This is a genomic window from Pseudomonadales bacterium, from assembly GCA_024234215.1.
Classification (GTDB): Bacteria; Pseudomonadota; Gammaproteobacteria; order Pseudomonadales; family UBA5862; genus JACKOQ01.
The window spans coordinates 342,182-385,571 of record JACKOQ010000003.1 but is presented as its reverse complement, the minus strand read 5'-3'; the positions used below and the strand labels follow the sequence as shown (position 1 = coordinate 385,571).

Annotated in this window: 36 protein-coding genes (1 of these 36 only partly in view); 14 read left to right on the top strand and 22 right to left on the bottom strand. The window is 63.5% G+C overall.

The window, feature by feature from the left end; translation table 11 throughout:
• Positions 1 to 266: 266 nt before the first annotated feature.
• From H7A13_08490 to H7A13_08480, 3 genes are all read right to left on the bottom strand, one after another.
• Positions 267 to 1,832 (bottom strand): regulator, encoded by a 1,566-nt coding sequence (locus H7A13_08490; protein MCP5333382.1) that lies wholly within the window; start codon positions 1,830 to 1,832, stop codon positions 267 to 269.
• Between the two features lie 64 nt (positions 1,833 to 1,896).
• Positions 1,897 to 3,684 (bottom strand): allophanate hydrolase, encoded by a 1,788-nt coding sequence (atzF, locus tag H7A13_08485; protein ID MCP5333381.1) that lies wholly within the window; start codon positions 3,682 to 3,684, stop codon positions 1,897 to 1,899.
• Between the two features lie 12 nt (positions 3,685 to 3,696).
• Positions 3,697 to 4,479 carry a DUF5020 domain-containing protein gene (locus H7A13_08480; protein ID MCP5333380.1) on the bottom strand — a complete coding sequence of 261 codons (783 nt, stop codon included), beginning with the start codon at positions 4,477 to 4,479 and terminating at the stop codon, positions 3,697 to 3,699.
• A 271-nt stretch (positions 4,480 to 4,750) separates the two neighbouring features.
• On the opposite strand from H7A13_08480, the gene H7A13_08475 reads away from it, so the two are divergent.
• Positions 4,751 to 5,428, top strand: coding sequence for a GntR family transcriptional regulator (locus H7A13_08475; GenBank protein ID MCP5333379.1), 678 nt, complete (start codon positions 4,751 to 4,753; stop codon positions 5,426 to 5,428).
• 10 nt (positions 5,429 to 5,438) lie between these two features.
• Here H7A13_08475 and H7A13_08470 read toward each other — a convergent pair whose 3' ends face one another.
• The 13 genes from H7A13_08470 to H7A13_08410 form a co-directional block, all read right to left on the bottom strand.
• Positions 5,439 to 6,908 (bottom strand): RimK family protein, encoded by a 1,470-nt coding sequence (locus H7A13_08470; protein MCP5333378.1) that lies wholly within the window; start codon positions 6,906 to 6,908, stop codon positions 5,439 to 5,441.
• A 21-nt stretch (positions 6,909 to 6,929) separates the two neighbouring features.
• Positions 6,930 to 8,063, bottom strand: coding sequence for a GNAT family N-acetyltransferase/peptidase C39 family protein (locus H7A13_08465; protein MCP5333377.1), 1,134 nt, complete (start codon positions 8,061 to 8,063; stop codon positions 6,930 to 6,932).
• 132 nt (positions 8,064 to 8,195) lie between these two features.
• Positions 8,196 to 8,534, bottom strand: a complete 339-nt coding sequence (gene mazF, locus H7A13_08460; GenBank protein ID MCP5333376.1) for an endoribonuclease MazF — start codon at positions 8,532 to 8,534, stop codon at positions 8,196 to 8,198.
• Positions 8,534 to 8,776 carry an AbrB/MazE/SpoVT family DNA-binding domain-containing protein gene (locus H7A13_08455; GenBank protein ID MCP5333375.1) on the bottom strand — a complete coding sequence of 81 codons (243 nt, stop codon included), beginning with the start codon at positions 8,774 to 8,776 and terminating at the stop codon, positions 8,534 to 8,536. The genes mazF and H7A13_08455 overlap by 1 nt, the downstream gene beginning before the upstream one ends.
• A 308-nt stretch (positions 8,777 to 9,084) precedes the next feature.
• On the bottom strand, positions 9,085 to 9,714 hold the full coding sequence (locus H7A13_08450; protein MCP5333374.1) for a hypothetical protein: 630 nt from the start codon (positions 9,712 to 9,714) through the stop codon (positions 9,085 to 9,087).
• A gap of 268 nt (positions 9,715 to 9,982) precedes the next feature.
• Positions 9,983 to 10,756: a DUF3108 domain-containing protein gene (locus H7A13_08445; protein ID MCP5333373.1), complete on the bottom strand. Its 774-nt coding sequence runs from the start codon at positions 10,754 to 10,756 to the stop codon at positions 9,983 to 9,985.
• A gap of 14 nt (positions 10,757 to 10,770) precedes the next feature.
• Positions 10,771 to 11,283, bottom strand: coding sequence for a L,D-transpeptidase family protein (locus tag H7A13_08440; GenBank protein MCP5333372.1), 513 nt, complete (start codon positions 11,281 to 11,283; stop codon positions 10,771 to 10,773).
• Positions 11,284 to 11,350: 67 nt separating this feature from the next.
• Positions 11,351 to 12,688, bottom strand: a complete 1,338-nt coding sequence (gene rimO, locus H7A13_08435; protein MCP5333371.1) for a 30S ribosomal protein S12 methylthiotransferase RimO — start codon at positions 12,686 to 12,688, stop codon at positions 11,351 to 11,353.
• Positions 12,689 to 12,789: 101 nt separating this feature from the next.
• Complete coding sequence (gene lon / locus H7A13_08430) at positions 12,790 to 15,210, bottom strand: endopeptidase La (protein ID MCP5333370.1); 2,421 nt, start codon at positions 15,208 to 15,210, stop codon at positions 12,790 to 12,792.
• A gap of 147 nt (positions 15,211 to 15,357) precedes the next feature.
• The gene (locus H7A13_08425; GenBank protein ID MCP5333369.1) at positions 15,358 to 16,641 is read right to left on the bottom strand and encodes a hypothetical protein; all 1,284 of its coding nucleotides are present in this window, start codon (positions 16,639 to 16,641) and stop codon (positions 15,358 to 15,360) included.
• Positions 16,638 to 17,972 carry an outer membrane lipoprotein-sorting protein gene (locus H7A13_08420; protein MCP5333368.1) on the bottom strand — a complete coding sequence of 445 codons (1,335 nt, stop codon included), beginning with the start codon at positions 17,970 to 17,972 and terminating at the stop codon, positions 16,638 to 16,640. The genes H7A13_08425 and H7A13_08420 overlap by 4 nt, the downstream gene beginning before the upstream one ends.
• Positions 17,969 to 19,783: an MMPL family transporter gene (locus H7A13_08415; protein ID MCP5333367.1), complete on the bottom strand. Its 1,815-nt coding sequence runs from the start codon at positions 19,781 to 19,783 to the stop codon at positions 17,969 to 17,971. The genes H7A13_08420 and H7A13_08415 overlap by 4 nt, the downstream gene beginning before the upstream one ends.
• Before the next feature lie 69 nt (positions 19,784 to 19,852).
• Positions 19,853 to 20,629 carry a DUF829 domain-containing protein gene (locus H7A13_08410; GenBank protein MCP5333366.1) on the bottom strand — a complete coding sequence of 259 codons (777 nt, stop codon included), beginning with the start codon at positions 20,627 to 20,629 and terminating at the stop codon, positions 19,853 to 19,855.
• Between the two features lie 307 nt (positions 20,630 to 20,936).
• On the opposite strand from H7A13_08410, the gene H7A13_08405 reads away from it, so the two are divergent.
• From H7A13_08405 to H7A13_08395, 3 genes are read left to right on the top strand one after another with little or no spacing between them, the layout of a single operon-like run.
• Complete coding sequence (locus H7A13_08405; GenBank protein MCP5333365.1) at positions 20,937 to 21,722, top strand: NUDIX hydrolase; 786 nt, start codon at positions 20,937 to 20,939, stop codon at positions 21,720 to 21,722.
• A 34-nt stretch (positions 21,723 to 21,756) separates the two neighbouring features.
• Complete coding sequence (locus tag H7A13_08400; GenBank protein ID MCP5333364.1) at positions 21,757 to 22,383, top strand: glutathione S-transferase family protein; 627 nt, start codon at positions 21,757 to 21,759, stop codon at positions 22,381 to 22,383.
• Positions 22,383 to 23,090, top strand: a complete 708-nt coding sequence (locus tag H7A13_08395; protein MCP5333363.1) for an alpha/beta hydrolase — start codon at positions 22,383 to 22,385, stop codon at positions 23,088 to 23,090. The genes H7A13_08400 and H7A13_08395 overlap by 1 nt, the downstream gene beginning before the upstream one ends.
• Positions 23,091 to 23,225: 135 nt before the next feature.
• Here the strand turns inward: H7A13_08395 and H7A13_08390 are convergent, their stop codons facing one another.
• Both H7A13_08390 and H7A13_08385 read right to left on the bottom strand, forming a co-directional pair.
• A complete protein-coding gene (locus tag H7A13_08390; protein ID MCP5333362.1) occupies positions 23,226 to 24,335 on the bottom strand; it encodes an S-(hydroxymethyl)glutathione dehydrogenase/class III alcohol dehydrogenase in 1,110 nt (369 codons plus the stop codon).
• 28 nt (positions 24,336 to 24,363) lie between these two features.
• Complete coding sequence (locus H7A13_08385; GenBank protein ID MCP5333361.1) at positions 24,364 to 24,741, bottom strand: hypothetical protein; 378 nt, start codon at positions 24,739 to 24,741, stop codon at positions 24,364 to 24,366.
• Positions 24,742 to 24,873: 132 nt separating this feature from the next.
• On the opposite strand from H7A13_08385, the gene vanZ reads away from it, so the two are divergent.
• The 6 genes from vanZ to H7A13_08355 all read left to right on the top strand — a co-directional run bounded on the left by vanZ (position 24,874) and on the right by H7A13_08355 (position 34,111).
• Positions 24,874 to 25,239, top strand: coding sequence for a VanZ family protein (vanZ, locus tag H7A13_08380; protein MCP5333360.1), 366 nt, complete (start codon positions 24,874 to 24,876; stop codon positions 25,237 to 25,239).
• A 330-nt stretch (positions 25,240 to 25,569) separates the two neighbouring features.
• Positions 25,570 to 26,688 carry a hypothetical protein gene (locus tag H7A13_08375; GenBank protein ID MCP5333359.1) on the top strand — a complete coding sequence of 373 codons (1,119 nt, stop codon included), beginning with the start codon at positions 25,570 to 25,572 and terminating at the stop codon, positions 26,686 to 26,688.
• A 30-nt stretch (positions 26,689 to 26,718) separates the two neighbouring features.
• Positions 26,719 to 29,052 (top strand): RND family transporter, encoded by a 2,334-nt coding sequence (locus H7A13_08370; protein MCP5333358.1) that lies wholly within the window; start codon positions 26,719 to 26,721, stop codon positions 29,050 to 29,052.
• 113 nt (positions 29,053 to 29,165) lie between these two features.
• Positions 29,166 to 31,235: a DUF3488 domain-containing transglutaminase family protein gene (locus H7A13_08365; protein MCP5333357.1), complete on the top strand. Its 2,070-nt coding sequence runs from the start codon at positions 29,166 to 29,168 to the stop codon at positions 31,233 to 31,235.
• 187 nt (positions 31,236 to 31,422) lie between these two features.
• On the top strand, positions 31,423 to 32,736 hold the full coding sequence (locus H7A13_08360) for an ammonium transporter (protein ID MCP5333356.1): 1,314 nt from the start codon (positions 31,423 to 31,425) through the stop codon (positions 32,734 to 32,736).
• A gap of 112 nt (positions 32,737 to 32,848) precedes the next feature.
• Positions 32,849 to 34,111, top strand: a complete 1,263-nt coding sequence (locus H7A13_08355) for an APC family permease (GenBank protein ID MCP5333355.1) — start codon at positions 32,849 to 32,851, stop codon at positions 34,109 to 34,111.
• 57 nt (positions 34,112 to 34,168) lie between these two features.
• On the opposite strand, the gene H7A13_08350 is transcribed toward H7A13_08355, so the two are convergent.
• Positions 34,169 to 34,483 carry a pyrimidine/purine nucleoside phosphorylase gene (locus H7A13_08350; protein ID MCP5333354.1) on the bottom strand — a complete coding sequence of 105 codons (315 nt, stop codon included), beginning with the start codon at positions 34,481 to 34,483 and terminating at the stop codon, positions 34,169 to 34,171.
• A 211-nt stretch (positions 34,484 to 34,694) separates the two neighbouring features.
• On the opposite strand from H7A13_08350, the gene H7A13_08345 reads away from it, so the two are divergent.
• Positions 34,695 to 36,386 (top strand): acyl--CoA ligase, encoded by a 1,692-nt coding sequence (locus tag H7A13_08345; protein MCP5333353.1) that lies wholly within the window; start codon positions 34,695 to 34,697, stop codon positions 36,384 to 36,386.
• A 57-nt stretch (positions 36,387 to 36,443) separates the two neighbouring features.
• Positions 36,444 to 37,277 carry an MBL fold metallo-hydrolase gene (locus H7A13_08340; GenBank protein MCP5333352.1) on the top strand — a complete coding sequence of 278 codons (834 nt, stop codon included), beginning with the start codon at positions 36,444 to 36,446 and terminating at the stop codon, positions 37,275 to 37,277.
• Here the strand turns inward: H7A13_08340 and H7A13_08335 are convergent, their stop codons facing one another.
• Positions 37,278 to 37,574 carry a hypothetical protein gene (locus tag H7A13_08335; protein MCP5333351.1) on the bottom strand — a complete coding sequence of 99 codons (297 nt, stop codon included), beginning with the start codon at positions 37,572 to 37,574 and terminating at the stop codon, positions 37,278 to 37,280. It lies immediately after the preceding gene.
• A 229-nt stretch (positions 37,575 to 37,803) separates the two neighbouring features.
• On the opposite strand from H7A13_08335, the gene H7A13_08330 reads away from it, so the two are divergent.
• A complete protein-coding gene (locus H7A13_08330) occupies positions 37,804 to 39,858 on the top strand; it encodes a methyl-accepting chemotaxis protein (protein ID MCP5333350.1) in 2,055 nt (684 codons plus the stop codon).
• A gap of 75 nt (positions 39,859 to 39,933) precedes the next feature.
• On the opposite strand, the gene H7A13_08325 is transcribed toward H7A13_08330, so the two are convergent.
• Positions 39,934 to 40,371, bottom strand: coding sequence for a globin (locus H7A13_08325; protein MCP5333349.1), 438 nt, complete (start codon positions 40,369 to 40,371; stop codon positions 39,934 to 39,936).
• A gap of 116 nt (positions 40,372 to 40,487) precedes the next feature.
• Positions 40,488 to 41,954 (bottom strand): pyruvate kinase, encoded by a 1,467-nt coding sequence (gene pyk, locus H7A13_08320; GenBank protein MCP5333348.1) that lies wholly within the window; start codon positions 41,952 to 41,954, stop codon positions 40,488 to 40,490.
• A gap of 169 nt (positions 41,955 to 42,123) precedes the next feature.
• Here pyk and H7A13_08315 point away from each other — a divergent pair, with 169 nt between their 5' ends.
• Positions 42,124 to 43,390, top strand: partial view of a M48 family metallopeptidase gene (locus tag H7A13_08315; GenBank protein MCP5333347.1) — the 5' portion only. 197 nt of this gene lie beyond the right edge of the window; 1,267 of the gene's 1,464 nt are visible here — the first part of the coding sequence; it begins with the start codon at positions 42,124 to 42,126; its stop codon lies beyond the right edge, outside the window.

Below are 43,390 nucleotides of genomic sequence, written 5' to 3'. Positions count from 1 at the left end.
GGTCATTGGGGCTGCCGTTGCCACGTCCGGCCTCGACGCCGTTGGTCAGCAGAGCGGTGCCAAGCAGGGTGGTAAAGAGGGCTTTCCTGTACATGAGAATCTCCTTGTGAACTTGAATGGTGGTGAGAGGACGAACTTCCGATCTTCTGCTTTCGACATGACGGAACCGTTTTGGACACACCTCCTCCCTGTTGTGGTCAGTCGGACTCGATGGCGTTGGCCTTTTCAGGGTCGGGAATCAGGCAGACGACGCTGTGCCGCTGGGCTCAATCGGCCAGATCGGCTATGGCCGGTTGCAGCGCCGGCTGGGTGGCCTTCTCGCTCTGCGCGCAGCCATAGAGCAGCGCCGCCATCAGCAGGTAACCGACAGCCACAGCCGGATGGTGGCCGATGCCGATTGCCTCGCCATGCATGAAGCCGAAGAAGGTGAGCAGGCTGCCGACCAGGGCGAAGCTGGCGGCCTTGATGAAGTGGCGGTCGATGATGCAGGCACCGATCGCGGCCAGAATCAGGCTGCCGAGGATGGCGCCGCCGCCCAGCACGCTCAATCCCTCATAGAGCACGCCGCCCTGACCCAGCTTGTCGAGTCCGACGCTGGCGGCGCTGGTGCCGGCCGCGGCCAGTGCGCTGTCGATCTGCAACTTGCCCCAGGCGGCCACCTGCGGCACCAGCGCCAGGATCACCACTGGCGCATGGTTCTTCGGGGTCTCCTGGAACGCCTGGGCACCGATCAACATGCCGATGTAGAGCAGGATCGGGGCGATCGCCACCACCGGAATCAGCGCCATCAACACCGCGATGATGCCGAACCAGGAGAGTATCAGCACCATGATGCCGGTGGCGGCCGAGTAGCCGATGCGGCCACCGATCGCCTTCCAGCCCGGATGGCCGATGTAGACCGCATTGATGAAAGGATTGCCGAGCAGGCAGCCGATCAGACTCACCACGCCATCGGCGGTCAGCACGCGGGTGGTGGGAAAGTGGTCGCCGCCGGCGGCTGCGCTCTCGACATTGTCCATCGCCTCGACCAGGTCATAGATGCCGAACGGAATGGCGGTGACCAGGATGATGCCGATGAACTCGAAGCCGCTGAAGACATGGCCGATCACCGGCAGCGGCAGCGAAAAGCCGAAATTGCTGAATGACGCGCCGAGCTTGGCGAGGCTCATGCCACCATAGTTCAGGCCGAACGCGGTCGAGCCCCAGGCGATCAGACTGCCGACGGCGATGGCGACCAGTCCGGCAGGAGCACCCTTGAAGTAGCGCACGCCGCCAAACCAGTTGAGGACGATGATGGCGAAGCAGATCAGACCGATGGCCGGGGTCATGAACATCTCCAGCGCCGGGCGCATCGAGATGAAGGCGATCGAGACGCCGGCCAGTGCGCCCAGCAGCGCCGCGCGCGGGGTGATCCTGCGGATCCATGGTGCCACGAAGCCACCGGCCATCAGCACGAAGCTCTGCACGAAGACCCAGGTGAGGCCAGCTTCCCAGCCGCGGATCGGATCGCCAGTCGCGGTGGCGATCGGCAGCATGATGACGAACACCACCACGAACATGTGCGGCACGCTGATGCCCGACGGCAGCGCACAGACATCATCGCGGCCGCTCTGTCTGGCCAGCCGCCAGGCCAGCCAGGCGTAGTAGAGGGTGGAGAGGAACAGCATCAGTCCGGTCGCGGGCAGGATGCGGCCGAACACCAGATCGCTCGGCATCTTCAGCACCAGCGTCAGCAGACCGGTCAACACCAGCAGGTTGAGCAGGATGTTGGTCCCGAAACCGAAGAAGGCATTCCAGTCACCTGAAGTCCACAGCTTGGGTTGGGTTTGCATGGCCACAGCTCCTCGGGTTGGTCGATGGTTGGGTCGGTGATCGGTTCGTTTGGGTTGCTGAAATTCATCCGTCGGGTTTGCGGGCCGACAGGCTGGCCAGATGGTTGCGCCAACCGCCCAGGGCGGTGATGTCGCGGCCATGCTCGACGGCGCCGGCCTGACCGATGAAACCATGGACGCTGCGGCCGTCGGCCAGCTCGATCAGCCCCAGCGCCAGCGGGGCGGGCACCTGCGCCAGCAGCTTGCCGATCTGGCTGCCCGGCAGGCTCCAGAGCTCCAGCGGCAGTGCCGCCCCATCGCTGTCACTGCGCAGCAGGCAGGGGCGGGGCGGACCGCTGCCTTCGAGCAGCCGCATTCGATAGCAGGGCGCGGTGCTGCTCTCGGCCAGCAGATGTCCGCCCAGCTCCAGCAGTTGCCAGTTCAGCGGCAGGCCGCTCATGTGGGCGCCGCAGACCGCGATGATCTGTTCGCTGCGGTCGGCATGGCAGGCCTGTGCCGGTGTGAACGTGCGCGCTTCGATGGCCGCCAGCAACTGCTCGGCGATCCGGCACAGCCGGGCTTCGCTCCAGGCGGGCGCGATCAGGCTGACGCCACAGGGCACGCCGCTGGGCAGGAGTCCGACCGGAATGGCGATGGCACAGAGGCCGAGCAGGTTGACGAAGTTGGTGTAGAGGCCGAGGTGGCTGTTGCAGCGCAGCGGCTCGGCCTCGATCTCGGCGATGCGGTAGGGCCTCGGCAGGGTTGGCAGCAGCAGCGCCTCGACCTGCTGCCACAACAGGTCGGCCTCGCGCCGCAACTGGGCCAGACGGTGCTGCGCCCGGAACAGGTCGGCGGCGCTGTAGTCAGCCGCCTGATCGAGAATGGCAGCGATGGGCGGTTGCATTGCATTACGGTCCAGTTTACCCACCGCGACATGGCGCTCCGCCACCCAGGGGCCGTCGTAGAGCAGCCGGCCGGCTTCGAGCAGTGGCTCGATTTTCGTCTCGACCCGTTGCAGTCCGCTTTGCGTCACGGCCTGCACCGCCCGGCTATAGAGCGCCTGGCTGGCCGGATCGCCGCCGAAGTCGAGCAGATCCGGCTCCGCCACGCCGATTCGCGCTGCATCCTGCCGCAGGGCGCAGGGATAGGCCTGAGGCTGACTGGAGTAGGGGTCTGCGGCGTCGAATCCTTCGATCAACTGCAACAGTTCCCAACTGTCGGCAATGGTGTGGGCGAAGAGCGAGATGCAGTCCAGCGAACGGCAGGAGGGGCGCAGCCCACGGCTACTGACCCGACCCGGCGTCGGTTTTAGGCCGACCAGATGGTTGAGCGCGGCCGGCACCCGTCCCGAACCGGCGGTGTCGGTTCCCAGTGCGAAGCTGGCCAGCCCGCGGGCCACGGCGACGGCCGAGCCCGAACTGGAGCCGCCGGCAATGTAGTCGGGGTTGAATGGATTGGGGCAGAGGCCATAGGGCGAACGGGTGCCGACCAGCCCCATCGCGAATTGGTCCATGTTGCTCTTGCCCAGCAGCAGCGCGCCGGCATCGAGCAGTCGCTGCACCACCGGCGCCGACTGCGCTGGCCAGTCGACAGTGGCGCGACAACCATTGCTGGTCGGCAGGCCGGCCACGTCGATGTTGTCCTTGACCGCGAACGGAATACCGAACAGCGGCTTGTCGGCCGGACCTGCCGCATCCAGTTCGCGTGCGCGCGCCAGCAGGGCGTCGTCATCGAGGCAGTGGATCCACACCCCCTGGACTCTGCTGCGCGCCAACGGATCGAGCAGCGACTCGACCAGTTGGCTGACCCGCAGTCCCTTGGCATAGCGGCTGCGCAGTGCGTTCAGATTCATGGTGGTGGCCACAGTGGTCATCGTCATCCTGGCCTAGAAGACCCACTTCAGCATGGCCTGGGCAACGCTTTCGGTGACACCGTCGATGCCGAACTTGTTGTCCCAGTACTGGTATTCGACACCAGCGTAGATCTTGCTCGGTGAGCCGGCCAGCGCACCCAGATCGAGCAGCAGCCGGGGTGCCGTCAGCAGGTTGTCTTCCAGCGGATCCTCGCCAAAGGCGTAGTCGAGAAAGCCCTCGAATACCCAGTTGAGGCTGCCGGTGTGGAACGGATAGAGCCAGGCCAGAGTGATCTGATGGCCGGTGTCGACGCCCGGCGCCTGACTGTTGCGGATGTAAAAGTTGGTCTGAAAGAAGGCGAAACCGGGCAGGTCGAGGTCGATCGCCAGGCCATAGAGGTAGGTCTTGTCGACCGGCTCCTCGGGCAGTTCCAGCGTCGTGGTGATCAGGTAATCCCTGATGATGCCGCTGGAGAGGTCGGCACCGAACATCTTGCCGAAACTCAGACGCGGCGAGAACTCGGCATAATAGCCGGTACCGGTCTGATTGCCGTTGCGATCGGGATTGGTGACATCGACGAAGAAGAAGTTGTCACCATAGGCCCAGCCATTGGCATGTTCGACGGTGATGATCGAGCGCTGCTGGTCGCCCAGTTCATAGTTGTCGCCACGCAGGTACTGGAAGTTGGTGGTGCTGAAGCCGCCACCGTCGGCCAGGCAGGCCGTGGTGAGGGTGCAGCAGAGTCCGGCCAGCAGGCCGCGGAGTTGCCGTGACGGGTGGCGTTCGATTGCGGTGTTGGGCAGCGGCTGGTTCATGTATCTCTCCGGCGTGTTGCAAACAACAATGAATTTATTGTTGTATACATTTGATGCGCAAAGCGTGCCAGTTTGTTGCAAGTGTCTAGAGTTAGATAAATATTGATTAAAATCAAAACGATAGGAGTCAGTTTCTGTTGTTCTGCCGATGATTCCAAAAAGAATCTGCCCCAAGGCTGGACATGTTCCGGTGTGATGAACTACAAAAGTGCAGAACACCAGCCAGACATTTCCAGGCCGGAGCGCCAGATTCACAACTTACGGTAGTGTGATGTCCAGCAAGCGCAGAAACCCGCAGAATGCCGACGCCATCCATCGTCGATTGAAAGAGATGATCCTCAACTTCGAGTTCTACCCCGGCACCCGGCTGACCGAGGGCGAGCTGAGCGAGCGCTTTGGCGTCAGCCGCACGCCGATCCGTGAAGCGGTGCAGCGGCTGGAGATGGAGCGGTTGATGACGGTGCGGCCGAAGCAGGGCTGTTTTGTCCGGGAACTCGACATCGACGAGATCAACGACTACTACCAGGTGCGCATGGCGCTGGAGCGGCTGATGCTGCAACTGGTGATCGAGCGGATGCCGCGCCAGGCGCTGCTCGATCTGGCTGCCGAGTGGGCGCCGAGCCAGATCCCGACCGATGTGATCGACGTGGAGACGATGGCGCTGCGCGATGAGTCCTTCCATCTGGCGCTGGCCACCGGCTGCGGCAACCGGGTGCTGGTGCAGAAGCTGCGCGAGATCAACGAGCACATCCACATCATCCGCCGGCTCGATTTCACCGATGTCGGGCGCATCGAGGCCACCTACCGGGAGCACCACGCCCTCTGCCAGTGCCTGCTCGACGGCCGGCTCGACGAGGCACTCGCGCTGTTGCAGAGCCACATCGAGCGCAGTCAGGAGTTTTCGCAGGGGCTGACGCTGCGGCGGCTTGCCGAGATGCGCACGGGTTGAACGGCGTGCCCTAGGGCCGGCCGTTGCGCCGCAACTCCAGCCGGCGCAGGAACTCCTGCATCAACTGCTGATAGAGCGCCATGCCCAGAATCTGATCCTCGACGCCGGCATCGAGGTTGGGGTTGTCGTTGATCTCGATCAGATAGAGGCGATTGCCGCTCTGCTTGATGTCGACGCCATAGAGGCCATTGCCGATCAGATTGGCTGCCTTCAGCGCGAGCTGGATCACCGCTTCGGGCACCTCCGCGACCGGCACCGCGCGGTGGTTGCCGACCTTGAAACGGCCCTCGCCCTCATGCTTGACGATCTGCCAGTGGTGTTTCGACATGAAGTACTGGCAGGCGAACAGCGGCTTGCGGTTGAGCACGCCGATGCGCCAGTCAAACTCGGTGTAGACGAACGCCTGGGCCAGAATCAGGTCACTGCTGGCGAAGAGCTGCGCGGCCACCTGATGCAGCTCGGTCCGGTTCTGCACCTTGTGCACGCCGCGCGAGAAGGAGCCATCGGGAATCTTCAGCACCATCGGGTAGTCGAGCTGCTGCTCGACCCGGTCGATCTCGTCGCGGTTGATGATCACGGTGGTGGGCGCGGCCAGTTCATGGGCATCGATCAGCTCGGCCAGATAGACCTTGTTGGTGCAGCGCACGATCGAGTCGGAGTCATCGATCACCACCATGCCTTCACGCTCCGCCTTGCGGGCGAACTGGTAGGTGTGGTGATCGATGTGGGTGGTCTCGCGGATGAAGAGCGCGTCATATTCGGCCAGCCGGTCATAGTCGCGGTGGGTGACCAGTTCGACATTGATGCCGAGCCGCCGTCCGGCACGAATCATCCGCGCCAGCGCGCGCGGGTTGGAGGGGGCCAGCTTCTCGGCCGGGTCGTGCAGAATCGCCATGTCGTAGCGGAAGTGGCGCCGGGCGCGCGGTCGCCGCCAGCCGCGGTTGAGCAGCGCCTCGAGTGCGGCGAGAAAGAGCCGCTGCTGCGCGTCATCGAGCTCATGCAGCGCACCGGCCTCGATGGCGCGCACCTCCGACTTTTCGCCCAGATGCAGATTGACCCGCAGGATCGGTGCCGGAAAGGCCTCATAGAGCGCGCGCGCCAGCCAGGTGAAGCCGGGGCGCTCGCTCTTGCCGAAGTAGATGTTGAACGACAGCTCCTCGGCCGCGGCACTCTCCATCGCCGGACGCAGCATCTCCTGGTTCAGCTCCAGGGTGACCAGCTCGTAGAGGTTCTTGCGGTCGAGGTCGGCCAGCGTGCGCACCGAGGGCAGCAGCCGGTGCCGGCGCGCCTCGCCCAGCAGCGAGCAGTAGTAGCCCAGCGTCAGGTAGTGGTAGCCGCGGCAGAGGTTGATCACCCGCAGCGCGCGCGTCTCCTGCAGGGCGCTGCTGGCAAGGTAGTCGCGCGCCCGCACCAGCTCCACGGCGGGAAAGGTGGCGGGCCAATCCTCCAACTCTTCAACCAGAATGATCGCGCGGGACATCGTCACCTCGAAAATGGGTCGTCACGGTGTGGCTGATGGTTTGCCTTCGATCGCGCCGCCATGCGGTCGCGGATAGACCACCAGCGCCGCCATCTGCGCCGCCTTGCCGTAGCGGTTCATGCGGGCGAAGTCGCGGCGCAGGATCGGCATGTTGATGCAGTCCATGATGACCCTGTCGGAATTTTCATCCAGATAGGGATCATGGACATAGATGCAGCGCTCATCGAAGCCGGTCACCACCACCCAGTGCGGAAACTTCTCGCCATAGATGCGGTAGGAGCTGATCAGCACCACCGGCACCCCGCCGCGTCGCCGCGCCGCTTCCAGCTCCTCGATGGTGACGACACCGTAGTGGATCGGGATCGGCAACTGGCTCAGCTCGGCGATGAAGGCCTCCTGCACCAGGCGGATCACCGCCTTTTTCTCCGGATCGCGCACCGAATCGACGAACAGCGCGGCATCATCCTTGACATGGATCTCGACATCGAAACCGCGGTGGTGGGCCGCCAGTGCCAAGCCATAGGGCGAGCAGCCGCCATGCCCCGAGGTCATGAAGATGGTGGTCGACTCGCGCCACAGATTGAGTTCGAGCCGGCGGTCGAGCGGCAGTTCGGGCTGCAGTGTCTTCATCGCCATCATCAGCGCCGACGGACCGCAGGTGAAATCGAGCGTCTGCCGGTAGTAGGGCACGGCGGCCAATTCCACGTTGAGCTCGGGCGCCAGCCGCTTTTCGAAGCGCAACGCCCGCGCATGGTCGTCGTAATAATCCTCGTAGATGCCGAACTGGTGGTAGCCAAGCCGCCGATAGAGTGCAATGGCCGGCGGGTTGTCGGCCCGCACCTCGAGCCGCAGCGTGAGGCACTCATGCGCCAGCGCGCACGCTTCGGCCGCCTCGATCAGTTGCCGGCCAGCGCCCTGGCCGCGCAGAGCGGGATCGACCGCCACCGAGTAGAGGCGGGCCAGCGAGGTGCCCTGATTGAACAGCAGCATCACGTAACCCTGCACCGCGCCGTCTGCCTCCAGCAGCAGCGTGGCGGCCTTGGCCTGGGTCAGCAGATAGCGGAAGTTGCGCCGCGACAGCCGGTCGGTCTGAAAACAGCGGTTCTCGATCGCCAGCAGGGCGGTCAGGTCGCTGAGGCGGGCGGGGCGGATCATGGGCAGGCTGCCGGTGGAGTCGCAGGCCCGTCATGATAGGGCAGATCGTGCAGCCTCGGTCAGGCTGATGGGAATTGGTGGCGGTTTTTCACCGCGTGGGCCACCCGATTGCCGGCAAACCCGGCCGACGGCTCAGACCGGTGCAAGCAATGCCAGCAATTTGGCACGCACTTCGGCCAGTTCGGCGGCCGTGGCCATGCCTTTTGGCACCGCCTTGCGCGCGCTCCAATCCAGGCTTTTGACCTGATCAGCCAGTGCCGCGCTCGCCACCTGACCGGCGATCATCACCTCGAAGGGATAACCCTTGATCTGCGTGGTCAGCGGACAGCAGAGCATCAGTCCGCTCTTGTGGTTGTAAGCCACTGGACTGAGCACCAGTGCGGGGCGGTGACCGGCCTGCTCATGTCCGGCCTGCGGGTTGAATTGCAGCCAGACGATGTCGCCGGCGTCGGGCACGTAGGGTGCCGCCATCAGCCGCTTTCCCGGCCGATGGCTGGCCCGAAGTCGGCTTCACCATGCAGGTTGTGCGGCGTGATGCCGGCGAGCAGCTCGGTCAATGCGTACCGTTTGGGCCGGATCGGTTCGATGACGATGCGGCCATCCTCCTCGCGCACATCGACGGCATCGTCGATGTGCAGATGGGCAGCCTCCATGATCGCAGCTGGGATGCGCACCGACGCGCTGTTGCCCCATTTCTTGATCAGCAGTTGCATGGTCCACTCTTCTTTGTATCGTCAATGTAGATACTCTAGCCCAAGCGGCCGCCGGGCTGCAACAGTGTCGACAGATTGGATGGGGAGTGGGGCCGTGGTTTTCCGATGTCAGCCAAGCGGGACAGCAGAGGGGAGGCGTGTGGCAGGTATCCTGTTCTCTATCCGACCGGTGATCACTGCCTCGATCTCTCTTGATCTGCGCGGTCGGTGGGCGGCAGAGCATCAGCCCGCTGGGGGCTGCGCAGTGGGTACCTGGCACTGGAGATTGCCAGGGAGCGCAAGTGCGCGCTCCCTGGCAAAACGCTGTGTCAGCCGTTCTTGGCGCTGCGGCGCTTGTTCAGCGCGATGAGGCCGGCCACTCCTGAACCCAACAGCCAGGCTGCTGCCGGAACCGGCACCGCGGAGACATTCAACTCGACTGTGTAATCCATGTCATATGCACCAGCGGCCGATGCACCCTGCCCGTATATCGAGAGCGCGTAGACGCCGGGACCGAGCAGTGAAGAGAGCTGATTTGCGGAGGTGGAGCCCAGCGGAAGGTATGGGGTGAAGGCGACGGAGACCGGAGGCTGACCTGCGGCCTGCAAAGAAAAGCTGGCGCCGAATCCGTTTGGCGCCTCGGCGACCGAGGTGGTGATGAAGATGCTGTTCAGTCTGGCATTTGGACCGACCGTGAAGAGCACGCTGTCCTGGGTGTCACCATTGGGGTCATTGTTGCAGTCGCCGACTTGGCAATTCCCTGCCAGTGACCCTAAAACCGTGCTCACGCCGTCCGGCAGCACGCCGAGCGAGGCGGCAAAAGGTGAAAAACTGACACCGCCCGGAAAGTCGGGAGGCTCGTTAAAGACGTTGATTGCTATGGTGGCGTTTGCGCCCAGAGAGAGGGTTGCCAGGAGCGTTCCCGCTGCCAGTGATTTTTTCGTAAAGGATTTTTTCATTGCGATTTTCCTTCCTTCTTCATTCAACAGATAAGAATCGTGAGGCAGATGCAGCCAAGGTTTTGCTGCACCAGATTTTTAAAGGCACAAAAAGGGCCAACAAATAAAATATAATAAAAACAAAATATTAAGCCTGTTCGGCATGCTGTTTTTCTCGGCGGTACAACCAAAGTGTAAAGAAAATGGACACTGACTCAGTCATGTCTGCGCAAGCTCCGGCATGGATGGAGGGGCCTGAATGTGGCGATTCGTCAGATCATGCCAACGCTCAAGGTGCCGGCTGAAAGGCCGTCACCGGACGATCGCCCAGTTCGGCGCTGTCGAGTTCCAGGCGATAGAGTTCGCCGTTCTTCTCACGGTATTGCAGCTTCACCAGCAGGTAGTCCCAGTCGATGGCCATCCACACCTTGGTGTCGCGTTCGGCCTTCTCATCGACCTTGCGGATCACCACGGTCTTGAGCGGCCCCACGGCGGTGTCGAGCAGCGCCTCTTCGAGCTTGACGTAGGTGTAATGGCGCATCTTGTTGTTGCGCACCACCGGGTAGGTGACCGAGTCGAAGCGTGAGCCCTGGCAGATCAGGTCGAGCCGCAACTGCTCCTGCTGGCTCAGGGCATCCTGGGTCAGCGGTTCGAGCGGGAGCTGCCAGTCGTCGTTGGGGCGCTGACTGACCACGATGTGCTTCTTCCAGTCAAAGCGCAGGTCGAGGTTCTGCTTGTCGCCCTCGCTGCCGCGGCGATAGCGGTATTCAAGCGGTTGGAGCCGGTTTTCGGCACTGAGGCGAAAGCGACTCTGCTCCAGCACGGTAAAGCCGAGCACCCGCCCCTTGTTGACCACCTCGTAGCCATCAGCGCCGGGCGCCATGCGGTGTTCGCTGCTGATCGGCAGGCCATAGAGCTGGGTGCTGTAGGTGGCGCGGATCGACGTGTCGAGGGCGGTCCGTGCCGCCTCGCAGCTCGACCAGCCGGCGCGGGGCAGCAGCAGGAGCGTGCCCAGCATCCACAGCAGGGCGCGCGACAGTGGTGAAGGGTTGGAGTGAGGCATCTTGCGTGATCGGTTCAGGGTTCGATCAGAATCGGCGTGTCATCCTCGACCGCATGCCAGATCTCCTCCATCGCCTCGTTGGAGACGGCGATGCAGCCCTCGGTCCAGTCGCGGTTCTGATAGTTTTTGGCCGGTTTGGAGGGGAAGTTGGGCATGCCGTGGATCATGATCATGCCGCCCGGCTTGACCTTGCGGTTCTTGGCGGCCGTGCGGTCCTTCTCGTTCGGGTAGGAGACGTGAATCGCCTTGTAGTACTGGCTGTCGGGGTTGCGCCAGTCGAGCCAGTAGAAGCCCTCCGGCGTGCGGTCATCGCCTTCGCGCTGCTTGTGTCCCTTGGGGTTCTTGCCCAGCGCGACGCGGTATTCGCGGTAGATCACCCCTTCGCGCATCAGATAGAGCTTGCGCTGCGACTTGTTGACCAGCACCAGATCAGCGCTCGGCAGCAGCTCGGCCGTCGCCAGCAGCGGCCACAGCAGCAGTGACATCAGGATGGCGGTGGTGCTGCAGACAGAGCGGATCGGCTCCATTTCTTCTCCATAAAATGGATGGTTTATAGCAGGTTAGCTTCATATTTAAACGCATGATGTCAAAAAATCAATGGCCCGGTTCCGCTGGCGGCAGTGTCAGGCCGAACAGGTCATGTTCATCACTGTGTTCGATCCTGGCCTCCACCCATTCACCGACCGTGAGTTGCCGTTTGCCATGCAGATAGACCAGGCCATCGATTTGCGGTGCATCGGCCTTGCTGCGACCGATGGCCCCTTGCGGTGTCACCTCGTCGACCAGCACCTGCTGGATGCTGCCGACCTTGCGCCGCAGGCGTTCGGCGCTGATTTTGGCCTGGTGGGTCATGAAACGGTGGTAACGCGCCTGCTTCACCTCTTCGGGCACCGCATCGGGCAACTGGTTGGCCGCAGCGCCCTCGACCGGTGAGTAGGTGAAGCAGCCGACCCGATCGAGCTGTGCTGCGTCGAGAAAGTCGAGCAGCGCCTCGAACTCCTCTTCGGTCTCGCCCGGAAAGCCGACGATGAAGGTGCTGCGCAGCGTCAGCTCCGGGCAGATTTGCCGCCAGTGGGCGATGCGATCGAGGGTCTTCTCGCTGGCGGCCGGCCGTTTCATCAGCTTGAGAATGCGTGGCACGCCATGCTGCAATGGAATGTCGAGGTAGGGCAGGATCCGCCCTTCGGCCATCAGCGGGATGATCTCGTCGACATGAGGGTAAGGATAGACATAGTGCAGCCGCACCCAGACGCCCAGCTCGCCCAGTGCCTGGCAGAGGTCGAGCAGCCGGGTGCGCAGGGGGCGCCCCTGCCAGAAGCCGGTGCGGTATTTCAGATCGACGCCATAGGCGCTGGTGTCCTGCGAGACCACCAGCAGTTCGCGCACGCCGGCCCTGACCAGTTGTTCGGCCTCATCCATGACACTGCCGATCGGCCGGCTGACCAGGTCACCCCGCAGCGCCGGGATGATGCAGAAGCTGCAACGGTGGTTGCACCCTTCGGAAATCTTCAGATAGGCATAGTGGCGCGGCGTCAGCTTGATGCCCTGCGGCGGCACCAGTTGGGTGAAGGGGTCATGAGGGGTGCGCGAGGGCAGATGCTGATGCACCGCGCTCAGCACCGCCTCATAGGCGTGGGGGCCGGTGACGGCCAGTACCTGCGGGTGCTGCGCGCGAATCTGCTCGGCCTCCTTGCCCAGGCAGCCGGTGACGATCACCCGGCCATTGGCGCTGATGGCCTCGCCGATCGCCTCCAGCGACTCCTGTTTGGCGGCATCGATGAAGCCGCAGGTGTTGACCACCACCAGTTCGGCTTCGCTGTAGTGGCTGACGATCTGATAACCATCGAGCCGCAACTGAGTGAGGATCCGTTCTGAATCCACCAGTGCCTTGGGACAGCCCAGGCTGACGAAGCCGACTTTGGAGGAGGACATCAAGGGGTACCCGCAGCGTGAAAGCGGGCCATTCTACCTTGATCACCGCGCGGCGGCAGCCAGCACGCCGCACGGGTGATCGAGCCGCCGGCCGCGACTGCTCAGCTTCTGGAGCGCCCTGCCGGGGCAAAGACGATGGGGGGTATCTCGCTGAACTGGCGCACGAAGTGGACCTTCATCCCGTCACGCAGGTAATCCGGCAGTTCGTCAAAGTCGCGCCGGTTGGCCTCGGGCAGAATCAGCTCGGCGATGCGGGCCCGCTTGGCTGCCACCACCTTTTCGCGGATGCCGCCGACTGGCAGCACCTGTCCGGTGAGGGTCAGTTCACCGGTCATCGCCAGCGGCCGGTCGATGTTCCGCCCCGAGGCGAGCGAGACCAGCGCGGTGGCCAGGGTGATGCCGGCACTCGGGCCATCCTTGGGGGTGGCGCCTTCGGGCACATGCAGGTGGATGTGGCTGCTGCTGAAGAACTCCGGATCGATGCCGAACTTCACCGCCTGGGCGTCGATGTGGCTGTAGGCGATGTTGGCCGACTCCTGCATCACCTCGCCGAGCTTGCCGGTCAGCTTGAAGCCGCGCCCCTTGGCATGGACCCGGCAGGCCTCGATCGGCAGGGTGGCGCCACCCAGGGCGGTCCAGGCCAGCCCGGTCACCACACCCACCTGCCGGATCGGCTGGTCGGGACGGAACAGCGCACCGCCCAGATGGCGCTCGACATCCTTGACGCCGATGTTGAAGCGCTGGCCGGGTGATTCGAGCAGCTCCACCACCACCTTGCGGATGATGCGCGCCAGTTGCTGTTCGAGGTGACGCACGCCGGCCTCGCGGGCGTAATCCTCGATCACGCGCCGCAGCGCGGCATCGCTGATCCGGCACTGGCCTGCTTTCAATCCGGCCTTGGCGAGCTGCTTGGGCCAGAGGTGGTGACGGGCGATCGACAGCTTTTCGGCGGTGATGTAGCCGGCAAGGCGAATGGTCTCCATGCGGTCGAGCAGCGCTGGCGGGATGGTGTCGAGTTGGTTGGCGGTGCAGATGAACAGCACCTTGGAGAGATCGAGCCGCAGGTCGAGATAGTGGTCGAGAAACTGGCTGTTCTGCTCCGGATCGAGCACTTCGAGCAGCGCCGAGGCGGGATCGCCCTGGTAGGAGGCACCGATCTTGTCGATCTCATCGAGCAGGATCACCGGATTGCTGACCTCGACCTCCTTCAGCGCCTGCACCAGCTTGCCCGGCATGGCACCGATGTAGGTGCGGCGATGGCCCTTGATCTCGGCTTCGTCGCGCATGCCGCCCAGGCTGAAGCGGTAGAACTTGCGGCCCAGTGCGCTGGCGATCGACTGGCCGATCGAGGTCTTGCCGACGCCCGGCGGACCGACCAGCAGCAGGATCGAGCCTGCGATCTCGCCCTTGTAGGCGCCGATGGCGAGGAACTCGATGATCCGTTTCTTGACGTCGTCGAGCCCGTCATGGTGGCTGTCGAGCACCCGTCGCGCCTGCTTCAGATCGAGCTGATCCTGGGTGAAGCGGCCCCAGGGTACCGACGTGGCCCAGTCGAGGTAGTTGCGGGTCACGCCATATTCGGGTGAGCCGTTGTCGAGAATCGACAGCTTGTGCAGTTCGTCGTTGATCTTTTTTTCGGCATGGGGCGGCACCACCAGCGCTTGCAGCCGGCGCTTGAACTCATCGCTGTCGGCGGTGCGGTCATCCTTGCTCAGCCCCAGCTCGCGCTGGATCACCTTGAGCTGCTCGCGCAGAAAGAACTGCCGCTGCTGCTCGCCGACCTTCTGTCCCACCTCCTCGCTGATCTGATGTTGCAGCCGGGCAATTTGCACCTCCTTGTGCAGCAGCAGCAGCACCTTCTCCATCCGCTGCAGCAGGTTTTCGGTCTCCAGCACCTGCTGGAGCTCGGCCGAGGTGGCGGTGGTCAGCGTGGCGGCGAAGTCGGTCAGCGGCGAGGGCTGGTTGGGACTGAAGCGCTTCAGGTACTGCTTCAGCTCTTCGCCATAGAGCGGGCTCAGCGGCAGCAGCTCCTTGATCGCCTCGATGATGGCGATGGCATAGGCCTGGGTTTCGTCGCTGTGGGTCTCGCTGCCGCGCAGGTACTGCACCTGCACCAGGTAGGGCGGTGTACGGCTGATCCAGTGCAGAATCCGGAACCGTTGCAATCCCTCGGCGATGAACTGGATGTTGTTGTCGATCTTGTGCGGATGGTGGGGCCGCACCACGGTGGCAATCGATGGAAAGGCCTCGACCGGCGTCGAGTCGGCATCGAAATCGGGGACATAGATCAGCCCGAGCAGATGGTGGTCAGTCTCGGCCACCTGCGCAAAGCTCTGATGCCAGGGCTCGGCATCGACGATGACCGGCTGCACCTGGGCCGGAAAGAAGGGCCGTCCGCTGACCGGAATCAGCACCAGCTTGTCGGGCAGGTGCTGTCCCGGCAGCGCCGGCACACTGGCGGCCTGTTCCTCATCGGCTCGGGAGGAGGTGATCTCGTCTGCGGTTTCGATCGATTGACTCATGGGATCTTGCGCCTGCGGTCTCATGGAAAGGGTGGACCGCTGGATTGCGTCCACCGCGGTCATGAGACGGAAATGGGGGTGACAGGCGCGACTTCAATCCTTGGCGATCGAGGGTGACGGGAGCGTGGTGCGGCGCGAGGCCGGGGCTCAATAACCGAGCCGCAGCTCCATGAACAGGCCGTTGTTATCGTGCAGGCTGCCGAACAGCGTGTCGCTCTCGCCATGGTTCCATTCGTGCCCGAGGCTCAGGCGCAGATCATCGCTGAGGTCATGGCGAATGAGGGTGCGGACGATGCCATCATGCTGACCGAAGTCCTGCAGCGCGAACAGCTCGGCCCGCCACCGCTGGTCGCTGCTGCTCCAGGCCAGCCGCAGCGTTGCGCCGCGCTGGTAACGGTCGCGCTGGCCGGCCTCGACGGCATTGATGGTGGCGATGCCGCGTTCGATCGGGTTGGCCAGACGCTCCAGCGGTTCAAAATCCGACACCCGGCGCAGCAGGTATTGCAGATTCAGATTGAACTGCTCACCCAGGTTGCGGTCGCCGCCAAAGACGGCAAACAGGAAGGGGCGCTTGGAGAGGTCGCCCGCGTCACGGTCGGGAAAGTCGGTGTAGGCGGCCTCGGCGCGCAGGTTGAAGTTGCCGACGACGGTCGCGGCATCGGCGCCAAAGGTCTGTTGGCGGGCATACTCCCGCACCAGGATCAGCGGCCGGGCGGCGTCGAGCGCGCGCAGGTCGCCGCTGGGGTTGTGACCGTTGAACCAGGAGAGCGACCAGTCGAGGCCATCGCGGCTGCCATCGACCTTGATGGCGTGCTGGCTGTTGTCAGTGGGACGGCGGTCGTCGCCGGCGATCGAGAAGGGGCCGATCCGTTCGGCCAGCGGATGCACCTCGGGGCGGAACTCCGGAATCCAGTAGAGCTGAAGCTCGGCTGTCTCACCCAGGGGATGGGCCAACCGCAGCAGAGTGCTGCCGCGCTTGAGATCGTCATCCTCGACGAACATCCGTGTCAGATCGCGGGCGCTCAGGTTGTCGGTCGGATTGATGCGGTCGGCGCGACCCCAGGCGACGATCTGACGGCCGAACCGGATGTCGAAATCACCCAGGGTGTCGCGCAGGTAGGCTTCGCGCAGTTCGCCGCGTGACTCCGCTTGCCATGGGTGGGCGACATCCTTGCTCTGCAGCCAGCCCTCGGCATGGAGCGTCATCCCGGAGTCGAAGCTGTAGCGCTCACGCAGCCACAGCGATGCCGGCAGCAGGTTGATCTGGTCATCGACACTGCGGGTCGAGCGCCAGTAGCCGAAGCGCAGCGACTGGCTGAGACCGATTGCTTCGCTGGCCGTCTGCCACCCCGGCAGTGGCTCCATCGCCTGCGCAGCGGCGCCCAGCAGGAGCAGGAGGGTGAGGCCCGTCGTACTGACGACCTGCCTCATGGCTGCACATCGAGCGCACGGGAAGAGAAGGCATTGGCCGGTACGGCCACCCCCACCTCGAACTCGTGATAGCGGATGGTCGACTCATGCTCGGTCTGGACATTCTTCATGTAGAGCTCCATCGGCTGCCAGCGCTGGGCGGCGGCATCGACCAGCTTGAGATCACGCGCCGAGAAGCGTTTGAGCAGCGCGCCGGTCTCGTCGTAGAACTCGCTGCGCACCAGCACCCAGTTGTCGAGACGCACCCAGGAGACACGCCGGCCGTAGCCGGTGGAGCTCTTGACGGTGTCGTCACGCGGCACGCTGTCGATGACGGCGGTCTGCGCGCCATCGACGGTTTCGTTCTTGATCAGCGTGTGGTTCCAGTCCGCCACCTTGTGCCCGATCACGTCGCCATGGCTGAAGTCGGTGCCGACGAAGGAGTCGCGTTTCTCGCCGGCGGCCAGGCGGCGCACCTTGTGCAGCGCCGGCAGATAGACCCAGACGTCATCCTCTCGGTCGCTGTTCTCGACCGAGAGCACGGCAGTGCCGCTGATGTTGGCCGGTGACAGAAAACGGGTCAGCCGTGAGCTGTGGATGCCGTCATCGGCCAGTTTTGAATAGCCCGTCGCCTTGCGTTCGAAGTTCTTGCCATCGCTGCCGGCCAGCACAAAGGTGGCCGCCTGCCGTGTGCTCTTGTAAAGCGTGACTTCATAGCTGCGCTGCATCACCGTGGTGGCATCGAGCGCGTCGGCATCCTGCTGCGCATGGGCCTGATCGGTCGGCCAGAGCGTCAGCAGCGCCAGCAGGCCGAGCGTCGCCGCGGCCGGTTCGAGCCGGGCCTGACCGAAGACGAAACCCGGTTTCAGCATCAGCAGCAGCACCGGGTAGAGTGTCAGGGCGGTCAGCGCGCTGACCAGCATGGCGACGCCGACCATGATGCCGAGCCAGAGGTGGATGTTGAAGCCGATCGAGAAGATCAGCACGCCATAGCCGCCGGCCACCGCAGTGGCAACATAGAGCACCGCCTTGCCGGCGGTGGCGTAGGCGCGGCGGGTGGCGGCCTCGATGTCACCGTCGCGGCGCAACTCCTCGCGCAGTCGGTAGGTGAAGTAGATCGCATAGTCGGCGCCGATGCCGACCGCCAGCGCCGCCACTGTCGAGGTGGCGATCTGCAACGGAATGCCGAAGAAGCCCATCAGGCCGAAGTTGACCAGCGCGGTCATCGCCAGCGGGATGATCAGCAGCAGTCCGGCAAACAGTGAACGGAACATCACACTGGCGATCAGCAGAATCGCCCCGGCCATCTGCAGCAGGTTCATGATCTTGCCCTGCACGATCATCTCGCTCATCGCAGGGGGGTGGTGATGCTGCCGGCGATGCGCACGGTGACATCGGGCGGAAAGGCCTGGCGGATCACCGGCAGCAGTTGCGCCTCGAGCTGTTTGACATGGGCCGAGCTGTCGGTCTTGACGAAGGCCTGAATCACCGCGTTGCGGTAGCTCGGGTCGACATAGTTGTTGAAGTCGCCCTCATCGCCCGACATCGAGTAGAGCAGCAGGTACTGGGCGACCAGATTGGCATCGGCCGGGATGGTGGCGGTGGCTGGATCATCGCCATGCATCGCCCGGTTCATGCGCACGATGAAGTCGGCCAGCGAGATGGTGCCGCCCACCAGCGGATCTTTTTCCAGTTGCCGCTGGGTGGTCAGCATCGCGTTGAGGATGGCCGGATCCTTGATGGCGTCGTCCTGCTGACCCTCGATCAGTACATAGAGCGTGTTGCTGCCGGCCAGGCGGGCATTCATCACCGCATCCTCCTGCCGGATGGTCTGACTCGCAGTGAAGAAGGAACGCAGCGAGTTGTCCTGCACCACCAGTGTGGTGCCGCCGGCCGCAACCACCGCCAGCAGCAGGCCGCCGACGATCATCCAGCCGCGTCTTGGACTCAGGGCGACCGTGGCGAGCCGATCGATGATGCGGTCCCACACCGTGCGCTTGTGTTCGAGTTCGACCAGCTTCGGACTGGGCGGCGGCAGCATCGCCCGCACGGCGGGGATGAAGGTCAGTTCGATCGCCAACGCGCTGAGAATACCGAGCGCCGAGAAGCTGGCGAAGGTGCGGATCGACTGGATGCCGAACACCAGCAATGACAGAAAGCTGGCCGCAGCGATGACGCAGGCCGCCACCATCACCGGACCGATGGCGCTGACTGCCGTGACCACCGCTGCGCGGTTGGCGGCGCGTTTGTCTTCGCTGTGCGGCTCGATGGCGTGATAGGCCTCGTAGTAGCGCTTCAGAATCTGCACTGCATGGCCAGCCGCCACGGCGATGATCAGAATCGGCGTGACATTGCTGAACGGGTCGAGCTGCATGCCGAACCAGGTCATGATACCGAGGCTCCAGACCACTGCCAGCAGCGCCGTCACCAGTGGCAGCACCAGCCCCTGTATCGTGCGAAAGGCCTCGAAGTGCAGCAGCCCGATCACCAGCAGGGCGATCGGCAGCAGAAAGCCCATGCGGTCCGAAAAGTGCTCCAGCGCCGACAGGAAGATCGGCTGGCCAGTCACCATCAGTTCGACACTTTCATCGGCAAAGGGGGCGATGGCGGCGCGCACGTCACGCTCGATGGCGCCGAAGCCGAGCGGGTTGGATTTAACCTCGGTGACCACGGCGGCGGTCTTGCGGTCCTTCGAGATCAGCACACCGTCATAGACTGGATTGTTGTCGATTGCTGTGCGCAGTGCGGCGAGTTCCGCCTCGCTCTGCGGCAGCTTGGCCAACATCGCCCGCGCGCTCATTCCCTCTTCGGTGCCGACGATGTTCTTGGTCTTGCTGGAGGCCAGACTGCGCTGGTTGGGCCGCACTGCGCCGGGGATCCTGTTCAGTGCCTCGGTGAGCCCCTTCAATTTTTCCAGCAACTTCGGCTCGATCACCGTGCCGCTGCGGGCGGTCATGCCCACCACCACCGTGTAGCGGTTGCCGAAGATCTGCTCGACCTTTTTGGTGGCGATCACATAGGGGTGGCTCTGCGGCAGCAACTGGTCGGTGTCGACGATCACCTCCATGTGGCGCAGCGGCAGCAGCAGTCCGACAGTGATCAGGCCGACCAGAAGCACGACGGTGCGGCGGTGGTCGACGATCCAGGAGATGAAGTTGAACACAGGGTTTCTCCTTGTTGTGGTTATTGTAAGAAGGTGTTGGACATGCGTCGGGCAGTGGTTTTCAGCCGCTCACAGTGCGGCAACCGCCCGCCGTTGCATCGGGTACTGCACGGGTTGTGGGCTGCGCCAGTGGCGGTCGAGAAAGTGCGACAGGTCGGTTTGATAGGGTTGCGGACAGTCCGACAGCGCCCGGCAGTGGCGGGCGCCGCGGTGCAGTGTCAGCGAGGTGGCGTGGCCTCTGTCCGAGAGCTCCCGGTGGTAGGCCGTGACATAGCCGGGGTCGATGATCGGGTCATTGTCGCAGAGGATGAAATGGACCGCTGTTTCGGCATCGAGCAGTCGCATCGCGGCGTGGTGATCTCTTTCGAAACGGCGGGTGATGCCCGCCAGCGGCCGCAGCAGCACGAAGGGCGCCGCATGGCGACGACGGTAGTCGCGGCCCAGTCGCCAACTGGCGAAGCGGCCGAACTGTTCGGCCTGACAGTCCATTGGCGAACACTCGAAGACCACCGCGCGGATCGCCTGGCGGGCCTGCACTGGCAGGTAGCCCAGCAGACGAAAGAAGATGAAGACGGCGCCGGAGTAGAGATGCACCACGACCTCGTCGTGCGCTGTCAACGAGGCAAAGCGGTGGGCCAGTTGGCGTGCCTGCCGGTCTCCCAGCCGGACCACCGTCATCTGCTGCAATGAGTGGCACAGCGGCGTCACGCTCTGTGCGCCGTGCTGTCGGTAGAGGTCGGCGATGCCGCGGCAGTGCTTCGGCTGCATGTCAAAACCGCCGAAGATCAGTGCCTGGCGCTGCGGCTGGGGGATCGATGCAGCGTGCTCTGCCGTTGAACGGTCCATGTTTTCTGAAACTCCATGAACAAATCATCGAAGTGGCGGTGACAGCCGGGGGCGGTCAAGGTACAGCCTGTTGAATTCAATGGAGTATCCGCAAAAGCATGCGGAAGATCAACCATGTTGCATGCAATGGTCCGTGCGCGCAGTACCCTGAGCGCTGCGATTGCCAAACCACCGGGCAAGCTGCTAGCGTGCGCCGTCAATCTAGACCATCCGAAAATAATGAAAAAGCCTGCCGCACCGTCCGGAGCGAGGCGGTGATCCGCTCGAGCGGCTGATCACGGGCGGCAGCACCACAAGGAGCGCGAAGATGAATCAGAAAACAGCCGTGAACCCGGTTGCCGCAGCCACCGTGCTGATCTGCCGCGACAGCCCGCAGGGCATCGAGGTGTTCATGGTGGTGCGTCACCACCAGATCGATTTCGCCTCCGGCGCACTGGTCTTTCCGGGTGGCAAGACCGACAAGGGCGATTACGATTCCCGGCTGCGCGCCCGCTGCACCGCGGCCGACGGACTCGATGATGAGGCGCTGGCCTACTATGTCTCGTCGATTCGCGAGGCGTTCGAGGAGTGTGGCGTGTTGCTGGCCCGGCCGCGTGGCTCGGCAGCCTTGATCGATGGCGTTCGGCTGAAGGCGCTGGAGCCGGAGCGTGGTGCACTGGTCAACGGAAAGATTGGCTTCTTCGATTTTCTCGAACGCGAAGATCTGCAACTGGCGATCGATGAATTGCACCCCTTTGCCCACTGGATCACGCCGGAGATGGTGCCCAAGCGGTTCGATACCCGCTTCTATCTGGCCAAGGCGCCGAGTGATCACGTTGCCGCCCACGATGGCAGCGAGTCGGTCGACTCGGTCTGGATCACCCCGCAGCAGGCGCTGGAGGGGGCACAGCAGGGCACCTACACGGTGATCTTTCCGACCAAGCTCAACATCATGAAGCTGGGCCTGAGCCAGACGGTCGACGAGGCCATTGCCCGCGCCGGGCGCGAACCGATCGTCACGGTACAGCCATGGATCGAACAGCGTGCCGAAGGCAACTTTCTGACCATTCCCAAGGCGGCCGGTTACCCGATCTCCGAAGAGAAGGTCGGCTGAACGACTGAATCGAACATCACAGCAGAGCAGTGGCATGAAACTCTACAACAGCGATCTCTCCCCCTTCGCCGCGCGCTGCCGAATGCAGCTGCGTGCCAAGCACCTGCCGGTCGAGCTGGCTGCGCCGCCGGCGGATCGCAGTGCCGTCAATCCGGTGGGCAAGATTCCGGCGCTGCATGTCGATGGGCGCATCATTCCCGAGTCCGAGGTGATCTGCGAATACCTCGAAGACCGTTTTCCTGAACCGCCGTTGCGGCCGGCCAGTCTGGAGGATCGGGCGCTGGTGCGCACGCTGTCGCGCATTGCCGACCTCTATGTACTGGCGCCACTGTTCGAGATCTTCGGCCAGATCAATCCGGCCACCCGCGACACGGCGCTGGTGACGAAAAAGCTGGCTGAGCTGCTGAAGGGGCTCGATCAGCTCGAACAGTTCATCGCGGGTGAACGCTATGCGGTCGACGACCGGCTGACGCTGGCCGACTGCACGCTGGCGCCGGCGCTCTTCTTCGTGGTGGCGCTCGCACCGCGGTTTGGCGAAGCCGACATTCTGGCCGCGCGGCCCAGACTCAAAAGTTACTGGCAGAACATCGGCCAGGACCCCATCGCCGCCGGCGTGCTGGCCGAGATGGGGCGGGCGATGCAGCAGCGCATGGGCAAGTAGTGGCCAATCTGCTGCTGGTGCATGGCGCCTGGCATGGCGGCTGGTGCTGGCGCGATCTGCAGCCGCTGCTGGAGGCCGAGGGCCATCGGGTCTGGGCGCCCGATCTGCCGGGCCATGGCGACGATCTGCGGCCGCTGGAGCAGCTGTCGCTGGAGTGCTATGTCGAGTCGATCTGCGACTTGATCGACACCATCGACCTGCCAGTGGTCCTGATCGGTCACAGCATGGGCGGCATCGTCATCAGTCAGGCGGCGCAGCAGCGGTCGGAGCGGATCGAGCGGCTGGTCTATCTGGCGGCGCTGCTGCCGCGCAGCGGCCAGAGCCTGGTCGACAATGTGCTGGAGCGCCGCGAAGTCGAACTGGCGCAGCCGGCGGATGGCGGGTTGAGTCTGCGCCTTTCGGAGCAAAGTCTCACCGAGCTGTTCTACCACGACTGCCTGCAACAGCTGCCCTGGGCCAGGGAACGGCTGGTGCCACAGCCGCTGGCGCCCTTCGTGACACCGGTCGTGCTCAGCGATGACCGCTTTGGCCGGCTGCCGCGCAGCTACATCCACTGCCGGGCCGATCGGGTCGTGGAGTTCGGCAACCAGCGGCGGATGGTGCGCGCCACCCCCTGTGATTCGACCTTCGTGCTCGAATGCGGCCACATGGCGATGTTGGCCGATCCGCGCGGCGTGGCGGACTGTCTGCGGCAGATCCTGGCGTAGCCGGGTGTCTGCTGCGGCACTGCGCTCAGTCGGGCTCTGCCGGGGGGGCGTTGACGTCAGTGCGGCAGCAGCCGTCTTCTCACGCTGTCCAATGCCCGCAGCAGGCGGTGGTGCGGGCAGACATTTTCGAACGACTCAGAAGTAGACCACCGAGCGGATGCTCTGGCCCTGTCCCATCAATTCGAACGCCCGGTTGATGTCGGACAGCGGCAGCGTATGGGTGATGAAGCGGTCCACCTCCAGCTTGCCGTCGAGGTACATCTGCACGTAGTCCGGCAACTGGCTGCGTCCCTTGACGCCGCCGAACGCGCTCCCCTGCCAGCGACGGCCGGTGACCAGTTGAAAGGGGCGGGTGCGAATCTCCTCGCCGCCCCCGGCGACACCGATGATGGTGGAGACACCCCAGCCACGGTGACAGCACTCCAGCGCGACACGCATCAGATCGACATTGCCGACACACTCGAACGAGTAATCGACGCCGCCGTCGGTCAGGTCGATGATCACCTGCTGCAACGGCAGGCCATGCTCGGCGGGATTGACGCAGTCGGTGGCACCCAGCTGGCGGGCAAAGTCGAACTTGGTCGGATTGATGTCGATGGCGATGATCCGTCCGGCATTGGCCATGCGCGCGCCCTGGATCACGCTGAGTCCGACGGCGCCGAGGCCGAAGACCGCCACGGTCGCGCCGGCCTCGACCCGGGCGGTGTGGCGCACGGCGCCGACACCGGTGGTGATGCCGCAGCCGAGCAGGCAGACCTTGTCCAGTGGCGCCTGCTTCGGCACCCTGGCCAGCGCGATCTCCGGCAGCACGCCATATTCCGAGAAGGTCGAGGTGCCCATGTAGTGGTGGACCATCCTGCCTTCGAACGACAGCCGGCTGCTGCCATCGGGCATCACCCCCTTGCCCTGGCTGGCACGGATGGCGACACAGAGGTTCGACTTGCCGGAGCGGCAGAACTTGCACTCGCCGCACTCGGGGGTGTAGAGCGGGATGACATGGTCGCCCACTGCCACGTTGCGGACGCCGCTGCCGACGGCCTCGACGATGGCGCCGCCCTCATGGCCGAGAATGACCGGAAACAGCCCTTCGGGATCACGGCCCGACAGGGTGTAGGCATCGGTGTGGCAGACGCCGGTGGCGATGTTGCGAATCAGCACCTCGCCGGCGCGCGGTTCGGCCACGTCGATTTCGACCAGTTCGAGCGGGCGTCCCGGGGCAAGCGCGATGGCGGCACGGCTCTTCATTGTGGGTATCCTCCTTCGTCACTGATGATCAACGCAGAATCTTGCCGCCCCGACCACCGCCGAGCGGACCGCCCCCCAGCGGGCCACCGCTGGGGCCGCCACCGCCGGGGATGATCAGCGACGAGGCCGATTCGCGGCGCATCTCTTCAAGATCGCGCAGGGTCTTCTCCAGCGCCTGCTGGGCGCTGCTGCCGAACCGGGCGACGGCTTCATCGAGCGAACTGGCCTCGATGTTAAAATCGAGCGGCAGCGGGCCGACCTGGGTCATCAGTTGCGTCTGCCCCTGAAACAGTACCGGACGGCTGCCGTCGGGCTGGCCGGCCGCAGTGACCGGCGTCAGACGGCGCAGCGTGCCGACCCGCTGGTCGGTGAAGGTCTCTTCGAGATAGAGCGTGTTGGCATCCATGCCGAGATCGGGCATGCCGGAAGTGCGTGACATAGAAGGCCTCGTGGCGAATGAAGTGACAGAAATCGAAGCGGCGCTAGCCTAGCAGAAATCGACCCGAGTGATCGACTCGAACCAAGAGCGGAGTGCGCAATGTCAACTGTTGAAAGCTTCAGGCGCCGACTGGAGCCGCTGCTGCGGATCGCCTTTGGGTTGCTGTTTCTGCTGGTTGGCTGGCTGGCGCTGACTCCGCAACCGGCAACGCTCTCCTCCGGCAACGACAAGAGCGACCACCTGCTGGCTTTTCTGGCGCTGACCCTGCTGTTGCGTCATGGCTGGTCAAGGCGTCTTGCTGGGCAGGGCGTTCTGGCCGTGATGCTTGGCTATGGCGCTGCCATCGAGCTGCTGCAACTGCGGGTGCCGGGACGGGACGGCTCGCTGCTGGACCTGGGGGCTGATCTGATCGGTATCCTGCTGGCTTTGGGCATCAGCCGCGGTGGATGGGTGTCGCTTCGCTGAAGCATGTCTGGCAGTTGTCCGGTGGGCCGGGTGACTGAATGCAGGTTTCGTTACCCAATGAAACAGTGCGCAGGCGGAGTCGCCGCTTTCGTGCTGGAAACCGGGGTAGAAACGAAACCCTCTGTCGCGGGAATGGCAGAGGGTTAGATTCCATCCGCAAGCCCGGTTAACATGGCGCGCTGAAATAATAACGACAGCATCTTCTAGGGGGAGTTCATGCTATCTGCCAAAAACGATCGAATGGGTTGTGCTCGCAACCCATCGGGGCGATGGATTAGCCAAAGATTCTCAGGGCTGAGCAGGCGTCCACAATCGCTTCGGCGCCTTGGCATGTCGCTTTGCGCGCTGGCCATGGGGTTTGCGCTGCACGCCCATGCGGTCGTCGACCCCATCGAGGCACCGGCGGTGCCGATGCCCAAGGCAGCACATACCCTGCTGCTCGGCGTGGCCAAGGCCGGCACCCGTCTGGTGGCAGTGGGTCAGTATGGCATCGTGGTCTATTCCGATGACCAAGGCAAAAACTGGCAGCAGGCCAAGGTGCCGGTGCAGCTCACCCTGACCGACCTGTTCTTTGTCGATGACAAAACCGGCTGGGCTGTCGGTGACGCAGCGGTGATCCTGAAAACCGTCGATGGCGGTGCCACCTGGGAGAAGCAGCACGATGGCCTGATGCCAAACAGCGTGGCCAGCCAGCTGGTTGCCGAAGGGCAGAAGAAGATCGACGAGGCGCAGGCCGCACTCGACCAGGCCGACCCCAATGACGAAGCGGCCCGTGCCGAACTGGATGAGCGGTTGTTCCAGGCCGAGGACCGCATCCAGGCGCTGAAAAAGGCCAGCAACTCACCGCTGCTCAATGTCTGGTTCCGTGACCAGAGCGAGGGTTTCGCGGTCGGCTCCTATGCGCAGTTCTACCACACCGCCGATGGCGGCAAGACGTGGGAGAGCTGGGCGCACAAGCTGCAGAATGCCGAAAACCACAACTACGACATCTGGGGCGATGGCTCAGGCCTCATGCTGATCGTTGGCGAGACCGGCAACATCTTCCGCTCCACCGACCATGGCGCCACTTGGCAGACCATTCCCAAGGTGAGCCCGCGCAGCCTCTACTCCATCGTGCCCGATGTCGCGCGCAAGCGGCTCTACATCACTGGCATGGTCGGCCAGGTGGCCTACAGCGATGATCAGGGCGGCAGCTGGACGGCGATGCCGACCCACACCGAGTTTTCGGTACAGAATGGCCTGATCGGGGCTGATGGTAAACCGGTTTTCATCGGCAACAACGGTCTGTTCATCACCGAGAAGAGCGATGGCAGTGGTCTTGGCGTCTACCTGCGTGATGACCGGGTGCACATGGCCAACATCATCGATGCCGGGGACGGCAATTTCTTGACGGTTGGTTTTGCCGGCGTCAAGCGCATCTCCCCCAAAGGGCTCGACCTCCCACACTGATTGATCTGAGGCATAAAGCGGGATTCCAACATGAAAGTCTCAAATAAAAACATTGATCACGTTCCATTTCTGGAGCGGCTGGTCTTCGAGAACCGCATTGCGATTCTGGTGCTGGTGCTGCTGATCACCGGCTTTCTGGGTTACCAGATGTCTCAGGTTCGCCCCGATGTGCAGTTCGAGAAGCTGATTCCGCTGCAGCATCCCTACATCCAGAACTCGATGAAGTACATGCCGACCGGCGGCAACGCAGGGAACGCGGTGCAGATCGCGGTCGAAGTGGTCGATGGTGACATCTTCACCAAGGAGTATCTGGAGACCTTGCGACAGATCGCCGATGACGTCTTCTACACACCGGGCGTCGACAAGGGCAACATGATCTCCATGTGGTCGGCCGGCCTGCGCTGGGAGGCGGCCACGCCAGTCGGCTGGAAGGGGGATGCCATCATCGGCAGCGGCTACGATGGCACGCCCGAGGCGATCGAGAAGGTGCGTTTGAATGTCCTGCGGTCACGCCACATCGGCACCTACATCGCCAACAACTTCAAGGCGACCATCATCAAGGTACCGCTGGTCGGGGTCGACCGCAGCAAGGGTGAACGGTTCGACTATCTGGCGTTTTCCAAGAAGCTTGAGCAGGACATCCGTTCCAAGTATCAGACCGATCAGATCAAGATCCATATCGTTGGCTTTCCGAAGTGGATCGCCGACCTGATCTCGGGCTTCCAGCTCATTGGGCTGTTTTTCGTGATCTCGATCGGGATCGCCTTCGTCCTGCTCTATATCTATTCACACTGCTGGAAGAGCTCGGTCGTACCGCTGCTCTGTTCGATCATCGCCGTGGTCTGGCAGCTCGGTCTGGTCAAGCTGCTGGGGTATGGCCTCGACCCCTATTCGGTGCTGGTTCCGTTCCTGATCTTCGCGATCGGCGTCAGCCATGGCGTGCAGATCATCTCGGGGATATCGAGCGAGGCCGGGCAGGGCGAGGACAAGCTGATGGCCGCCCGTCGCGCCTTCCGTGTGTTGCACATCCCCGGTGCGGTGGCGATTCTGTGTGACGTGGTGGGCTTCTCCACCCTCTACATGATTCCGATCAAGGTGATCCAGGAGCTGGCCGTCACCGCCAGCCTCGGGGTGTTCGTGATCCTGTTCACCAACCTGGTGCTGCTGCCGTTGCTGATGTCCTACATCGGTGTCACCAAGGCCAGCATCAAACATGCTCAGTCCCAGTTGAACAAGGACACGCCGGTATGGAATGCGATGTCGCGCTTTGCCAGCGGCAGGATTGCACCTGTGACCCTGCTGATCTCCGCGGTATTGCTGGGTGGCGCATTCTATTTCCGCGCTGACCTCAAGATCGGTGACCTGGATGCCGGGCAGCCGATGCTGCGACCCGATTCGGTCTACAACAAGGACAATGCCTACGTCAACGCGAACTTCTCCACCAGCTCCGATGTGATGGTGGTGTTTTTGAAGACCGCACCGGACAAATGTACCGAGTACTCCTCGGCGGTGCTGATCGATCAGCTGACCTGGGCACTGGAGAATGACCCAGGCGTACAGTCGGTCTTCTCGCTGGTGACCAAGGCGAAGTACTACAGCTTCAACACCACCGAGGCCAACCCGAAATGGTCGATTCTGGCGCGTGATCAGAACCTGCTGACCACGCAGATCGGCATCACCGGCATGAACATGGATTGCAGCGTCGCCTATGTTCAGGTGTCGCTCTATGACCACAAGGCCGAGACGTTGCAGCGGGTTGCCGAGCTGGTCGAGAAGTTCGCGGCCGAAAACAACAGCGAGGAGAAGCAGCTGCTGCTGGCCGGTGGCAATGCCGGCATCGATGCCGCCACCAACCAGGAGATCAAATATTCACAGAACCGCATGTTGCTGCTGGTCTATGCAGCGGTGACCGTGCTCTGTCTGATCACCTTCCGTTCGATCCTGGCGACCATCTGCATCATCACGCCGCTGATCATCACCTCCATTCTCTGTGAGGCGCTGATGGCGATCATGGGCATCGGCTTCAAGGTGGCGACGCTGCCGGTGGTGGCGCTGGGGGTCGGCATTGGCGTCGACTACGGAATCTACATCTTCGCCAAGCTGGAATCCTTTCTCAGTGAAGGGTATGACCTGGTCGAGGCCTACCTGCACACTCTGAGAACCACCGGCAAGGCGGTGTTCTTCACCGGCTTCACGCTGGCGCTCGGGGTCGGCACCTGGGTCTTCTCGCCCATCAAGTTCCAGGCCGACATGGGCATCCTGCTGGTCTTCATGTTCCTGTGGAACATGGTCGGGGCGGTCTGGATGCTTCCCGCCATCGCGCACTACCTGATCAAGCCAGCAAAATATGCAGCGAAACAGTGAGTTTCGTTCGACAACCGGCTTGTGTCCGGCCATTGCTGACGTAATGGCCGATTGAGTAAAAAACCCCGGCCTGTGCCGGGGTTTTTCATTCCTCGGGTCATGCCGAGCAGGGAGTGGCTGAATCTTCGTCGTGGCGGTGGCCGCTTTCGCCACCGCTGACGCTTTTGCGCTTCAATGTCTCCAAGCTGGTGCAACAAAAGGATGGTGCATTGATCCCGGTCGAGCGGAATGCCGCCGCAGCGCTGTCGCCCACGTCATTTTGCTGGCTGTTGACGCTCTCGTTGGCGCTGCTGTTGCCGCAACTGGCGCAGATGCCACCGCTGTTGCTGGCGGTCTGCGCGGCCGCGTTGACGATCCGGTCGCTCTGGTGGCGTCGTCGACCTGATGCGGTCCCGCTCTGGCTGCGGCTGCCGCTGCTGCTGTCGGGATTGGCCGCCATCTATGCCACCTATGCCGGTGTGGTGGGGGTGGAGCCGGCGGTGGCGCTGTTGCTGCTGTCGTTTGCCGGCAAGTGGCTGGAGCTGAACAGTCGGCGTGATGGGCAGGTGCTGATCCTGCTCGGCTGCTTTGTCATGCTGGCACAGTTTCTGTTCGACCAAAGCCTGTTGATGGCGGGCTACGCGCTGTTCGAGCTGCTGCTGATCGTCACCAGTTGGCTGGTGCTGTTGCATGGGCAGCAACCGATGCGGGCGCTCGGTTGGGCCGCGCGGCTGCTGGGGCAGAGTCTGCCGTTGATGGTGGCGCTTTTTCTGCTTTTTCCGCGCATCGGGCCGCTCTGGTCGATTCCGCTCTCCAGTTCGACTGCCCGCAGCGGCTTTGCCGAAGAGATCGGCCCGGGTGACATCAGCCGGTTGCGGCTGACGGATGAACTGGTGCTGCGGGCCCGTTTCGAAGGGGAAATTCCGCCTGCCGCCGAGCTGTTCTGGCGCGGTCTGGTGCTGGCCCACTTCGATGGACGCAACTGGCGACAGGAGAGCCTTCAGTCTGCCGACGCACCGATGGCCTCTTCCGGACAAGGAGTGCCCTATGAGCTGGTGATGGAGCCGACCGGCAAGCGCTGGATCTTTGCGCTCGATCACTCATCGAGCGGTGATTCGACCATCAGAAAGCTCACGGACGGTCGGTTGCAAAGCAGCACGCCGATCAGTGAGCGCCGCCGCTTTGCGTTGCGACGCCAGACAGACACCGCGCCGGCAACGCTTTCGGTGCAGCAGCGCCAGCGTTATCTGCAACTGCCCGCGCGCGGCAATCCGCGCAGCCGGAAGCTGGCTGAGCAGTGGCGCGCGCAGAACCCAGCCGCCGAAGCGGTAGTCAGGCAGGTGCTCGACCATTTTCATGACCAGCCTTTCCATTACACGCTTGAAGCGCCGCTATTGGGTGATCAGCCGATCGATCAATTCCTGTTTGAAACCCGCAGCGGCTACTGCGAGCACTACGCCAGTGCGCTGACCTTTCTGCTGCGCGCCGCTGGACTGCCCGCTCGCATCGTGGCCGGCTACCATGGTGGTGAGTTGAATCCGATCGATCGCTATCTGATCGTGCGCCAGAGTGATGCCCATGCCTGGGTCGAGGTCTGGAGTGATCTCGCCATGACGTGGCTCCGGGTCGATCCGACAGCGGCCATTGCGCCGGAACGGGTCAGCCAGAGCGCGGTGCGTGCCGCCCTGGCAGGCGAGCCGCTGACCGCTGCTGTGCCGGAAGCTGGCTGGCGGCCTGCCGCCTGGCTGCACTGGCTCCAGCTTTTCCGTGATGCCGCCGAGTACCGTTGGCATCGAACGGTATTGAGCTACGACCTGTCCCGTCAACAGCAGTGGCTGGGACAGTGGTTCGAAGGGGTGGATGGCGTGACATTGGCGCGTGCCGCGCTGCTGGTGCTGCTGCTGGCCATGCTGTTGCCGCTGTTCTGGCTGTTGCCGGGCCGGAACGGGCCGCACCTCGATCCTGCCGATCGCAGTTATCAACGTTTCTGTCGCCGCCTGACCAGTGCCGGGCTGGCGCGCCGGCCCGGCGAGCCGCCGGCCGACTATGCCCGCCGTCTTGTGCTGATGCGTCCCGATCTTGCCGCTGAGGTCAACCGCATCAGCCGGGCCTACATGGTCCTGCGTTATGGTCAGCCGACTGCGCGACGGGCCGCACGGCTTGATCGGGTGCTGCGGGGGGCTGTGCGTCGATTCAGGGTTTGACGCGCCAGCCCAGGGGTGTGTTGCCGAGGTTTCGCACAGAAATGGCGCAATGCTTGCTTTAACCGCGCGCAGATCCGGTTTTGCCTCAAAAATGCATTTCTATGGTGCCAATCCGGATTTGTTCCCGTTATGACCAATAAAAAAGCACCGTTTTTGTGCGTTTTTACGTACTTGAGGATCCGATCCCATGTCAGCAGCCACTGCCAGACCCCCCGTCTTTTTGACCGTACTGTTGTCATTGATGTTCTGCACGCCGTTGGCGCATGCCAGTGAACTGAATCAGGGCAACAGCGGCTGGATGCTGACAGCCACCGCGCTGGTGCTGTTCATGACCATTCCGGGGCTGGCACTCTTCTATGGCGGTCTGGTGCGCTCGAAGAATGTGCTGTCGGTGCTGATGCAGTGCTTTGCCATCACCTGTGGGGCCTCGCTGCTCTGGCTCGTATGTGGCTACAGCCTCGCCTTCACCGATGGTGGTGCCCTCAATGACTGGATCGGTGGTTCGGCTCAGTTTCTGCTGGCCAGTCTGAGCGAAGCAGCGCTGTCGGGCTCGATTCCCGAGAGCGTGTTCGTGATGTTCCAGATGACCTTCGCCATCATCACCCCGGCCTTGGTGGTGGGTGGATTTGCCGAACGGGTGAAGTTTTCGGCGATGCTGCTGTTCAGCATGCTCTGGCTGCTGCTGGTCTATGTGCCGGTGGCCCACTGGGTCTGGGGCGGTGGCTGGCTGGCGAAGCTGGGATTGCTCGATTTCGCCGGTGGCACCGTGGTGCACATCACTGCTGGAGTGGCCGCGCTGATCACCGCGCTGGTGGTCGGCAACCGCCGCGGTTTTGGAACCCAGGCCATGCCGCCACACAACATGACGATGACGGTGACCGGTGCCGGAATGCTCTGGGTGGGCTGGTTCGGCTTCAATGCCGGATCGGCGCTGGCGGCCGATGGCAACGCCGGCATGGCGATGCTGGCGACCCACATCTCCGCCGCGACCGGGGCCCTCGCCTGGATGCTGATGGAGTGGGTGAAGCATGGCAAACCCTCGATGCTGGGCCTGGTGACCGGAATGGTGGCTGGCCTGGGCACGGTGACGCCGGCGTCCGGTTACATCGGACCGGGTGGTGCGCTGCTGATCGGTTTCGTAGCCGGCATCGTCTGTTACTACATGACCCAGCTGCTCAAGCAGAAGCTGAAGATCGATGATTCGCTCGACGTTTTTCCGGTGCATGGCGTTGGTGGTATTCTCGGCACGCTGCTGGCGGGCCTGTTCGCTTCCGATCAGTTGGGTCTGTTCAGCGGTCAGGGCTATGCCGAGGGCAGAACGATGGCCAGTCAACTGGCCATCCAGTTCATTGGCGTGGTGACGACCCTCGGTTACACCGCGCTGACCACCTATCTGCTGCTGAAGCTGATCGATTGGCTGGTCGGAATGCGGGTCGAGAGTGATGAAGAGACCATGGGGCTCGACCTCGCCCTGCATGACGAGCGAGGCTACGACCTCTGAAGCGGTGAACTGATGGCCAACAGGGGGCAGTGTGAAGGAAGCTGAAAATTCGCCTGCCGCCATCAGACCCACGCTGGGTGTGGTGGCCCTGACGGTCTATGGCATTGGCAACATGCTGGGGGCCGGCATCTACGGCCTGGTGGGTAAGGCGGCCGCAGAACTGGGCAACCTGGTCTGGCTCGGCTTCGTCACCAGCATGGTGGCGGCCGGTCTGACCGGACTCTCCTACGCCTCACTGGGGTCGCGCTACCCGCGGGCCGGCGGGGCGGCCTATGTGACCCAGCGGGCATTTGGACTGCCCGCCATCAGCTATGTCGTCGGTCTGGCGGTGATGATGTCCGGCATCACCTCGATGGCGGCGGCCAGCCAGGTCTTTGCCGGTTATACCCATGAGATCTTCACCGCCATCCCGATCAAGGCGGTGGTGCTGCTGTTCCTGCTGGCGCTGACGGTGATCAACTATGTCGGCATGCGCGAGTCGGCGTGGGTCAATGCGCTCTGCACGGTGGTCGAGGCCGGCGGGCTGCTGCTGGTGATTGTGGTCGGTTTTCGCTACTGGGGCAGTGTCGATTACCTCGATGCCACGTCGCTCAAGAATCCTGGCGGCGACTTTTCGGTACCCATGGTGCTCTCCTGCGCGGTGCTGACCTTTTATGCCTTCATCGGTTTCGAGGATCTGCTGAACATCTCGGAGGAGGTGCGCGAACCGCGCCGCATCTTTCACATTGCCCTGCTCTGTGCATTGGGCATTGCGACCCTGATCTACATTGCCGTTTCGATCACGGCGGTTTCGGTGGTGCCCCATGCGCAGCTTGCGGTCGAAACCGGCCCGCTGGTGGCGGTGGTGCGGGTGGCGGCGCCATGGGTGCCGCCGCTGCTGTTCACCGTGGTGGCGATGTTTGCGGTGACCAACACCGCGCTGCTGAACTCCATCATGGGGTCAAGGTTGGCCTATGGCATGGCGCATCAGGGGTTGCTGCCGAAGCTGCTGGGGCGGCTGCATGTCCGGCGACAGACGCCGCATGTGGCGATTCTGCTGCTGATGGCGATCGTGCTCGGCCTGGCCCTGGTTGGGGACATCCGCACGCTGGCCAGTGCCACCAGCCTGTTGTTGCTCGGCTCGTTCACCTTGGTGAACCTGTCGCTGCTGCGGCTGCAGCGCCGTGCCGATGAACCCAAGGGCGGCTTCGAGGTGCCGCAGTGGGTGCCGGCCGCGGGTGCCGGCATCTCCCTGCTCTTCATCATCAACCGGGTGATCGAAGGGGTGCGTGCGAGTGATCTGACGCCGGTCTACATCGCCGGCGGCATCATCGTGGCCATCATCGTTCTCTATCTGCTGGTGCGGCCACAGGCAGTGGCCGACATCGACGGGTAGGGCAGCGCAGCTCTGGCCGCCCGTCAGGGTGCCTGCCGCTGCTGCCCGGCGGGCCGATCACTTGATGAATGAGCAGCAGTAGTCGGTCGGTTCGCTCACCCTGACCGTGAAGCTCGAAGCGCCCGGCACCTCGAAGGATTGACCGGCAGTGATCGGCCGCCACTCGCTGCTGCCGGACAGCTGCAGGTCGAGCTTGCCCGACATGATCTCCATCAGCTCCCGGTCGCCGGTGTTGAAGCGATACTCTCCGGGCAGCATGAAGCCCAGGGTTTTCATCGATCCATCGGAAAAATGAATGCTGCGGCTGGTCACCTTGCCGTCAAAATAGACATTGGCCTGCTTGACGACGGACACGTTCTCGAATTTCGACATGGCTGTTCCTGAAGAGGTTGATCAAAGCCGGCGATTATAGCCGTGACCGGGCAGCCAATGGTGAGCGCGGTGCGGCAGAAGAGGTCGAACCAGGCGGCTGAACTGTTGTAGAATCGACCGGCTTTGCATGCCGCCAATCCATGAACCGACCTGGCGACGCACTGATTTCAGGTCATCTCGATCACTCACTCCACAGCACAGGTAGTTATCCATGCCCTTGTCGATAGAAGAAGCCAATCAGCGCCTGATCGCCGCTTCCGGTGGCATGTTCGACATCGAAGAGATCAACATCGATGGCGTCATGACCAAGGTCTGGAAGTCCGCCCCCCCCACGCTTCGGCATGTCTTTCTGAACACCAAGAACTATTTCGGCCGCGACTATTTTCTGTACGAAAACGAGCGGATGAGCTATGAGCAGCACTACCAGCGGGTGGTGGCGCTGGCGTGGCAGTTGCGCAGCCGTTTCGGCATCGAAAAGGGCGATCGGGTGGCGCTGTCGATGCGCAACTATCCCGAGTGGCCGGTGGTGTTCTGGGCGACGGTGACGCTCGGTGCGGTGATCGTGCCGCTGAATGCCTGGTGGAAGGGCAACGAACTGGAGTATGGTCTGGCCGATTCCGGTTCCAAGGTGCTGTTTGCCGATGGTGAGCGCATCGAGCTTTTGAAAGAGCACTTCACCAAACTGCCCGAGCTCAAGCATGTGATTGCGGCACGCACGACCGCGCCCCTGCCAGCCGGCATGTTGCGCTACGAGGAGCTGTTCGCCACCGCCGCCCCGGCCAACGAACTGCCCGAGGCCGACATTCACCCCGATGACAACGCCACCATCTTCTACACCTCCGGCACCACCGGCAACCCGAAAGGGGCGCTGGGCAGCCACCGCAACATGTGCAGCAACCTGATCAGCGGCGCTTTCGTGCGGATGCGCACCGAAATTCGCTATGGCCGCGTGCCGGCACCACCACCCGGACCATCGGGTCATCTGCTGTCGGTGCCGCTGTTCCACGCCACCGGCTGTCACGGCATCCTCTGCGGCAACACCTTTGCCGGCAACATGATCGTCACCATGTACAAATGGAACCCTGAAGAGGCGATCAGACTGATCGAGCGCGAGAAGCTGGCCTCCTTCGGCGGGGTCCCCTCGATGGTGTGGCAGGTGATCGAGTCGCCCGAGTTCGCCAAACATGACCTGTCGAGCGTGCAGAGCATCGGTTACGGCGGCGCGCCCTCGGCACCCGAGCTGGTCAAGCGCATTGGCGAGAGCTTTCCGCAGGTCAAGCCGAGCAATGGCTATGGACTGACCGAGACTTCGGCGCTCACCACTTCGAACTCGGCCGAAGACTACCTCGAAAAACCGACCAGTGCCGGCTGTCCGGCGCCGGTTTCCGAGGTCAGGATCGCCGGCGACGATGGCCAGGAGGTGCCGCGCGGCACCATCGGCGAGGTGTGGATCAAGGGGCCGCAGGTGGTCAAGGGCTACTGGCGCAAGCCGGAGGCCACCGCCCAGAGCTTCACCGATGGCTGGCTGCATACCGGTGACCTCGGCTACATGGATGGCGATGGCTTTCTCTACATCGCCGACCGCGCCAAGGACATGCTGATCCGTGGCGGTGAAAACGTCTACTGTGTCGAGGTCGAGAGCGCGCTCTACAGCCATCCGGATGTCATGGATGCGGCCGTGGTCGGCATTCCGCACCGGGTACTGGGTGAGGAGGTCGGCGCGCTGGTGCAGATCCGGCCTGGCGGCAATCCGACCGAAGAGGAGCTGAAAAAGCATGTCGCCAGCCAGCTCGCCGGTTTCAAGGTGCCGGTGCGGATCGACATGCAGCGTGATCCGTTGCCACGCAATGCCAATGGCAAGATCATGAAGCCCGAAGTCAAGAAGCTGATGGGGCTGGCCTGATCCGGCAAGAGCGCCCCGCCTCTTCTGGCCCTGTCGACCCAGAAAAAGGAGTCTTGTATGAGTGACTTCACTCCAGGAGAGGCCGTTGCCGTCGCCCCCAATGTGCTGCGGCTGACCGCGCCCAATCCGGGCGTCATGACCGGTCCCGGCACCAACAGCTATCTGGTCGGCACCAAGGCGGTGGCGGTGATCGACCCCGGTCCTGCCGATGCCGGCCATGTCGCTGCGCTGCTGGCGGCGGCACCGGGGCCGATCCGCTGGATTCTGGTGACCCACACTCACCTCGACCACTCGCCGGCGGCGGCGCTGCTGCGTGAGAAGAGTGGCGCCCAGTTGGTCGGAATGCCTGCCCCGGAGCATGGGGCACAGGACAAAAAGTTCAAACCGGGTCGCATCATGATCCAGGATGAGCGGCTGGTCGGAGATGACTTCGTGCTGACCGCCATCCACACTCCCGGTCATGCATCGAACCACCTCTGCTATCTGCTGGAGGAGGAGGGCCTGCTGTTCACCGGCGACCACATCATGAGTGGTTCAACGGTGGTGATCGCCCCGCCCGATGGTGACATGGCCAGCTATCTGGCCTCGCTGGCACTGCTGAAGCGCTATCCGCTCAAGCGGTTGGCGCCGGCGCATGGCGGCATTCTGGAGCAGCCCGCAGCGGTGATCGACTGGCTGATTGCCCACCGGCTGGGGCGCGAGGCCAAGGTGGTCGAAGCATTGGCGGCGGCGCCCGACTCCACCCTCGATGAGCTGCTGCCGGTGGTCTATCAGGATGTGCAGGCCCTGCTGTTCCCGGTGGCAAAGCACTCCCTGACGGCGCATCTGCTCAAACTGAAGGATGAAGGGCGTGCCCGTCGCAGTGACAACGGCCGCTGGCGCAACTGCTGATCAGGCGATGCAGCCGAGGCCTGCCATGCACGAATAGGCGATGGCGAGGCCCAGCGTGATCAGATAGCCGGCCGCCAGTTGCAGCCCCACCAGCACGATGCGCAGCGGCAGCGGCTGGCCAGCCAGCCCCCGATACCAGGCGATGGTTGCGGCTGCGGCAATCAAGGCCAATCCCAGCTTCATGGTGTCGTCGCCCAGGCCGGTGAAATGGCCGTTGCTGCGCAGCCAATGGTCGATGCCGAGCAGGGCGATACAGCCCAGCAGCGCCCCGATCCAACCACCCACCAGATGCTTCATCACTCATGCTCTCCTGACCGCTGCGGCATTGTAGCCGACAACGGCGCTGTCGGCTGTCGCGCTTTGGCAGTGCAACGCCCCGCACTCATCTGCAGATTCTTTTTTATGGTCTAGGCTTGATGTCATGGGATCTTCCGTCGCAGTGCCAGACAAAGATCGCTCGACTGTGTGAGCAGAGAATTCAAGCACTACCCCGGTCAGGGGTGCCACATTGAATGGAGAAGAAGAGATGAGCAGACTTTTGACACCAGGCATCAACCTGATGAAAAAGATGAACTTCCTGTACAAGTTCGGTTTGATTTCACTGGCCGTGCTGGTGCCGCTGATGCTGCTGAGCGCACTGCTGGTGATGCAGACCAGCCGTGACATCGGCACGATCAGAGCCGAGCGTGTCGGCATTGAACATGCGAAGGTCGCGCTCGAGCTGCGCCGGCTGGGTGGCCGCTATGTCGATCTGGTGCTGGCGATCGAACAGGTCAACAAGCAGATGAGTGCCGCCAACGACCTGACCCCCCTCTATCGCCAGACCCGCCAGCAGATCGACGAGGCGATCAAGGCCTATCAGGCCGTCCTGGAACAACAGCCGCTGGGGGAGGAGACCCAGAGCAGTTGGACCAACCTGCTGAACTTCTGGCAGCAGAGTGCGCAGATCGACCCCAAGGCGGGCGTCGAAGTACCACAACATCTGGCCCATGCCGAGCAGAAAAAGCTGCTGGAGCTGATGCAGCACTTCATTCTGGCGGTGTCGATCGAAAGTGGCCTGATCCTCGACAGCAGCCCGGAACGCTACCTGCTGATCTCGCATGTGCTGAATGAGTTCACGATGCTGGCGGGCCGCCTCGAAGAGGCGCGGGCGGTGGGCACCTCGATCAAGGCGCAGACGGCGACCACGGCCAGCACGCTGAAGTGGCTCGAACCGATCGGTCAGAAACTGCTCGACACCGAAGAGGAATACCGCTATGCCGTCGCCACCAGCATCGGCCGTTCTCCGCGCGCCAAGGCCCTGCTGGAGGCTGATGCCAACAAGGCTGGAGAGGCCTACAAGGGGATGGCCGAATACATCGAGTCGGTGTTGATGATGGGCGAAGAGCAGAGCCTGACCTGGGAGGGCTACTACAATCACCTGAGCGCGAAGATCGATCCGATCTTCAAGGTTGGCCAGTCGGTGTTGCCGCTGGTCGACACCCTGCTGGGCGAGCAGGAGAGTGCGCTTGTCGCGCAGCGCAATGGTTATGTCGTTGCCGCCCTGGTCGTTTTGGCGCTGGTGGTCTATCTCTGTGCCGCCTTTGCCAGTTCGATGAAGGTCACCATTTCCAGCATCTATGCTGCCGCACGTGGGCTGGCGCAGGGCGACACCCGGGTGCGGGTGGCGGTGGACAGCAAGGATGAACTGGGCAGCCTCTCTGTCGAGTTCAACAGCATGGCCGAGAAGGTGGCGGAACTGATCAGCCAGGCACACCACACCGCACGGCAGGTGTCGGAGCAGGCCGAAACCGTGGAGCGCATCGCCAGCCGCAGCAGCGATGAGTTGCAGAGCCAGTTGAGTGAGACCGCGCAGGTGGCGACGGCGATGAACGAGATGGCCGCCACGGTGCAGGAGGTGGCGCGCAGTTCGGTCAGCGCAGCCGATTCGGCACAGGCGGCCCACCGTGACGTGCAGAGCGGCCGGCAACTGGTCGAGTCGACCTCGGCGACCATCCGCCGTCTGGCCGAGGAGATTGGTGGCACCGTGCAGGTGACGCAGCGGCTGGTGGAGCACAGCCACAGCATCAGCAAGGTGGTCGATGTGATCAAGGGCGTGGCCGAGCAGACCAACCTGCTGGCGCTCAATGCCGCCATCGAGGCGGCCCGGGCCGGTGAGCAGGGACGTGGCTTTGCCGTGGTGGCGGATGAGGTGCGGACCCTGGCGCAGCGCACCCAGCAGTCGACCAGCGAGATCGAGCAGATGATCGGTCAGTTGCAGACCGGCGTGAACGATGCGGTCAAGACCATGGGCAGCAGCCGGGAGATGACCGAACGCACCGTGGTGGAGTCATCGAAGGTGGATGAAGCGCTGGCCAGCATCGCCGGTTCGGTCGACAACATCCTGGGCATCAGCCAGCAGATTGCCACGGCAGCCGAGGAGCAGAGCGTGGTGGCACGCGAGATCGACCGCAACATCGTCGCGATCAACGGTGCCAGCGAACACACCGCCAGCGGTGCCCGCGAGACGGTGGAAGCCAGCCAGAACATGGCGGCGCTGACCCAGCAACTGGAGCAGTTGATCGGCACCTTCAAGGTGTGAGAGCAAAGCAGGGCGACCACCCGACAGGGGGTCGCCCAAACGAAAAACCCGCCTTGACCGGCGGGTTTTTCCGTTTCAGCGGCCGCTGCCGATGGCGTGGGGTTGATGGCTGATCACCTCCTCGTAATGCCGGTTGATCTCCTGGGTCAGCGCGGCGATGCGGCGCTGCCAGGCGCCCTCGAAGTCGGCATTCCATGCAGTGGCGACGGCATCGCGCACCGTCTGCCGAATGGCGTCGAACAGCGCGCTGTACATCGGCAGAAGCACGCCGTTGTTGGTGTGGGTCAGCACCTCGAAGCCGAGTACGGTCTCGAGTTCGTCGCCATCGGGCATCATGATCAGCATCATCGCCTCGTCCAGCATCCGTGCCCGCATCAGGTGGTCCATGTGCTCCATCATATGCGCCGATTCGGGGCTGGCCGCGAAGTAGCGTTCATAGACCGCTGCGGAGATGTCACCGGCTTTTTCGGCAGTCTGCTCGAAGGAGGCGAGGATCAGGTCGTTGTCGTTCATGGCGGGCTCCGGGAGTCGTGATGGTGGGCAGGCCGGTACGAGCGGCCAAGTCATTCTACCGTAGAAAATATGGTTTATGCCGCTCCTGTCCGGTCGGCGGATTGCGGAGTCTGGCGTCAGTTCGGTCGATAGGTCCCCTTGAAGGTGGTGCCGACCTGCAGGATGCGCAGCGTGTTGGTGGCGCCCGGTTTGCCGCGGTGGTCGCCCTCGGTGATGATCACCAGATCACCCTTCTGCACCGCGCCCTGCTGTTCGAGCAGGTCGATCGCACCCTTGTTGACCTCGTCCGGCTCCACCTGGGTGTAGTCGTACAGCAACCCTTCAACATCGCGGTAGAGCGCCACCCGGCGCAGGGTCGAGTGGTGGCGCGACAGGGCGTAGATCGGCTGCGCCGAGCTGATGCGCGACATCCACAGCGGCGTGGCGCCCGATTCGGTCAGGCAGACCACCGCCTTGATGCCGGTCAGATGGTTGGCGATGTACATCGACGCCATCGCGATCGCCTCGTCGATGCGGTGAAACTCGGAGTCGACCCGGTAGGAGGACGAACGGGCCGAAGGCTGCTTCTCGGCGCCGATGCAGGTGCGCGCCATCGCCCGCACCGCCTCGACCGGATGGTGGCCGGTGGCGGTCTCAGCCGAGAGCATCACCGCGTCGGTGCCATCGAGCACCGCGTTGGCGACATCGAACACCTCGGCGCGGGTCGGCACCGGATTGTCGATCATCGACTCCATCATCTGGGTGGCGGTGATCACCACCCGGTTCAGGGTCCAGGCGCGCTTGATGATCTGCTTCTGGATGCCGACCAGCTCCCAGTCGCCCACCTCGACCCCCAGATCGCCGCGTGCCACCATGATGACGTCGGCGGCGGTGATGATGCGGTCGAGCGCGGCATCGCTGGCGACGGCCTCGGCCCGTTCGATCTTGGCCACCACCGCGGCCTGGCTGCCGGCCTCACGGATCAGTTGCCGGGCGGTGTCGATGTCCTCGGCCGAGCGCACGAAAGAGACGGCGACAAAGTCGACGCCGATGGCGGCGGCGGTGACGATGTCGGCCTCATCCTTGTCGGAGAGCGCCGGCGCCGAGAGCCCGCCACCCTGGCGGTTGATGCCCTTGTGGTTGCTGAGGGGGCCACCCACCAGCACCTCGGTGTCGATGCGGTGGGTGGTGATGCTGTCGACCCGCAGCTCGATGCGGCCATCGTCCAGCAGCAGGATGTCACCCGGCCGGCAATCGGCCGGCAGCGCCGGATAGTCGATGCCCACCTGGTGGATGTCGCCCTCGAACTCATCGAGCGTGGCATCGAGTGCGAAGGGCGCACCGCGCTGCAAGGTGACCTTGCCATCGCGGAACGAGCGCACCCGGATCTTCGGCCCCTGCAGGTCGGCCAGGATCGCCACATTGAGATTGTGCCGGGCGCTGATTTCGCGCACCATGCGGGCGCGCGCCTGATGCTCCTCGGCCTCGCCGTGCGAGAAGTTGAGCCGTACGACATTGACGCCGGCCAGCAGCATCTGCTCTAGCACCTGCGGTGCATCGGTGGCGGGGCCGAGGGTGGCAACGATCTTGGTTCGACGCAACATGGTGCCTCCGAGGATGGCGGTGTGGGGTGCTCTTCGTCGCAGCAGAACATTTCGTGCGTGTCGCTGTCCATTGCCAACATGCGGGCGGCCAGTGCGGCGCTTTCTGCACCCGTTCCAATACCAGCGGACTCCAATGCCTGTTTTTTCATCCCTGCGTCCGGTCCTGACCATGCTGCTGTGCGGGCTGCTGTTCGTCAATGCAGCGCTGCGTGCAGAGCCCCAGGTGCCGATCGGGCAGGATGAGCCGCAGTTGCCCTATCTGGGTGATGTCAGCTCCAGCATCATCTCGACCGACGAGGAGCACTTTCTCGGGCAGATCTGGCTGATGCAGCTGCGCAGCCAGGTCACCATGCTGGATGATCCGGTGGTCAACCACTATCTGGAGAACCTGCTCGGCCAGTTGGCCGGCAGCAGCCAGCTGCAGGACCGCCGCCTGACACTGGTGGTGATCGACAGCCCGGAGCTGAACGCCTTTGCCGTGCCGGGTGGTGTGGTCGGCGTCAATGCCGGGCTGTTCAGCCATGCGCGGAACGAGGCACAGCTCGCCTCGGTGCTGGCCCACGAACTGGCGCACCTGAGTCAGCGGCACCATGTGCGGATGGTCGACAGCGCACGCAAGAACAGCGTGCCGATGCTGGCGGCGATGCTGGCCGGCGTGGTGCTGGCGGCCTCGGGCGGTGGCGATGCCGGCATGGCGATGATCACCGGCAGTCAGGCGGCGCTGATTCAGGAGCAGTTGCGCTTCAGCCGCCAGTATGAGAGCGAGGCCGACCGCATCGGCATGCTCAACCTGGTCGCGGCCGGCTACGATCCCAGGCAGATGCCGGCGATGTTCGAGCAGATGTTGCAGGCCCGCTCCTTCGCCGGTGACCGGGCCCCACAATTTCTGCTGACCCACCCGTTGACCGAGGCGCGCATCGCCGACACCCAGAACCGCGTCGCGCAGTATCCCGACAATGCTGAGGCCAAGGTCGACAGCATCGAATACGAGCAGGCCCGCAGCCGCATGCAGAACGCCCTCGAGGGCAATCCGGTGCGCATCATCAAGCAGGTCGAGGCCACGCTGGCGACGCAACCGGGCGGTGCGCTGGATGATGGCAACCGCTATCTGCTGGCGCTGGCGCAACTGAAGGCGCAGCGGCCGCAGGAGGCCGAAGCCACCCTCAAACCGCTGCTGGAGCGTGAGCCGCTGGCGCTGGGTTATCTCTATACCCAGGTGCAGATCGACATGGCCCGCGGTCGCGCGCAGGCGGCGCTGGCACGGCTCGATCCGGCGCTGAAGCGTGCGCCCGACAGCTATCCGCTGACGATCGCCCAGGCTGAAGCGCTGCTGGCCAGCGGTCGACCGGCGGCCGCCGAGCCGCTGCTGGCCCGGCTGAGCCGGGAACGGCCGTGGGATGCCCCGGTCTGGTATCGGCTGGCCGAGGCGCGGGGAC

Excerpts from the sequence above, each read along its gene's own strand:
- H7A13_08325 (MCP5333349.1), bottom strand. The coding sequence starts at position 40,371 with ATGAACGACAACGACCTGATCCTCGCCTCCTTCGAGCAGACTGCCGAA.
- H7A13_08445 (MCP5333373.1), bottom strand. The coding sequence starts at position 10,756 with ATGCCTCACTCCAACCCTTCACCACTGTCGCGCGCCCTGCTGTGGATG.
- H7A13_08400 (MCP5333364.1), top strand. The coding sequence starts at position 21,757 with ATGAAACTCTACAACAGCGATCTCTCCCCCTTCGCCGCGCGCTGCCGA.
- H7A13_08425 (MCP5333369.1), bottom strand. The coding sequence starts at position 16,641 with ATGAGGCAGGTCGTCAGTACGACGGGCCTCACCCTCCTGCTCCTGCTG.
- vanZ (MCP5333360.1), top strand. The coding sequence starts at position 24,874 with ATGTCAACTGTTGAAAGCTTCAGGCGCCGACTGGAGCCGCTGCTGCGG.
- mazF (MCP5333376.1), bottom strand. The coding sequence starts at position 8,534 with ATGGCGGCACCCTACGTGCCCGACGCCGGCGACATCGTCTGGCTGCAA.
- H7A13_08345 (MCP5333353.1), top strand. The coding sequence starts at position 34,695 with ATGCCCTTGTCGATAGAAGAAGCCAATCAGCGCCTGATCGCCGCTTCC.
- H7A13_08385 (MCP5333361.1), bottom strand. The coding sequence starts at position 24,741 with ATGGATGCCAACACGCTCTATCTCGAAGAGACCTTCACCGACCAGCGG.
- H7A13_08360 (MCP5333356.1), top strand. The coding sequence starts at position 31,423 with ATGTCAGCAGCCACTGCCAGACCCCCCGTCTTTTTGACCGTACTGTTG.
- lon (MCP5333370.1), bottom strand. The coding sequence starts at position 15,210 with ATGAGTCAATCGATCGAAACCGCAGACGAGATCACCTCCTCCCGAGCC.
- H7A13_08355 (MCP5333355.1), top strand. The coding sequence starts at position 32,849 with ATGCTGGGGGCCGGCATCTACGGCCTGGTGGGTAAGGCGGCCGCAGAA.
- H7A13_08370 (MCP5333358.1), top strand. The coding sequence starts at position 26,719 with ATGAAAGTCTCAAATAAAAACATTGATCACGTTCCATTTCTGGAGCGG.
- atzF (MCP5333381.1), bottom strand. The coding sequence starts at position 3,684 with ATGACCACTGTGGCCACCACCATGAATCTGAACGCACTGCGCAGCCGC.
- H7A13_08475 (MCP5333379.1), top strand. The coding sequence starts at position 4,751 with ATGTCCAGCAAGCGCAGAAACCCGCAGAATGCCGACGCCATCCATCGT.
- H7A13_08390 (MCP5333362.1), bottom strand. The coding sequence starts at position 24,335 with ATGAAGAGCCGTGCCGCCATCGCGCTTGCCCCGGGACGCCCGCTCGAA.
- H7A13_08340 (MCP5333352.1), top strand. The coding sequence starts at position 36,444 with ATGAGTGACTTCACTCCAGGAGAGGCCGTTGCCGTCGCCCCCAATGTG.
- H7A13_08490 (MCP5333382.1), bottom strand. The coding sequence starts at position 1,832 with ATGCAAACCCAACCCAAGCTGTGGACTTCAGGTGACTGGAATGCCTTC.
- H7A13_08465 (MCP5333377.1), bottom strand. The coding sequence starts at position 8,063 with ATGATCCGCCCCGCCCGCCTCAGCGACCTGACCGCCCTGCTGGCGATC.
- H7A13_08350 (MCP5333354.1), bottom strand. The coding sequence starts at position 34,483 with ATGTCGAAATTCGAGAACGTGTCCGTCGTCAAGCAGGCCAATGTCTAT.
- H7A13_08455 (MCP5333375.1), bottom strand. The coding sequence starts at position 8,776 with ATGCAACTGCTGATCAAGAAATGGGGCAACAGCGCGTCGGTGCGCATC.
- pyk (MCP5333348.1), bottom strand. The coding sequence starts at position 41,954 with ATGTTGCGTCGAACCAAGATCGTTGCCACCCTCGGCCCCGCCACCGAT.
- H7A13_08335 (MCP5333351.1), bottom strand. The coding sequence starts at position 37,574 with ATGAAGCATCTGGTGGGTGGTTGGATCGGGGCGCTGCTGGGCTGTATC.
- H7A13_08410 (MCP5333366.1), bottom strand. The coding sequence starts at position 20,629 with ATGGACCGTTCAACGGCAGAGCACGCTGCATCGATCCCCCAGCCGCAG.
- H7A13_08450 (MCP5333374.1), bottom strand. The coding sequence starts at position 9,714 with ATGAAAAAATCCTTTACGAAAAAATCACTGGCAGCGGGAACGCTCCTG.
- H7A13_08440 (MCP5333372.1), bottom strand. The coding sequence starts at position 11,283 with ATGGAGCCGATCCGCTCTGTCTGCAGCACCACCGCCATCCTGATGTCA.
- H7A13_08420 (MCP5333368.1), bottom strand. The coding sequence starts at position 17,972 with ATGAGCGAGATGATCGTGCAGGGCAAGATCATGAACCTGCTGCAGATG.
- H7A13_08375 (MCP5333359.1), top strand. The coding sequence starts at position 25,570 with ATGTCGCTTTGCGCGCTGGCCATGGGGTTTGCGCTGCACGCCCATGCG.
- H7A13_08405 (MCP5333365.1), top strand. The coding sequence starts at position 20,937 with ATGAATCAGAAAACAGCCGTGAACCCGGTTGCCGCAGCCACCGTGCTG.
- H7A13_08470 (MCP5333378.1), bottom strand. The coding sequence starts at position 6,908 with ATGTCCCGCGCGATCATTCTGGTTGAAGAGTTGGAGGATTGGCCCGCC.
- rimO (MCP5333371.1), bottom strand. The coding sequence starts at position 12,688 with ATGTCCTCCTCCAAAGTCGGCTTCGTCAGCCTGGGCTGTCCCAAGGCA.
- H7A13_08330 (MCP5333350.1), top strand. The coding sequence starts at position 37,804 with ATGAGCAGACTTTTGACACCAGGCATCAACCTGATGAAAAAGATGAAC.
- H7A13_08480 (MCP5333380.1), bottom strand. The coding sequence starts at position 4,479 with ATGAACCAGCCGCTGCCCAACACCGCAATCGAACGCCACCCGTCACGG.